The following is a 57,671-nucleotide window of genomic DNA, read 5'->3' as shown; positions in this document are numbered from 1 at the left end:
CCAGCAGTACGAAACCCATGTGGGAGACGGAGGAATAGGCAATCATCTTTTTCAGATCACTTTGTCCCAAAGCGTTGAATCCTCCGTAGACAATGGATATCATTCCTAATATAGCGAGCGGTACCGTACTGTATTGTGCTTCAAAAGGGAAAAATCCATCCACAATTCGGATAAATCCATAACCACCTATTTTAAGCAAAATACCTGCAAGCACTACCGAAAGTGGTGTGGGTGCCTCTACGTGTGCGTCGGGCAGCCATGTATGAACCGGAACGACCGGTAATTTTACTGCAAATCCAATAAACAAGAACCAGAAAGCAAGCAGACGAACCGGTATATCCAGAATATAGAATCCTGAAAGCGCATTCAGCAATGAACCTGGAATATAGTTGCCTGTATCAGCCAGGTATTCGAAGCGGAAAGTATGAACCAATTGCTCCGGTGCAATTCGTCCGTCAGCCATCCACTGCTGTACCTGAAGGATAATGTCCTGAGCGGGCAAATCTTCCAGCTGTAGCAATCCGATGGCACGTGCTGTTTCTACCGGATCTATGGCTGAAAGATACAAGGCGATCATGGCGATCAGGATCAGCAGAGAACCGAAGAATGTATATATGAAAAATTTCAATGCCGCATATTCCCGTCTCGGACCACCCCACAAGCCGATGAGAAAATACATCGGAAGCAGCATGAATTCAAAAAACAGATAGAACAGGAAGAAATCCTGCGCGAGGAAACAGCCTATGATGCTACCTGTAAGCAGAAGGTAAAGAGAGAAATAGGCTTTAGTTCGCTTTTGGATATTCCATGAACTGATCAGTCCTACGAACAATACCACTACAGCGAGTAAAATAAGCGGAAAGCTGATACCATCTACAGCTATGGCATAATCAATTGATACGATACCCAGTGAACCTATCGGCAGGGTAATCCAGTCTACTTTTTCAGATAGCTGAAAGCCAGGCTGATCCTGAACGAAAAGTGCAAACATCGCAACTGTAGCCAGAATTTCCAGGCTCAGGGTAACCAGTGCGATGAGCCTTGGAGTGCCTGTCTGGTTGTCGGGAAAAGCCGCAACAGCAATGGCACCAAGAAATGGAATAGCAATCAGTAGCGTTAATATATGATCGATCATTATCAGCGTTGGGCAATGGTTCGCTTTACAAGGCGGATAGGTTGCCGGTTTTAAATGTTAAACCTAAAATTATTCTTTTCAAAAATTCACCAGCCACAGAATCAGCAAAAGTACTCCGGTGATGGTTACTACAAAATAGGACTGAATTTTGCCATTCTGTAAACTACGTACTGACTGTCCGGCTGAGCGGATCGAAAATACGGTAAGTTTGATGCCGCCATCCACAATATTCTTATCTCCCCAACCAAGCAAATGTGCCAGCACTACGTTCCATTTGGCAAAAGCGTCGACAAAAGCGTTGACAAAATATTTTTCAATTTTTCCTGACATGTCTGCGATATATGAGAACGGAGCCAGGAAATAGAAGTCGTTGGAATATTGCCGAAGCAACGAGAAGCCAGGTTTTTCAGCTTCTTTTGACAAAACCCGAAATGGATTTTCAGCCTTGGTCTCCTTCAAAGCAAGTGCTATCGATACAATTGTCACTGCCGTAGCGGCTACAGGTACCCAGCCGATGTGAGCAGGATGCTCCACACCCAGAAATGACATGAACCAGCCTGTTGTCGCATCAAAGGGATTCAGGGAGAACCAGACAAATACTGAAAACAGTGACAGCAGCAGCATAGGTACATACATGATTGCAGGCGATTCGTGCGGATGCACATGAGCTGAAGCGTGGTATCTCTTTTCTCCGAAGAAAACCAGCCAAAGCTGACGAGTCATATAGAAAGCGGTAAGTCCGGCCGAGAACATGATTACGATCGGGAATATGTAGCCTAAAGTGCCAAACCCGGAGGCCCATACGAATCCTTCGGTGATGATAGCATCTTTGGAAAGGAAACCTGAAAAGAATGGTAAACCAGCCAATGCTGAGGAACAAATCAAAAAACAAATGAATGTAATTGGCAATGCTTTACGCAGGCCTCCCATATTACGCATATCCTGAGGATCGAAGTCTGCATCTTCCTGCGATGGCGTTACCGCATGTATCACAGAGCCTGCAGAAAGGAAAAGCCCTGCTTTGAAAAAGGCATGTGTGGTGAGATGGAAAAAGGCAGTTTGCCAGCTTCCCAGTCCTACGGCCATCACCATCAGTCCCAATTGTGACATGGTAGAATAGGCCAGCACCCTTTTGATATCCCATACACTGGTAGCTTTCACTGCTCCGATCAGCATGGTGATCATGCCAATACAAACAATGACAAACTTTGCATCAGGTGTAAGTAAAAACGAAATTCTTGCTAAAAGGAAAATACCTGCCGCCACCATAGTTGCAGCGTGAATTAGTGCCGAAACCGGAGTGGGTCCTTCCATAGCATCGGGTAACCAGCCCGACAAAGGGAATTGCGCTGATTTCCCTACACATCCACCGAACAAACATAAACCGATAGCTGTGACAATTCCAGGCTGAAGGGTGTCAATAGAAATAGAAAGCACCTCAAAGTCGGTAGAACCAATATAGTAAAACAGCATTAAAATACCTGTCAGGAAGGCTGCATCACCAATACGGTTCAGTACAAAGGCTTTTTGTGCAGCCCAAACCGGACGAGGTTTCTGATACCAGAAGCCGATCAGAAGATAAGAGCAAAGCCCAACCAATTCCCAGAATATATACATCACCAGCAGGTTGCCGGATAGTATAATTCCGATCATTGAAAAAAGGAATAACTGAATGAAAGCGAAGTAACGGTGCAGGTTTTTCTCATGATGCAGATAGGATACAGAATAGAGCTGTACCAGGAATGCTACAAAATGAACGACTGCCAGCATAATGCAGGTGAGTCTGTCGAAACGAAGAGAGAGTTCAACCGGGAAAGATCCTATCACCATCCATTCAAACCGGACTGTATGCAACACGTCAGGTTGGGCATATAGCATCGCTACTGTAAAACCTGTCGCCGTAAGCGCCGCACCTGCAAAACCTGCCACTTTATTCAGGCCTCTTCCTCCCAGCCAAAGAGCAAAAAATGCCAGAAACGGTAATCCCAGGAGTAAGAGAGCAGGTAAAGTATACGCAGATTCGGGCATGGGTCAAAATTCGTTAATAGGCAAATATCCTGAATTCGTAACCGAATTCAAACTCGGCTAAATTTCACTTTCCACTTCCACGGCTTTGTCGTTACCGTGAATGACTTTTAATATTTCTTTCAGATCGTACGTCGACCGGTTATAGGTGTTTCCAAGTACGATAATTACTGCGTCGTCTTCGGGAGAAACCCATAGCATGGTATTATATCCTTTCCACCAGCCACCATGATAAATGAACTGAGCAGTATTATCTTCTTTCGTATGCATACGGAAGCCGTAACCATAATTGCGTATGCCCGCTCTTTCAAAACTTCTGGGCTTAAAGGCTTCGTCCAATAGTTTTTTATCCAATAGTAATCCTTTGGTCAGGCCATTGTAAAAACGATATATATCTGCCGTAGTAGAATACAATCCTTTATCACCGACTACATCATCGTAATAATCCTTTTCGAGCTGCCGTCCATACTGATGTCCTACTGTACGGTTTTTCACAGCTGCAGCAGTTGTGTCCGTAACAAGGAAAGTTTCCAGCATTCCCAAAGGAGCAAACACCTGGTTAAAAAGATACTCACCAAAAGGTGCTCCTGTTACTTTTTCTACAATTCCGGCCAGTACACAATAGTTGGTATTGCAATAGTTAAATGACCTGCCTGGTCTGTTATACGGTGTCGGAGTGGGCACCACTTTTCCGTACCAATCGATTACTTCCAGATTGGAAGGATATTTTTTTCCGTGCCTTACACTGTCCGGGAAAGAATAAATATAGTTGGGCAGTCCGCTTCTGTGACTGAGTAGCATATCTACCTTCACACCGTGATATGGAAACTCGGGAAAAAACCGCTGCACAGAATCATCCAGACTGACTCTTCCTTCCTGAATCAGTTTAAGAATTGCAACCGCTGTAAAAGGCTTCGACAGGGAAGCCAGCTGAAACCTGGAGTGACTGTTGAGGGTATCCTTTTGCTTGATATGCCCATAACCAAAGGAATTCTGATACAGGATTTTGCCTTTCTGAACAATAAGGACATTTCCGTTAAAACCGGCGTTTCTTTTCTTTCTGAAGATATCAGTAATCTCAGCTATTTTCTTAGCTGTTTCAGCATCCGGATTTTTAATTACTTCGGGATCCAGTTTGGCCGCAACAGCTTTGCTGATTTCCTCAACTTCTTCTTTGCTATGTCCCCTTCTGATCAGTCCCCAGGATATTATAAAAATCACTAAAACGGCAATGATCGCCACCCACACTTTCGGCTGCACTTTTTTCAACATAGGCTTCAAGCCATTTAATTTTCCCAACGTTCTACCCTTACTTGTAATTGCTAAGATTAGCTACTTAAAACTATTACAAATTAAGCTATCAAAACCTTACGGAACTAATACTTTTGCGTGTTGTTTTTTGCCGTTTCGGGTTAAGGCAAGAACGTATATGCCGGCTGGAAGTGGTTTCAAAGGGATGAGGTAGAGACTCTTTATTTCGGAATAAACCAGTTCAGTTTCAACCGGTCGGCCCTGCATATCGGTCAGTTGTAAATCGGGAATTTCGGGAAAATGCCCTTTTACTATGATGGTTCCGTAGGCAACAGGATTGGGAGAAACTGTCCATTCGCTAATTTCAGTATTGATAAAAATATCTCTTACAACGGAATAGGTATAACTTTCATCAAGATCAATCATTTTCAGACGGTAGTAGTTTGCACCCGGCAAGGGGTGTTCGTCCGTGAAGGCGTATTGTGTTCTGCCTTCAGTAACACCCGCTGCATTTACACTTCCTATGGGTGTGAATAAATGAAGGTCTGTACTTCTTTCAACCTGAAAATTTTTGCTGTCTTTTTCCCAACTCGTTTCCCATGTGAGGGCGACATGCTTTTCCTGTAGCCTGGCTATGAATGATGTGAGTGAAACCGGAAGTACGATACTGTGCACCGTCGTATTAATAACAAGCTGGTCAAAATACATTACACCCAGATAGGTGTTGGCATTGGTTCCGTACAGCCGGAACGTTACGCCATTTGAAAGATTGGCTAATCCCATTGGAACAGATACATTGTAAAATGTACCGTCGGCAGACATGCTGAATGTTGTTAAATCAGAAGTAAATCCATCCAGGGAGCTTCTGAGTGAAACACTTTTCGGCCCATCCGGAGACCGCCTTACTCTGAATGATACAGAGTTCAAATCGTATTCGAAAGTGTTAACTGAAAAACCAAATTCGAGATACTTGGGAACGCCTGTTGTATGCCAATAAGTAGTACCATAGGCGTAGTCACCGCCACCAAGGGAATAATAGCGTACTGTCGGTAATCCGTGTTGATTCGCTCCGGTCAGAGCGGCGTTGGAAGGTGAAAAGTTACTGCTGGAAGAATTGCCTGCCAATGTCATATTCATTCCCCAGACAATCTGGAATGACTGGCTTTGAACATGAAATGAAAAAAGCAGAATCGATGATACAATTATCATGATCCTGCTTTGATGTTGATGATAGTGTGTCTTCATTGTGTATGCTTTTAACTTCGTAAAAACCTTACAACTACACTATCCTATACGCCGTTAACTATAAAAAGTAACCGGCTTTATGTTTTTAGAATTCTGCGCTTTTTGGGTAGCGTGGGAATGGGATCACGTCACGGATGTTGGTCATACCTGTTACGAACAGAACGAGTCTTTCAAAACCTAGACCAAATCCTGAGTGAGGCGCTGTTCCGAACTTCCGTGTTTCCAGATACCACCAGATTGTTTCAGGATCAATACCCACTTCATTTACACGTTCGAGGAGTTTTTCGTAATTGTCCTCACGCTGACTTCCTCCGATGATTTCGCCGATGCCCGGGAAAAGTACATCCATCGCCCGTACCGTTTTGCCGTCGTCATCCAGTTTCATGTAAAACGACTTGATCTCACGTGGATAGTTTGTCAGAATAACCGGTTTTTTGAAATGTTTCTCCACCAGATAACGCTCGTGTTCGCTGGAAAGATCAATGCCCCATCCCACAGGGAACTGGAATTTTTTCTCTTTATGGGGCTTAGACTGAAGCAGGATTTCAATAGCTTCGGTATAAGTAAGTCTTTCAAAAGGATTATCCACTACAAAGCGTAGTTTTTCCAGAAGAGGAAGTGACCGTTCGTTTTGAGGTTTGTTTTTATCTTCTTCCGCCAGGCGATTCTGCAGGAAGTTGAGGTCGTCCTTACAATTTTCAAGTGCATAAGTAATGACGGTCTTTACAAAATCTTCCGCCAGGTCCATGTTATCCTGTAATTCGAAGAAAGCCATTTCCGGTTCGATCATCCAGAACTCAGCCAGGTGGCGTGTTGTATTGGAGTTTTCCGCACGGAAAGTCGGTCCGAAAGTATAAATCTTCGAAAGTGCCATAGCACCCAGCTCGCCTTCAAGTTGGCCCGATACGGTCAGGTTGGCCTCGCGACCGAAGAAATCTTCTTTGTAATTGATCTTTCCTTCGTCAGTTCTTGGTGGTTTATCCAGATCCAGCGTCGTTACCCTAAACATCTCACCCGCACCTTCTGCATCCGAAGCAGTGATAATAGGCGTGTGGAGGTAAAAGAAACCTTTGTCGTGGAAATATTTATTGATCGCAAATGCCAATGTATGACGTACGCGAAGGATAGCACTGAAGGTATTGGTACGTGGACGTAAGTGTGCGATTTCACGTAAAAATTCCAGTGAATGCTTTTTAGGTTGAAGCGGATAGGTGTCCACGTCTGCAGTACCGTATACATGCAAATCTTCAATCTGCACCTCAACGTTTTGTCCGGCACCCATGGATTCAACCAGTCTACCAGTGATTTTAAGGCATGAGCCTGTAGTGACTGTCAACAGCAACTCAGGCGAAAACTGACCCGGTTGTGCAACAGCCTGTATATTATTAATGGTTGATCCGTCATTAAGCGCTATGAAAATAGCATTTTTACTTTCACGTTTTGTTCTTACCCAGCCTTTGAGGGTGACGGATTGTGATTCCGGAGCCTGAAGCAATAAATCTTTGATCTGTAACGGTCCCATTGTTTATTAAGTTGTATTGACATATTAACGTTACAGGCTACATAAATAACACTGTATCAATAAATTGTTAACATGTGATTAGATTTCGCGCAAAAATACAAATTAGCCCCTGAAAAGTATCGTGAAACCTGAACTAACTTTTCTACGTTTGTATCGCATTGAAATGTTTTGTCATTAAGACTAATTTTGTTGTCAACATCAGATAAAGCCATTTTCGTTTTGATTAACCGCATAGCAACCTTCCTTTCCGTAGTTTTTCATCCACTGATTATCACTACTTATCTTTTTGCGTTACTATTTCTGATCACACCCGATCTGGTGGGGGTGAGCGCGCTGGAATTGCCTGCAATCGGAAGTTTGTTGTTGCTTATTTTTCTGAATACGTTTGTGGCACCAGCCGTTATCATCTATTACTTTCATCGGTTTGGATTGGTAAGTTCACTGCATGTTGATAACCTGCGCGAAAGGCGTTTGCCGTATCTGGTCACGATTATAATCTACGGTTTTGCCACTTATCTGTTTGGCTGGCAGTTGCAGCCCATCGGCGAACTGGCGCCTCAAATCTCCATTATTCTCGCAGGAGTGACCTTTTCCCTGCTTTTTGTAGGAGCTGTAAGTTTGTTCTGGAAAATCAGCGCGCATGCAACAGGGATTGGCGGAGCGGTGGGAATGATAGTCGCCTTTTTGATGCGGTTCGACGAAACCCTGCTTTTTATACCACTGCTCATGACAATTGTTACCGGTGGTTTTCTTGTTAGTGCCCGTTTGTATCTCAATGCGCATACGCCGGCACAGGTACTTGCCGGTGTCACTGGCGGATTGGCTATCGGTCTTGGTACTGTATTCTTCTTTCTTTAAAATCTAAGATTTCGGGAATTCATCGGTAAAGATTACATTTAGCTATCTAAATTTGAGGACTATGTATCAGTATCTTATTTCTGAAACTACCGACGGAGTTGCCCGACTAACACTGAACCGCCCTGAAGTGTACCACGCACTCAATCCGGGGTTATTGCAGGAATTGTTACAAGCTGTGGAAACTGCTGCTGCAGATGAGTCGGTACGTGTATTACTACTGACTGCCACAGGAAATAAAGCATTTTGTTCTGGTGCTGATCTGACAGCCACTATGCGGTCGGGTAAAAGTGCCGGAGAGTTGCTAAGAGCCTATTATAATCCGTTGATTATTGCACTTCGTACGATACCTAAGCCGGTTGTGTGCCGGCTGAATGGGCTGGCTGCAGGCGCAGGTGCTTCCCTGGCGTTAGCTTGTGACGTTGTGATTGCACAGGAGCAAGCATATCTCAGTCAGATATTTGTGAAAATAGGTTTGATGCCCGATGCAGGCGCCACCTTCTTTTTACCCCGATTGATTGGATTCGCCAGGGCATTTGAAATCGCTACGACAGGCAGGAATGTGTATGCACCCGAAGCGGCGCAAATCGGACTGATTACCCGTTCTGTACCGGAAGCAGAATTAGACAGAGCGGTAGCCCAAACCATCGGTTACTACCGCAACGCACCAACACAAGCCATTGCTGCAATCAAAGAGGCTTTCAATCAAAGTTACCAATCAAATCTTGCAGCCATGCTTGAACTGGAAGCTGCCGGACAAGATAAACTGAGTAAAACGAGCGATGCTGCTGAAGGAATTCAATCTTTTATTCATAAGAGAAAGCCTGATTTTCAGGGGAGCTAAAAATTTGTTAGAAAATATTTTGCCACACTAGTTGCTATTTTAGATTTTATACATACCTTTGCAGTCCAATTAAGAATGTCGGTTTCGTAGCTCAATTGGATAGAGCACCTGACTACGGATCAGGAGGTTTGGGGTTCGAATCCCTACGAGACCACAAAAAGCACCTTTCGCAAGATTGGTGCTTTTTTTAGTATTCAACTCTTTTGTGACCTGACTACGTATCAGGAGGTTTGGGCCGGGCGGCCGGTGCCGTTCGAATCCCTACGAGCCCACTTTTCAGAAGAATTGGTACTTTTTTAGTCTAGACATTTCCTCACTCTCCCCTCAAAACCTCCACAGGATTGCTCCCTGCAGCTTTCATGGTCTGGGAGCCGATCATCAGGAAGGCGATCATCAGGACAACCAATAGGCCAGCGATGGTTTCTATGATTTGCACCGGCGTGTGATAGGGAAAACTGGTCAATATATATTTTTCAAAAAACAGATAAGTAACGGGCAGGGCGATCAGGGCTGATATGGAAAGCAATAGCAGAAAGCCACGGCTCAGTAGGTAAATCAGATTGCCGGATGTTGCGCCCATTACTTTCCGGATACCTATTTCTTTTAGTCTGGTTTCGGTTGTGAATACCACCATGCCAAATAATCCCATGGAAGCGATCGATATGGCAATTACGGACAGAAAACCAATAATTTTGATCATGGCTGAATATTCACTGTATGCATCTTCAATGGCTTTGTCATAGAATTCAGCCTGAAAAGGGTGTGTACGATCCAGTTTTTTCCAGACAGATTGAATTTTTGCCAATGTAGCAGGCACATCTTTACTCTGTATTTTAGCATTGATGATTGCCCGGTCTGCTTGTGTCCAGGGTACGAATGCTACGGGTCCTACAACGTTATCCACCTTTCCGTAATGGAAATCCTGCATGACACCAACGATTTTCATTTTTTGTCGGCTTACTGTAAAATTGCTGAATGAAATCTCTTCGCCTATTGCTTTTTCAGGATCGCCGGCGCCGATATTGAAGCGTTTCAGGAATTGCTGATTGACAATCATTTCATGAACACCGTCGGGCGTTGCAGGATGTGTTACAAAATTCCCTCCGGCAAGAAGTTTGTAGCCATGCAAAGAGAGATAATTTTCATCCACCTGATTGGTGAGTACCAGAGCTGAATCCTGCGAATCCTTGTATTTTACATTTCCTCCCCATGCATTGCCTACGCTCGTTACAATCATCGAACGGGATGTTGCTGTCACCTCAGGTATTTCGCTGAGTTCTCTGAGGAAGGCGTCGGGTTTGTTGCCCTGCATGTCAATATTGAGTACATTTTCGGTATTGAAGCCCAGGTCGAAAGCCAGTATATTTTTGTACTGTGCATAACCAATAGCTGTGGTGGTGATGAAAATCAGCGTAAAGGTATATTGAACTACCGCCAAAGCGCGCCTGAGGGTAATGTGCTTAAACACTTTCACAGATGATACATTCCTGAGCGCAGTAATGGCACTGGTTTTTGAGAAAAATACAGCTGGCATAAATCCGGCTATTACGCCTACTGCAACCGAAAAAACGAGAAATGCTATAACCATAGCAGGGGTGAGGTCAAGTTTTACGAGACGCTGTAATTCGGGAGCCAGGTTGATCAGCTGCGGACGGAGAAAGAGGAACAGGAAAAATGAGAGAAAAAGTGCTGCAAACGATATGATAAATGCCTCTGTGAGAAACTGCCATTTGATCTGGCTGTTTCCTGCACCAATTGCTTTGCGCAAACCTACTTCTTTGAAACGTCGTGTACCACGAGCGATCGACAGATTGGTATAATTAAAGCAGGCTGACAATATCACAACCAAGGCAAGTCCTCCCAATATCCACAGTACGACCGGTGGCAGGTGCGGACCTGCTGATCCCATAGATCTGTTCAGATTTTCTCCTACTACAATGTTGTAAAGAGGAAGTAATTCCAGTTGTATTTTAGTATTGGCATCCGTTTTGTTTTCCTCGTTGGCGATGCTGCGGAGCTGGGATTCTATAGAGGAGATCTCTACATTTTGCGGGAGCAAAACATATACATAGTTTGACCACATATTGGTCCATTTCTGAAAATCCTGATCGGCTTTATTAAGTTGTTCGGCTGTTGAGAGTGATACAAGTGCTTCGAAATGGATATGTGAAAAGAAGGGGATGTCTTTCATGATACCCGTCACCTGGTAGTCAATTGAATCAAATTTGACTGCCTTACCTACTGCCGCTCCATCCCCAAATAGCTTTTTGGCGGCGGTTTCTGTCAATACAACTGAATAAGGCTCTCTCAAAGCTGTTTCCGGATTGCCCTCCAGCATCGGAAATGTGAAGATTTTGAACACCGGGGATTCCGCCCAAAAACCTTTGAGGGGAAGAAAATGATCACCTACCTGCGCATCCTGCGAAAAGCCTTCACGCATAATGGCTACTTCTTCCACTCCGGTCACTTTCTCGTCAATAAGCCTGCCGGTTTTGATAGATGTTGTTCCAAATTTGCCATTTTGCTCACCTTTGATAGTAGCATCGTTAGTGATACGGTAAATTCGCTCACCATTTTTATTGAACCTGTCGTAGGAGCGTAGGTCAAGCAGGAACGAGATCAGTAATAGTCCAACCGACATGCTAATTGCAAGTCCTGCAATGTTGATGGAAGAGAATAACTTGTTGCGCATTAAACCCCTTCCTGATGTTTTAAAGTAGCTCCCGATCATAATCCAGTTGATAAAAAGGTTCGCAAATTCAGGTTTTCGTACTGTATAAGGTCTGAAGAACTTGATAGCATCAATGACGTAAATCAGCTTTGCGCGTCGCGGACCAATGGTTTTTAGATTCCGTTCGAAGAATTCGTTTAAATCTCCGGTGAGATCTTCAACCAGCTCCGGTTTACAATACCATTCTACAAATTGCTCAGCCCATGCAGGCGGATGGTGTTGCTCTTCCATGTCAGGCTTTGTTCCAGGTTAGTGATGGTATTTTGTCCCACAGCTGATCCCGCATAGCCTTGGCCTGAACTAGTGCAGATCTGCCTGCGGAAGTCAATTGATAGAATCGTTTGCGTTTACCGCCACGTGTCTTCGTAGCTTCGCCTAATTCACTTTTTACAAAGCCTTTTTCTTCCAAACGATTGAGTACAGCATGCACTACCCCAAGCTTCACCGAACGACCGGTATGCTCTGAAAGCTCATCACACACCGCTACACTGTAGGCCTCTTCCAGTAATGCTGCTACGGTAAGTAATACCAGCTCTTCAAATTCACCGAGGTTCGTTCCTTTCATAGATTTTACTATTAATTATGTAAATGTATGTAAAATGAAATTTATTATACATACAAAGTGTGATTATATATTTTGAGACGCAGAGATTCACAGAGAGGAAAGAGGTACATTGAGAATAGTTTCAAATGTTCCGTTTTTTTCAATTGTGACGTTGCCAGGCGCGGTTCTTTATAATTTAAGAGCCATTAATTGGTATAATCTCCGTCTGTAAAGGACTCTGATTTTCTCCTTTTTTAACTCTGTGAAGCTCTGTGTAATTCTTTGCAGGCATTGTATTTTCTTCCTCAATTCCCTACCTTAGTCCTCCCCGTTCAAGCAGCACCCGGAACGAATTCGTTACAACATCATTAACTTTTTATTCAAAATCCACCCGGTATGAAACGATCATTCGTTCTTCTGTTTGTTGTGCTATTCATTTCATGTAAAAAAGATTCGCCTGATCCAACCTTTCCTGATGCTGCGCTTTACCAGACTACAGTCGATGGGAAAGTATATACGAGTTATGAGTACCAGAATGGCTTGCTGGTAAAACAAAATCAGTTTGGTCCATGCGATACGCCCCACGGAATGATCAGTTATGGGTATAAGGCTGGTAAAATACAATCAGAAGAAAGTGCTATGAAGGCTCTCTATTCAAGTTTGCCTAACGCAATGTGTGATCCGGCAGGGAGTTATGAAAAGTCATGGAAAAATCTGGAGTATGATACCCAGGGACGGATTAGTAAGATTCTTCTTGCCAAAACATCTATCGAATTTGAGTATAAAGAAGGTGAAGTGATCAAACGTTATTTTCAGGATGGTGCTGCTACCTCTCGCGTACATTATCAGAAGTATGATAATAAAGGCAATCTGATTGAAGAAAGAACGCCGGATACTGTCAATGGAGGTGTAACACACTACGAATATGATGATCACCCCAACCCGCTATATCTGAACAAGGGTATGTATGCTGGTTCCGCTTTCGAAGGGCCAAACAACCCTGTAAAGGCTTTTGATGCGAAGAAGCAGTTGCTGTGGGAAAGAAAGTTTACCTATACCGATAAGGGGCTGCCGGCAAAATGTCTGGAGAGTAATGGCATTACATATGTCTATCATTATCATTACAAGTAATTTTTGAAAGTGTATTACAATATCCATACACATTCAGCACATGAAACGAGTGCGTTGTGCATCCAAAATATTCATGATGACTTTCATAGGGAAACAATGGGGAACCCGGTAAGTATGGGGTTACATCCCTGGTTTCTCAATGATATTGAACAGCAATTTTCAGATTTGAAAAGGAATGCTTCCCGTTCTGAGGTACTGGCGATAGGAGAGTGCGGATTGGATAAGCTGACAGCGGCTGACTGGAATTTGCAGCTTCGTGCTTTTCAAGCTCAAATTCAGCTCGCTGATGAGTTACAAAAACCGCTTATTATTCATTGTGTAAGAGCATTTAATGAGGTGCTGGCGCAATTGAAGCACGTGTCTGTTCCTGTGATTTTTCATGGTGTGAATAATAAATGGACTCATATAGAGCCTGTTGTGAAATCTGGCTATTATCTTTCCTTTGGTAAATCGCTGTTAAGCAGTCAGCCGGCCATTCGCGATGCGTTTCGTAAGACTCCCCTGGAGCAGGTGTTTCTGGAGACAGATGATATGGAAATTGACGTAACGGAGATTTATAAAATAGCTGGGGAAGTGAAGAGTATTCCTGAAAAAGAGATTGTTTTGCAGTTGGAAAAAAACTTTTCACACGTATTCGGTCTATAATGGAAGATTTCTCCTGGTTATCCAGAACAGAATTATTGATAGGAAGAGAAAGCCTGGTCAAACTGAGTAAGGCGCATGTGCTGGTGATCGGGCTTGGAGGCGTTGGTTCGTTTGTAGCAGAGTTTGTGTGCAGAAATGGTGTCGGAACCATGACGATCGTGGATGGCGATACAGTGGATCCGACAAACCGAAACAGGCAGTTACCGGCTCTGTCCACCAACCACGGTGTGAGCAAGGCGGATATCATGGCAGAAAGACTAAGGGCGATCAATCCGGAACTGCAGCTGCATGTGATCAAAACTTTTATCAATCCGGAAGCGGTAGCTGAGATATTGTCTGCTCATCACTATGATTATATCGTAGATGCCATTGATAGCGTTACTCCTAAAATTACATTTCTGAAAGAAGCTTACCAGCGTAACATGCGTATTGTGAGTTCTATGGGAGCAGGAGGACGAATGGATCCAACTCAACTGAAAGTGGTGGATATCTCAAAAACCTATAATTGTAATTTTGCGCAGCAGGTACGGAAGAATCTGAAAAAGGAAGGCATATACAAAGGGATTAAAGCGGTATTCTCAACGGAAGAACAGTTGAAAGAATCGCTCATTCTGACTGACGGAAGTAATTATAAAAAGTCGGCGTACGGAACAATGTCCTATTTGCCGGCCACTTTTGGAGCAGTGTGTGCATCGGTTGTGATCCGCGACCTGATAGCAGATTAATCATCGGATATTTATTTAAATCGAATTCGCAGCCAATATGTTTTTGAAAAAATCAGCAGTTTGTCTCATTTTCCTACTGATCATTTCCTTTTGTCATTCTGCGCAGGTGATCGCACAGCGGTATACTTCCAAAGATTTAATAGTCAGGAAAGTGAAAGAGCGGGTGTACCAGCACACCAGTTTTCTGCAAACAGATAGTTTTGGCAATGTTCCCTGCAATGGAATGGTCGTTGTGGACCATGGCGAAGCGGTGATTTTTGATACGCCTACAAACGATAAGGCTTCAGAAGAATTGATTGGCTGGGTTGAAAAAACGTTAAAATGCAAGGTTGTCGGAGTTGTTGCCACGCATTTTCATGAAGATTGTGTAGGTGGATTGGCCGCTTTTCATCAGCATCAAATTCCTTCTTATGGTTCCGGGCTGACCATTGAACTGACTCAAAAAAACAATTATCCCACGCCTAAGAAAAGCTTTAACGGATTGTTGGAAATATCCGTAGGGGAAGAAAAGGTTACTGTAGAATTCAATGGAGAAGGGCATACACGGGATAATGTGATTGGTTATTTTCCGGCTGAGAAGGTGATGTTTGGCGGATGTCTGATCAAGGAACTGAAAGCCGGAAAAGGATATCTGGGTGATTCGAATGTGAATGAGTGGTCGGCTACCGTTGCTAAAGTGAAAGAGAAATATCCTGATACAAAAGTGGTGATTCCGGGTCACGGTAAAACGGGGAATATCAAGTTGCTGGATTATACAATTGAGCTTTTTGAGAAGAAGTAGGCGTTTATATAAACCTGATGTTTATGGAAACGAGAAACATTAATTTTACCTTGGTGATTGGCCAGGAAGAATTTATGATTCAAACTTCTCGTAATCAATACCATTCGCTGATGACTTTGATAGCAGATAGGTTCAATCTGGCTGATTTCGGGCTATGCAGCGGTATGGGGAGTTGTGGAACTTGTGATGTGGAAATGGATGGAGAATCAGCGTTGGGCTGTGAAATAACTGTGAACGATTCACTTGCCAACACCCGGATTGTCGTTGATAAACAATTGATCTCAATTTATTAACGGAGACAGGCTACTCTTTCGGAGGCTGATAATCCAGCGGCAACATATCCCCTGTTTTCTCCCATCCCCAGTATCCCTCAAAGGTAAGTGCCAATGGTTCTGCAAGACTACCAGATTCATCCAGCACTACTTTTTCCTGCTTCATGGAAATAACCGAAGTTTGAAAAGTCGGTTGCCTTTTTCTGAACATACTTTCCGAAGCAACATAAGCCAGCTCTTCTTTTTCACCCGTATACACTACCTGAAAAAAGCCATCAAATGCGAGGCGTCTCGTGTTATCGTCACTTTTAAGAAGATACTCAGAATAGGGTACGCGGGCGGTATCCAGTTTTTCTATCACCTTTGGTAAACTTGCCTTCGCTAAAATTTTACCAATAGGGTGATCGTCATTAATTGGCTTATTTGTTCCCATAATGGCCAGTTGTTTTCGGGCTTCCTGTAGTTGTTCTTCCGTGGGGCGTTGCGGATTGGGTGTTCTGATCAGTCTTCTCAGGTTAAAGCCTTCCTCTTCCAGTTGTTCTTTTCGCAAAGCTCTCACAAAATGCATGGCCGAGCCATTATAGGCTTTCAGCCTGTTTTTTTGCCATTTCTTTTCCCGGCTTTTACTGCCTTTCATGGGTTCGAACAAAGGGTAACCCAGGTAGGTAAGGTATTTGGAACTGTAATCGTAATTATATTCGATCAGCAGATAAGATATCCGAAAACCGAGTTCAGGGTTCTCAATGATCAACAAATCCTTTGCATTCACCTTCAGTGTATTATCATTTTCATCATAAACGATAATAAGGGTTTCGGGGTTAACCAGTTTACACTTTGCCGCAATTTCACTTCTCCCTATAAATCCTTCCTTAAACAATTCAAGATTGGTATACCACGATGGATCTCTTTTTGTCTTTACCGAAACGGTGTTGAGCTCGGTTTGTGAGGGTGTAAGTTTGAAAACCAAAACCGGAGGCTGTTTGGTATCACCGGGTGACAACGTAACCGGATGCACAATAGGCTCATAACCTACCATAGATACCACCACTTCATAGTGACCATTAGGAAGTGAGAGGCTGAAATTACCAGCCTTATCAGTCACGGTGCCGTATGTGGTATTGGTGATAAATATGTTCGCCATTTCGATTGGCTGATTCGTCGGTCCGTCAATGGCTCTTCCTGTAATCTGCCGGTTTTGTGCGAAAGATAACGTGGCTGAGCATAACAAAAACGTTGAAAAAAGCAGTACCGGAATTCTCATAGTATGGTTGAGTGATGGGTTGCAAAGCTATTAAATTTTAAATTATAACTAAAAAATTAGTTATAAAAATATACTTTGCTAAACCCTTCTGCATATGACAATACGCCGCCAAATAGGTTGATTATGTGTATTTCTGATTGCTATGCATCAAAACAATAGTATAAATGGTTTTTTAGTGTTATTCCAATATTTCATATCAGAGACATTAGGAAGAAGAAGAGGGGAAGGGGTGATTTTTTTCAAATAACGTAATTATAAATATTTTCATAAATTGGATTATTCCAATCAATGAAGATAACTATTTATGATTTTTTTTGAACTGTGTATTCAATCTATTTATTTTGTAATCAATTGATAGACAATAATTAAAATATTTCTATTGAAGATTGTTTCTATCGGTTAAGATTTGTGTAAAATCAAATTGGTAGTAATTATTTAAAGAAAAGTTAACAATGGTTTGTTTGATGGAGAGCCTCGTAGGTACTATATAAAGAAAGATGTGCATGTTGTACTTTAATAATACAACAGAAGATTTTTGAGGTAGTACATCACATGGCGTATTGAGTCGACACAAAACCATTTTAAGGGAAAAGAAAAATGAGACAGATAAAAAAACAAATGAGCACAACACCACTTACAGGTTTAAGGAATTCGATCGGAAATCTTTTTTTGACATACAGCGCGAAATATTCCGAGCTTTTCGGAGTGCTATCGAAGCCTTGGGCTCCGATGGGAACAGGATTGTTAGAAGCGGGGCATGTTGATCAGGTTAGAGATAATTCGAAACCTGCTGATTATGGTAAAAACAGATATTCGGTGCTATACACGCTCAATGCACAATATCAGCATGTAGGATGCTCTTCTCAGGCAGAGGCACAAGCAGTGTTGGCGGGATTAATGACAGATGGGAATCGTATTCCGGTTGGGATCTATGATGGGACTCAGGATACTTTTGAATGGGAAATCATTGGTCAGTACTTCCATAGCCAGGATCCTGCTGATGTGCGTGAAGCACGTAATAAAGAAGTGCTGAGTGTAGCAAAAGCGTTACGTCGCAGAGATGGAAGCTGGCAACCAGGTCATCTGCAAAGACCAGGTATTTATGCCTGATATAATGAAAAAGAGGATCTGAGAGGATCCTCTTTTTCATTTAGCGGGCCATAGCACCACTCTTGTACCGTTCTTAGCGCTGAGGTTCTGATGGAATGCATTACGTTCCGCCTCTGGTAAATTAAATACATTAAACGACGTGCCATCACAATTATAGGCATAGCAGCCAAGGCAGGCCATGTATTCCAATTGATAGTTGATGATCTGTTTACCGTCCACATTGATCAATGTAACCTTCAGAAATTGCTCTGTCTTGTTCGCTCTGGCTGTGTCAATTTTATTTTTCAGCCAGTCAAGGTTATGAATGGGGTCTTCCACACCGCAAGCTTCAACGACAGATAGTTTCGGGGCTTTATCTTTACAGGAGCCTGCTAGAAATAATACTAACAGGATATAGTAGATATATTTCATGAAAATGATTAAATGGTTGGTTTAAATACCAGACACACAATATATTTGTTTGGTTGGTTGAGATAGAATTTTTTTCTGTACAATCAATTTGATCACTCCTTTACTTGACATCTTCCAGGCTCAACACCATGAAAAACGAAAATTTCCCCTGGATTCAGTGGATTTTTACTCTCAGTTTTATCCTGATTACTTTTCTGCCGCGCTCTCTGGACGATACCATGTTCATGGACGGGCTGGTATATGCCTCTATCGCTCGAAATATGGCGATTGGAAAGGGTAGTTTTTTTCAACCTTATTTTGCCGATAGTTTCTGGTTGCCTTACGACAACGATGGTTATTTCTATGGACATCCGCCATTGCAATTTGGCTTGGAATCAGTTCTTTTTCGTGTATTCGGAGATACGCCATTTGTTGAAAATATATATAATCTACTCGTACTGATTGCTACTATAGTCCTGCTGGTGGCTATATGGAAGCGATTTTTCAAAGAATCTTCTTTGCAGGGTATGTCGTGGCTGCCGGTGCTGTGCTGGTATTCTATGTTGATTGTCTGGTATGGTATGCCCAATAATTTTCTTGATAGTACGATGGCCGTATTCTGTCTGTTATCGTGCTACTTTCAACTTTGTGCTTTTGAAAGCAGCACTACAAACAAGCAACGCATTGTATTTTTGCTCCTGGCGGGATTCAGTATATTTTTATCAGTCATGACAAAGGGCCCTGTGGGACTCTATCCGTTGGCATTTTCAGGTATATATCTGTTATTTTACAGAAAATCTAAATTCATAGAAACAGTTCTTCCTACGATTTTGCTCGTTTCTGCCTTCGCATTTCCGCTTCTCCTTTTGTTTTTTTACGAGCCGGCGCGTTTTTTCTTCTCCAAGTATTTTGAAGGACAGGTTGTAAATGCATTGCTTCAGAAAAGAGAAAAAGTGAGCGAAGAATCTGGTGCTCATTTATATCTCCTTAAAGAGCTTTTCAGGAGTGTGTGGCCACACATAACGGCCACTATTGCTCTGTATTTGATAGCCTGGTTTGCAGGAATCAAAACACAATTAGCTCAAAAGACTACACGGATCGCTCTGGTCTGTTTTATGGTAGCGGCTTCCGGAATATTGCCGATGCTGGTAAGCGTGAAGCAATACCATCATTATCTGCTGCCCGCTATGCCGTTTGTAGCGTTACTGTTTGCTGTGCTTATTTCCGAAAGACTTAAAGCGTTATACGAATTGAATCCGCGATTGAGCCGGGTGGCTGCTTTGCTTGCAGCCTGTTGCTGCTGGGTCATTACATTTCAGAAGCTTAATTATCGGAAAGAAAATGTGATTGGCAATAACACACGGCACATCATGAAGTATGTACCACATCATGCTACTTTGGGTGTTTGTAATAACCTGTTGAATAATCCGGATATCTACGCTTATTCTCAACGCTACAATCATATGTCGTTATGTGCTCATACAGATACGACAACTTATACCCTTGTTGACGCCGGTTGTGTCGATACCTACAAGAAAATCGGCCATGAGTTGGTGAGTTTAGAGGGTAATTATTTCCTGCTGATTAAAAAATCCGCCGGGATTTTGTCAAGCCGATAGATGTGTCTTGGTTTAATATTTTGATTTATAGATGTATACGTAAGATTCAGCTCGATATGTATGAGAGAAGTGTATTCGCTAGTGCTTTCCGCGCAGATTCCATCCCATCTTATAAAATCACTCGTTCATCCTTTTTAATAATCCCTTCATCATAAATTATTGTCGGGGTGGTACTTTATCCTGCACTTTTGTAGTGTAATCGGAAACTACCAACACCATGCATAAATTTACATTCTTCGTTTTATTCTCTATTGCTGCGTCAGTTATACCAGCATCGGCTCAGTTTCCTATGGGAGGAGCCGCAACCCCGAAAGCACTTCCCGGTACTGCAGGAGACCAATCTCCTAAAGGAAATTCTAAAATCTCAGGAACAGTCGTAGACTCAGCTTCTGCAAAAGCAGTTGAATTTGCCAGTATAGCACTTTACAATAAGAAAACCGGACAGGCAGTGGATGGAACGGTGGCAGATGAGAAGGGGAAATTCTCGTTGACAAAAGTGCTGGATGGTGAGTACAGATTGTTGTTTTCGTTTATTGGCTATGGTAACAAAACAGTAGATAATATTACCCTTACCAAAGGACAGGATCTGGATCTGGGTGTTATTAAACTTGCAGCCAACGTAAAGCAGCTGGAAGAAGTGACAGTTACCGGACAAGCTGCTTTGATTGAAGAGAAAGTAGACCGCCTGGTTTACAATGCCGAAAAAGATATTGCTGCCAAAGGTGGAGATGCGACTGATATTTTGAGAAAAGTACCTCTGCTGACTGTCGATCTGGATGGAAATGTATCTTTGAGAGGAAGCCAGAATATACGTGTCCTGATCAACAACAAACCGAGTACAATCATCGCAAGCAGTGTAGCCGATGCATTAAAACAAATTCCTGCTGATCAGATTAAAACGGTTGAAGTAATCACGAGCCCGTCTGCTAAGTATGATGCTGAAGGTTCCGGAGGTATCATCAATATTATCACAAAAAAGAACAGCTTGCAGGGATTGAACCTGAACGTGGATGCCGGCGTAGGTAACAGAGGATCGATGTTGTCGCTGAACGGTGGATACCGCAAGGGCAAGGCAGGATTTACAATTGGTGGATTTGGACGCGGATCGTACAACACGATCACGAAAACAAATCTGGAGCAGACAAGTATTGCAAATGGAATCGCTACACGTACAAGTCAGGCGGGTGATGGAGACAGCCGGGGATTGTTCGGACAGTATAACATCGGTTTCGATTATGATCTTGCAAAAAACCAGAGCATCACGGCTGGCGTGCGTTATGGTGTAAGAAACATGATCAGTGAGCAGGACCTGGTAACGAAGCTTTATACAAATGACGTGAATACCTCTACATCCAGCCGTTTTGTAGATGCAAGAAACCTGTCAGGAACTGTGGATGTGAACCTTGATTACCTGCGTACTTTCAAGCCACAGCAGGAATGGAGTATTTCTACGCTATACAGCCGTAATGATCTTAATAATAATTTCGATGCGAACCTGATGAATGGTGGAGGAGAATTGACAAGCCGTCAGCGCAACCTGAACAAGAATATCAATCAGGAATTTACTTTCCAGACAGACTATCAGACTCCAATCAAGAAAAACCAACTGTTGGAGTTCGGGGCGAAAGGTATTTTCAGAGAAGTGAATAGTGATTTCAAATTCCTGACTGCCGGAAGAACAGGTGATTTTATAACAGAGACAGATCAGCCTTCGGGAGCGCTTACCTATAACCAGAATATTGCAGCAGGTTATTCTTCATATACCTACACTACCAAGAGCCGTTACACTTTTAAAGGAGGCTTGCGTTACGAACATACCTTCATTGATGCAAGCACTGAAACGGGAACTGTAGGAGTTGGGAATTACGGAGTACTGGTGCCAAGTGTGAATGCATCCAAAACGATAAAAGGAACAACGTTGAAACTGGGCTACAACAGACGGATCCAACGCCCCGGCCTTGCTCAGCTTAACCCGAACTTCAACTCTGCCAACCCGCAGAATATTACGATTGGTAACCCGGAGCTACGTCCTGAGCTAACCAATAACTTTGAATTGGGTGTAAGTAAAAATATCAAGAAGACTTACATCAATGCTACCTTCTTCGGACGAGCAACGAACAATGCGATTTCTCAGGTTCGCCAACCTTCGGATACCCTGGCAGGAGCTATCGTAACTACATTTGAAAACGTGGGTAAGCAACACGCTTATGGGGCCAACATTTTTGCCAACGTAGCTGCGACTTCCAAAATTAGTGTCGGGTTGTTCAGTAATGTCTTTTATTCAATCATGAAAGGACAGGCAATCGGAGAAGGTGGTTTGTCGGAAGAGATCAGTAATTCAGGTTGGAACGTAAGCGGAGGTGTATTTTCTCAGGCCACATTCAAAAATGGCTGGGGAGCGCAGGCATTCGGATTTTTGCAGGGAAGCCAGGTGCAGCTACAAGGTATGCAGGGAGGATTCGGTTTCTACACAGTGGGAGTGAAGAAGGATTTCAAGAACAAAAAAGGAAGTATCGGTATTGCTGCTGAAAACTTCCTGAGCAAGCGTTTCAATATTCATACCGAACTTAATTCTTCTCAGTTCAATCAGGTAAACGATATTTACTTGTATAACAGAGGTGTACGTGCAACCTTTACATACAAAATCGGTAAAATGACCATGGATGCGCCGAAGAGAAAAGCGAAAGGTGTAAACAACGACGATGTGAAAAGCGAAGGTGGCGGACAGCAGCAATCAGGAGGAACTCCGGGCGGAAGTCAGCCACGCTAATTCACGCTGAAAAATTGATAAACGATTAATAATTACTTTTTTAGCAGAAATAAACTTTAAGCGACTAACTAATTTAACCTCAAATCAATGATCGAAATGAAGACAAACAAACTTTTTTTAGCGGTGGCAGCCACCATGATTTCTTTGGGAAGCTTTGCGCAAACGGTAGATGAAATTGCAGAAAAACACACTGCGGCACTTGGAGGTGCAGATAAACTTAAAAGTGTAAAAACCATCATTTCGGAGCGTTCATTGGCTGTTAACGGAATGGATATACCTACCAAAACAATATTGGTGGTTGGTAAAGCGGTGCGTAGCGAATCTACGGTAATGGGTAATACGATGGTGCAGGTGCTTGACGGTACTACCGGATGGATGATTCGCCCGACGATGATGGGCGGAACCGGCGAACCTGAAGACATGCCGGCAGAAGTAGTGAAGCAAACTGTAAGCCAGCTAGATCCTTTCGGTGGATTGGTAGACTACAAAGAAAAAGGAAACAAAGTAGAGTTGGTAGGAACAGAAAAAGTGGATAAAAAAGACGCTTTCCATCTGAAACTTACTACCAAGGATGGTCAGACGATAGATGAGTGGGTAGATGCACAAACGTATCTGATCACGAAAGTAAAGGTGGAAATGGCAGGGCAGAGCAGTGAAATTTCTTTCTCTGATTACAAGGATACAGACGGTGTTAAGTTTGCCAAAACGATGGACATTACGAGCCCGCAAGGCGCTATTTCGTTTATTACCAATAAGGTTGTTGTAAATGGTCCGGTAGACGAGGCAGTTTTCAAAAAGCCAGCGAAGTAAGAATTGTTAAATACAAATCACCAGCCCACACGTCAAACGCGAGGGTAACATTAAAGGCGTTTCTGATACCGAAGCCAGGTATTGGAAACGCTTTTTTCTTGTTTTGCTATGGCAGCATTTTAGAGCATAAAATTAATAACATATAATCTATATGTTAAATAGATTACTAATTTTGTCTTTCTAATTATTTCTGCAATTGACAACATCAGCACAACACGATCAAAATCTGTTATCCGCTTTGGCTCAAAGTGATGAGGTCGCCTTTGCTGAAATTTACCATTCCTACTGGAAGCTCCTGCACGACACGGCCTGGAAGCGCCTGGGCGATAAGGAGCAGGCCGGTGATGTGGTTCAGGATATATTTGTGAAGTTATGGGACCAGCGCGCTACGCTTGCAATTGATAATCTCCGGGCTTATTTGCACACAGCCGTTCGTTATAAAGTCTATAATATTATTGCTTCGCAAAAAGTCAATGATACCTATTTCCAGTATCTGGCTTTTCTGGATGTCACATCCGACCAGGCAGATCAGCAAATATTGTACGGAGAATTGCAGGAGCAGCTTAATGCTTTGCTGGAAAAAATGCCTTCGAAAAGGAGAGAGGTTTTTGACCTACGCTATGTCGATGGATTTTCAACAAAGGAAATCGCAGAGAAGTTGAATATAAGTCAGAAAACGGTGCAAAATCAGCTTATCAAAGCAACGGATTCTATCAAAGCAATTCTGTTTGCAATTGCTCTCGTACTGCCCGGTCATCTTAAGTAGGATTGCCCTTCCCCCACATCTTATCTTGCCAATAAATTTTTTTCATCCCTGCGTGGGAGATTTGTATTTGACATTGACTAGTTAGTATATAGACTAAAAAGTTAATGAATCGAAAATCATTTACAATCCTGATTAAAAGATTTCTTTCCGGTAAAACCACGCCCGAAGAAAATGACTTTCTGCAACGATATGATAATCTCTTTGACAGTAAAGCTTTGCCTGAGGAGCCGGCGGATGAAAGTGAAGAATACGGAAGACAGCTTTTTGAACAGATCAGGCTCCGGATAGCAAATGAAAGTGAGAAGAAAGTAATCCGGCTCACACAGTTCCGTGTAGTACTCAGAGCCGCTTCCATTGTGTTGCTCCTGGGTGCTTCGGTTTTGGCTTATACCTACCGGAATTATATTCTTCAACTTGCGGATCCGGTTCAGTATAGTACAATACATGTAGCGCCGGGCAAAACTGCCAAAGTGCTGCTGGCTGATGGTACCAGTGTTCTCTTGAATGCAGGCAGTACTTTAACCTATCCTGACAAATTCAGAGGTGTCAACAGAGAAGTAGCGTTACAGGGAGAAGGCTATTTTCAGGTAACCAGAAAATCAACACAGCCGTTTATTGTGAGTACTCCAGCTCTTCATGTGAAAGTACTTGGAACGAGTTTCAATGTAAGATCCTACCAGAGCGATCAGAAACTGCAGGTATCGGTGGTGTCGGGTAAAGTGCAGGTGAATGATGCACGTAACAATATGGCAACTCCCGTCATGCTTACTGCACGGGAAGAAGTCAGCTATCTTACCACAACAGGTACTTTTGAAAAAGGAGAATGGGATGGAACGGATGAGCTCTCCTGGCTTGATGGCGGGCTCAACTTCCGTAACCGGTCGTTCAGGGAAGTGGCCAATGCATTGGAGCGCAGGTTTGGCATTACAGTACAGCTGGATCCCAATCTGGAAAATTGTAATGTATATGCTCAGATTGGCAATGAGCCTGTAACCATTACCCTCAAAGCACTTACCCGACTTATGGGTGCAAAGCTGACCAGTACGGAAAATGGCTATCGTATTTCGGGAGTCGGCTGCCAGTCTAACTGATTTTCTGATGAAGCAAAGACACCCACCTTAAAAACAAAAAACTCCCTGCTGTAACAGGGAGCAGAATCGAATGTACATGTCAATTGTGAATGGCTCGGCCTCGGAAACCTTCTGCCTTTCACGCATTTTTCACATTAATTCTCTTTAATAAAAGTATGAAATCAATGTCGTTTACCAAACGATCCTATCTGATTGCAATGAAATTAACAGCCATTTTATCACTGGTTATCGGCATAGCTGGTTCGGTTGCTTTTTCAGGTCCTGCTTTGGGGCAGCGATTACTGGAACAAAAAATAACGTATTCCGTCAGAAACAAGTCAATCACAGAAGCACTGGAACAGCTTTCCTCGCAAAGCCAGGTGAAGTTTATGTATACCGCACAAGTAGCGAAGAATACCGCTAAGGTTACTTTCAACGCAAATCAGCAGACTGTGAGGTCGGTTTTGACAGGGATTCTTGCACCGCATCAGCTGGATTTTGAGATGGAGGGGAATTATGTGATCATCAAATCCAAAGCACGCAATGCTACAATTTCTCCAGCCACAACAACGCCTGTACCTGCTCGTGAAATACTGATCAAAGGGAAGGTGACAGATGAGAAAGGGGAGGCGCTGCCGGGTGTCAATATTCTTGTAGAAAATACCAGGTCCGGCGCTTCTACAGACGTAGACGGATATTTTCAAATCAATGCACCGGAACAGGGAATACTCGTTTTTTCTTTCGTAGGTTACAAAACACAGGAACAGCAGATTGGAAACAGGCAAACTATTGATGTTATTCTGAAGCCCGATCAGAGCCTGTTGGAAGAAGTTGTTGTAGTCGGGTATGGTATTCAGAAACGGAATAGTTTAACAAACTCCGTTTCTCAGATTTCAGGCGATGAGGTCACCAAAAGACCTGTTTCCAATTTGCAACAATCGTTTCAGGGGCTGATGCCCGGTGTTACAGTAACTGATTTGGGAGGTTCCCCGGGTAGGTCGAATGCCTCTATCCGCGTCAGAGGTATCACTACTTTCAATATTAACAGCAGCAGCACGAGCGGTTATGATCTTGCTAAAAATGATGCATTGATCATCGTGGATGGTATAGAGCAACAATTGAGCGATATTAATCCGGATGATGTACAATCTGTGTCAATTCTCAAGGATGCTGCTTCAACGGCCATTTACGGTTCACGCGCGACCAATGGAGTAGTACTTATTACAACCAAAAGAGCTTCCGGAAGTAAGGTACAGGTGGATTATCACGGCTACTACGCCATTCAGAAATCCAACAATGTACCTAAGATGATGGGTCTTGAAGCCTATATGCGTCATCAGGTGGCTGCATATACCAATGCGGGATCAGCCTTACCAGCCCGCTTCACAGAAGAGTCTATTCAGGCTTATGTAAATGCCACGGATCGCGAAAAATATCCACTTCCTAATACCTGGTTTGATATTATGCTGAAAGCGGCTCCTCAGCAAAACCACAGTCTGTCGGTGTCAGGAGGAAATGACGCGCTTCGTACGCGCCTGAGTGTCCGTTATCAGGATCAGCAGGGGGTGATTCAAAACTTTGGTAATCAGATTGGAGAGATCAGGCTCAATTCCGACTATACCATATCTCCCAGACTCCGTGTAAGTGCGGATGTCAACTATCGCTACAGCATCAATGAGAGTCCGACGACAAATGCTGCTGCTCCGCTTAATAACTTTTTCCACGGAACATTATGGGCCGTACCTAAGTATGACGACGGAACGTATGGTTTGAGCACGCAGGGCAATAACCCATTGATGTTCATTGAAAAAGGAGGGCAAACGAAACAAAAAACGGATTACCTGGCGGGCTATGTGAAGGCGGATTGGGATATAACAGAAGGACTAACCTTCTCTACCCAGATAGCCGGAAGAGGGCTTTTAACTTCTCAGAAAAGTTATGTCAATGCTTATTCCAATACGGATAAGAATACAAATATCACCAGAACGATCGTCAACAATACCCTCACCGAAGTACGCAATGATCTGAAAGAATACACTTTGAACAGTTTGCTGACGTACGACAGGAATTTTGGCAGTCATCATTTCAAAGGGCTTCTTGGATATTCTCAGATCGGGAATACACAGACATTCCTGAGTGCGTATCGGGAACGTTTCTACAGTAACGACATTGGCTCAATAGGCCAGGGAGCTAATGACGGAACGAAGAGTAATGACGGAAGAGATGCTGTTTATGGTTTACGCTCATTCTTCGGGCGCGTAAACTACGATTACCAGGACAAGTACTTGTTTGAAGCCAATGGGCGTTACGACGGGTCATCCAAATTTACCGGTGAGAAACAATATAGCTTTTTCCCCTCTTTGTCTGCCGGCTGGCGGATTTCGAAGGAAGCATTCTGGGACAGAATCTCAAATACAGTCAATGATTTGAAAGTGAGAGGTTCGTGGGGAATAACAGGAAATCAGTCGGTAGACTTATACAGCTACTATGCGGCACTCACTGCGAGCGGTTACAATTTTGGCGGGCTTCCTGTGCAGGGTTACCGGCAGAATACACTGGCTAACACAGGCCTGGGTTGGGAATCAACCACGCAACTGGATCTCGGGCTTGATGCCTCTTTCTTCAAAAGAAAATTGAATGTAACGGTAGATTATTACAACAAACAAACTGATGATATTCTGTTGAATCTTGATATTCCTGCAACGATAGGGTTAACAGCTCCTCCTCAAAATGCAGGTTCTGTACAAAATAAAGGTTGGGAGTTTAGTGCCAATTACCGCGGGGCATCTGCGACGTCCGGTCTGCGTTACAACATAGGTGCAAACCTGAGTATTAATGAAAACAAGGTTACAGATCTGAAAGGAACGGGGCCATACATCACAGGTTCAGACATTGACCCCCGGTATATTATTAAACAGGGGTTGCCTATCAATACGCTTTGGGGGTACAAAACAGACGGATTGTTTCAGTCGCAGCAGGAGATTGCAGAATACAAAGCGACCTATGTAGCCAATACCAAACCCGGTGATGTCAAATATGTGGATTTGAATGGCGATGGTGTGATCAACGCCAATGATATGACCAACATCGGAAACTCCTTCCCACGCTACACATTCGGGGTTAACTCGGATTTCTCTTACCGCAATTTCGAACTATCGCTTCTTTTCCAGGGAGCAGCAAAAGTAGATACGCGTTTGGCTGGAGCATTGGCTGAAATGGGTAATCAGGAAGGTTTTACACACGAAATTTACACCGACAATTACTGGACTCCGGAAAATACCGACGCACGTTTTACCCGTCCTGTCAAATTTGATCTCCGCAATGTCGCCACTTCCGACCGGCTGGTACTGGATGCTTCCTATATCAGGCTGAAAAATGTGCAGCTGGCCTATAGTCTTCCCGTTGAACTGGTTCAAAAAGTGAGTCTGAAGAAAGTGAGGGTATATCTTTCTGCCACCAATTTGTTTACGATCTCCAAATTGAATGAATGGAATCTGGATCCGGAGGCACCATCTGGTCGTGCGGTATACTACCCTCAAACTGCATTGTACACAGTAGGTCTCAATCTTCAGTTCTGATTTTACTCCTATTATTTAGATTTTACGATGATGAAAAAATATAATCTGAGACATTTAGTTTTTGCACTTATTGCTGCTGCAGGCATGGTTGCCTGCGATAGCGATTTGCTGGAAACGATACCCAACGACCGTCTGTCGGAAAATGCTTTTTGGAAAACAGAAAATGACGCGAAGTTGGCAGTAAATGCTTTGTATAATGATCTGGATGGAACGAATATCCTAAGTTGGGATGCCCTTACGGACATAGCCCACACCAATCAGAACTTTGAAGTGCAGGCCTATATAGAATTAGGTGCCTATGACGCAACCAGCTCGAAAGTGTATACCGAATGGACCAATGCTTATAAAGGCATTCGCGCTGCTTCCTATTTTCTTGAAAACGTCGATAAAGTAACCAGTACAAATGCGGGTTTGATCAATCAGCTAAAAGGTGAAGCCAAAGTGCTGCGTGCTTACCAGTACATCAAGCTGGCCGGATTTTTCGGGGATGTACCATTGGTCACAACTCCCATAAGTATCGAAGAAGGCAGAGCGCTGAAGAGAACTCCGGTTGCGGAGATATGGGATTTTATAGACAAGGAATTAAATGAAGCCGCAGCATTATTGCCGGTTTCATACACGGCTGCGGATAAGGGAAGAGCGACGCAGGGGGCTGCTTTGGGATTGGCAGCAAGAGCTAATTTACTCGCCGGACGATACCAGAAAGCGGCTGAAGCTGCCGATAAAGTGATAAAGCTGAATGTGTATGGTCTGAACGAATCGTATGAAAAACTCTTCAGTTATGCTGCTGAAAATAATAAGGAAGTTTTATTTGATAAACAGTTTATCAAAGACACCTATCAGCATTCAGTATTTCAAATTCTTGCACCTTATAGTCAGCGTAATGGAGGGAGCACATTTGTTCCTACTAAAAACCTGATTGACGCATATGAAACGCTGGATGGCAAACTCATCACAGACGCAGCAAGCGGATATGATCCTAAGAAGCCTTACGTCAACAGGGACAACAGATTGAAATACTCGGTTTTTCTGGATGGTGATATTTTACCAAGCGGAATTGCCTTCAAACCTCAGCCTAACAGTGGCACAGCAGATGCAATTGGCAGTACCTATATCGCTTCCACGACGGGGTATAATACCAAAAAATATATCAACACGGAAGATTATGCGAACCCTGCGAACAGCGGGATAAACATCATACTGCTTCGCTATGCGGAAGTATTACTCACTTATGCTGAAGCGAAGATTGAACTGAACCAGATAGATGCGAGTGTGCTTGCTGCCATCAATACGGTGCGAAATGGTAGAAATGATGTGAAGCAACCTTCTGTAACCAGCACAGCTCAGGCAGAACTCAGAGAAATTGTTCGCCGGGAAAGGACTGTAGAGCTTGCTCTGGAAGGACAGCGCCTCTTCGATATCCGCCGTTGGAAAATAGCGGATAAAGTGATGCCGGGTCCGATTTATGGGATCACTTACGTCAATGCTGCCGGAGCACTTGTGACTGTGCAGGTAGTTGCAGCGAATAAGGTCTTTGATGTGAACCGGCATTATTTGTGGCCGATACCACAAAAGGAAAGAGATTTAAATGGATTATTAACACAAAACACGGGCTGGTAAAATGGCTAAAATGAATAAATTAAATTGGATCATAGTGCCTTGTATTTTGCTGGGTGCGGCGGTCATGATGCTGGCGATGGCTCCGAAGCCCTCTGCAAGTAAACCGAATATTGTCTTGTTTTTTATTGATGACCTCGGTTATGGTGATCTTTCGGTAACCGGCGCTTTGGGATATAAAACTCCGAATCTGGATAAGCTGGCTGCTGAAGGAACAAGATTTACCAACTTTATGGCTGCGCAGGCGGTGTGCAGCGCGTCGCGAGCCGCATTGCTGACGGGTTGTTACCCAAACCGTGTTGGCGTCTCAGGTGCTTTTGGCCCGCAGGCGGCTCAGGGGCTACACCCTCAGGAAGAAACGATTGCTGAGTTGGTAAAAGAACAGGGCTATACCACCGGAATTTTCGGGAAATGGCATTTGGGTAGTGATCAGGAGTTTTTGCCGTTGCAACAGGGTTTTGATGAATATTATGGTGTACCGTATTCGCACGATATGTGGCCACTTCACCCATGGCAGGAGCGAGCGAAATATCCACCATTGCACTGGATTGATGGGAATAAAGCAGGAAAAGAAATTAAGAATCTGGAAGATGTGAGCGAACTGACCCCCAACATTACAGAGAAGGCAGTCGGATTTATCAAAAGAAATAAAAACAAACCCTTCTTTCTGTATGTACCGCATCCGCTACCTCACGTGCCATTGGCAGCTTCAAGTAAGTTTAAAGGGAAAAGTGAGAGAGGAATTTTCGGAGATGTACTGATGGAACTCGACTGGTCTGTAGGTGAAATATTGAAAGAATTGAAAGCACAGGGTCTTGATAAAAATACGCTGGTGATATTCACGAGCGACAATGGCCCATGGCTCAATTACGGAGATCATGCAGGTTCTTCCGGAGGTTTTCGGGAAGGAAAAGGGACGTCTTTTGAAGGTGGACAACGTGAGCCGACGATCATGCGCTGGACTGGTGTGATTCCCGCAGGAAGGGTTTCTAATAAGCTTTTGTCAACGATTGATATTTTGCCAACTATAGCCAAACTTACCGGCGCGAAATTACCAAAGCAGAAAATTGATGGTATTGAATTTGTGGATCTATTGAAAGGAGATGACTCAAAAACACCAAGAGAAGAATTCTTATACTACTATAGAAAAAACAGTCTGGAAGCAGTTCGTAAACACGACTGGAAATTGATTTTTGCTCATCCGGGTAGAACTTATGAAGGCCAGGCACCTGGTAAAGATGGCCAGCCCGGACCAACTTCTGAGGATTTTCAACATCCGAGAGCATTATATAATCTTGCCCGCGATCCGGGAGAACGTTATAACGTGTTGGAACAAAACCCTGAAATCGTAGCCGAATTAGAGAAAATTGCAGAGGCTGCCAGGGAAGATCTGGGAGATGATCTTCAGAAAAAGGAAGGTAAAAACAGAAGGCCTGTCGGTGTTACGAGCAGTAAATAATTGTTTGTTTTAAGCAAAATTGAAGGAAAGGTGAATTCGATTTTGCTGTCAGCCTGAGCGGAGTCGAAGGCAATTTACACTACGTAGATAATGTTTCGACCGCCCGGTCCGCTCAGCATGACAACTTTGCCGAACTGTATATTTTATATTATGGCCTGAATTCCTACAGTGGGTCCAGGCCATATTTTATTTCAAGCCTTTACCTGTCGCTGCCCAGTAAATACCTCCGTAAAGGTGATCAAGGAAAGATTGGTCAGAATATACAAGACCAATGTGTCCCATTCCGGTATAAAATGCTCTGCCACCATCGTATTTATGATACCATGCAATAGGATGAGAGTTACCCATTCCTGCGCCTTTGCTGGTTTTAGGGTCATAGGTTTTTTCATCCAGGGTGATCAGAATATTCAAATCGCTGGCCGCTGCAGGTTTTTTGTATTCGTACCATTCGTCGGTCCAAAGCATACGTTTCGGGAATCTTTCCAAGCCCGGGAAGTTGCTATTGACCACATCCAAATACGCCGTTTGCTGCGCCGGGTGGGTAAGAAACATCATTCCAACCAGCTTGTTATACCAGGCCCAGTCATATTCTGTATCTGCAGCAGCATGCACACCCACCCAGCCTTTTCCACTCTGGATATATTTTTCGAAGGCTGCTTGCTGTTCGTTATCCAGGATATCTCCGGTTGTATTCAGAAAGATCACTACATCATAGTTTTTAAGCGATTTTTCGTTGAATACCGAAGCATTTTCCTGCCAGTCTACACTGAAATTGTGTCTTGCTGCCAGGTTTCTTACACCGGCAACGCCTTCATGAATAGCCGTATGGTGAAAACCAGCCGTTTTTGTAAATAATAATGCTTTGAATTGCTGAGCGTAAGTAACGGAAGTGCCAAGTACAATCAGTGACAGGGTGAGCAGTTTTTTTAACATTTTGATATAGATTCAGATATATGATTTACAGAAATTTATTCTACGTAATCAGCGGCCCATTACCAGTCTTGTCTGAGCAGAACCGGCGACGTCCTTCAGTTCAACTTTCAGACTCTTGTCTTTGATTGCCTTGCGGTCGATTACAAGTGAAATAGGATGGACGCCTTGCGTGAATGCCGCCGTGATACTATTGCCAGCAATTTTCAGCGGTTTATTTCCTTCAAAGGCCGTAATTCCTTCATCGGAGCTCAATGCCAGTGTTACATTCCCTTTTGTCAAAGCCTCAATATCAAATTTGACAATACTGAAACGTTTTCCGGTTGCATTCTCCATTTCAGGAAGTTCATCGAGCGGAAGTTCACCTGAAACTTTGCTATATACCGGCTGGCGGGTAATAGTTGCACCCTTTCCAACGATTACAGGATTTTCAAAAGATAATTTTTTTGCAGTTGCTTTGTCGGCATCTACGCTTTCCCAACGTCTTACGTAACGGGTGCTTGGCACACGGAAGTCACCTGATTCACCCAGTTTGGTCAGGAAGCCTACCAGATTGACAAACTCTTCCCGGCTTAGTCCAGCTGTAAGTCCCGGAGGCATCAGCGAGCCCGGTACTTTTTCCATCAATTCTACCTGACTTTTTGCAATAGAAACTTCTTTGCCCGTTACATCACGAATCACGATGTCCGAAGCGCCGTCACTGGCCAGATATCCCATCAATTCGGAGCCATCTTTTTTCACAACACGTTTCAGATCGTAACCTTCCTTGATGGAAGCACTTGGTTCCAGCAGAGAACGAATGATGGTTTCAGCAGGTGAACTGGTTCCGAGACTACTCAGGTCGGGGCCGATCAATCCCCCCGCACCGCCGATGGCATGGCAGGTAGTACAGCTCAGATCAGCCTTGCGGAAAAGCAATTCCCCTTTGCCGGCATCACCTGTTTCACGAGCCAGTTTGGCTAATCCGGCAATATCCCTGTCGCTCAATTCCTGAGGCATTTTCTGAGCAGGTAAAGAGCCGCCCGAAGCTTCGAGCGCTTTTTTTAAAGCAATGATTTCATCCAGGTTCTGGCGGGTCCAGCCCGCTCTTGCCTGCACAAGCTGCCGGCCTGCTTTTGCCATAGGTTCCGGTATTTTTTTTGCGGCAATAGCTTCCGCCAATGCGCCACTTGCAGCATTGTTTGGAATAAATACCAGGAAGAATTCAGCCATATCGGTATCCGCTGGCAATGAGCGCATCAGGTCAGTACCAATGCGTGCTCCTTCTTTCGGGTCAATGATGGAAAGTTGTGAAGCGGCAATAACGCGTACCTCCGGCGTATTTTTCGGGCCTGTCAGTTCAGTCATCAATTTAACAGCCTTCTCTTTATCAATAGATGACAAAGCGGCTAATGCTGCTTTCTTCGTACCCGGATCACCGGTTTGAACAAGTGTTGTCAATCGGTTATTCAGCTGAGATAATTTCCATAACCCGGCCAGACGAATAGCACTCTGACTCACTGCTTCATCTTCATGTCCGATAAAATCTGCAACACGTTCCGGATTTTTATTCGGGATAATTTTTCTCTGTATTGCTGCATTTTCAAGAGCTGCGAGTTGCGCCGCTACATTTTTATCTTTTTTCTGAACAGCCAGATCAAGCAGTATATTCATTTCTGTCGCTTGTCCTGTTTTGGCTATTGCTCCGAGTACATCTTTCTGATATTCTTCCGGAACTTCTCCTTTTTGGTAGAGCTGAACCAGGTGCGTTACAGCTTCGGGACTAACGGCCGATTTAAGTGCATATGATGCCTTCTTGCTATCGCCGAGGAACGAAGGGTCAGTCTTAAGTTTAGCCAGCCATTGAGGCTCTAAATCCCTTACAGTTTGCCAAAGGGCGAAGTCAAGGAACTCATCCATTTGTTTATCCAGGGCTGTCAGGGCAATGCGTGTCGCATCAGCAGACTTCAGTCCTCTCAACGCAATAACGGCCTCCAGGCGTACCTGTGGATGCTCGTCGGCAGCAGCTTTGGTTAGTATCCCTTGCACATTGCTGATTTTAGGAATCCAGAACGAAAGTGCACGTACAGCAGCGGCACGGGCTTTATGATTTTTGGCAGCTAATAGTGTTTGTAAAAGAGGTTCATTCACGGTTTCCAGTGTCTGGTAAGTCCAAAGTGCTTCCAGCAACTGATGTTCGTAATTTGCATCGTTTTTGTCCAGAGCCTGTACCCATTTCTGTAATTCAGGAATGACCGTTTTCGCACCACGTGCTTTCAAAACCTGCTTCGTTTGCGCGCGTGTCCAGTCTTCAGGTTGTTTGAGCGTTTCAAGCAATTCAGGAACAGATGCTTTTACAAGATTTGGTTTTTTAAGTAATGGCTTATTTTTCGCTGTAATTTTCCAGATACGTCCATGCTCCTGATCACGACGGGGATCGTGGAAATCCACCTCTCCATGCTGGATAATGGGGTTATACCAGTCAGCTACGTAAATGGCTCCATCCGGGCCAACCGTAATATCCACAGGCCGGAATGCTACGTTATCCGTCCACATCAGATCCTCCATTTGTTTGGAAGCATATCCGCTGCCTTGTTCCTCCAGTTTGAAACTATTAATGCGGTTGGCGCGGAAGTCATTGGTGATCAGTCGTCCCTGCCATTGTTCCGGTAAATGTCTCCCCGAAATCACATCCAGACCACTATGTTTGGGTTGCCCCGGATTCAATCCGCGGATTGTTCTGGCCGCACCGGGAGCTGTCACAAAAGTGGCACCCGGAAATGCGTAATTGATACCTTCGCCACCTGCACCGTCAGTCAGGAATGTTTGTCCCCATTTATCAAACTGTAATCCCCACGGATTCACCAGTCCACGGGCATATACATTCATGTCCAGATTACGGGTATTGAGTTGCCATACGCCACCACCTTCAAGCCTTTTAATGCCGAATGGCGTTTCCACGTGGCTGTAAATGTAGATCGACTGGTTGAAATAGAGATGTCCTTCCGGTCCCCATCTGAATGTGTGGATCAAATGGTGCGTATCCGCTGTTCCGAAGCCATTCAGGATTCTTCTTTTTTTATCTGCTTTTCCATCACCGTCGGTATCAGCAAAATGCAGGATTTCAGTTGAGTTGGCAACATACACGCCCCCGTCGCCGGGAAGAATACCCGTTGGGGTAAGCAGACCTTCGGCAAAAATGGTCGATTTGTCTGCTTTTCCATCCCCATCCGTGTCTTCTATCACAAAGATTTTATCGTTGGCTTCTTCGCCCGTTTTCAAATGCGGATATGCCGTACTGCTCACGACCCATAAGCGGCCCTGTTCGTCCCAGTTCATTTGAATAGGCTTGGCTACCAGCGGTTCACTTGCCCAGAGTGATACTTCAAAACCATCGGCTACTTTGAAGGACTTCAGCTCTTTTTCTACATCCGGGTCGGGATCTTCTTTATTGATTTCAGGCTCAACAGAGGAGCTCATGATCATGATGAGGGGGAGTAGAAGTATCAGGTAAATAAACTTGATCGCTTTCATATTTTCGATATCGGCTTTCAGCAATCGGCTGTCTGCTTTGTTAAATTTGATGGTGAATTCGTTTGAAATAGAATACTTCAGCTAGCTTATTTGAGCATTTTTAGCTCATACACACGTTGCTTTGGGACACCATGTGTTGCAATTTGTCCTTCCAGCCATTTCATGATCAGGCTCTGGTCTTCCAGCCCCTTTGCATGTCTGCCTTGCTCATAAGCACGGAAACCGAGAATGTAGGTTCGGTTCAATGGTCTGTACTGGAAGAAAAACTGATCATTCTTTTTCTGAATCATTTCCTGTACCTGCTTCACCTGGTAATAGTCAGGTCCCTGACTGATCGTTACCCCTTCCGCCCACTCTTTTGCGGAAGCGGCGGCAATTTGCTGCTGATCCGCTGTGAGTGTATAAAAACCTTTTTTCAGACCAGTTATTTTTACTTTTCTGAGCGGAGCAGATGTAGTTAGAAGTGCCTTTGGCAAAGGAAGAGGTAGGGTATTTTCCTGAATAGTGAACTGTACAGTAGCTCCCTCCACATTTTGAGTTACCTGCGCAGGAGCCGTTGCTTCTGATCCGCTCTTGCCGATTGCAATGTTGATATCCTTCACTTCATAAGGAATTCCCAGACTTTTCTGTAGTATCTGAGCCAGATGGAAATACCCCGTTTCATTCAGATGTGAGCCGTTTTCAATGATCAGCGTATTCTTTGCGAGGGCTTCAATCGGGCTGTATATATCGATAAACTGCTTCTTGCGACTCGTTGCTATTTTTGAGATTTCTGTATTATACAGTTTCAAATCTGCATTTCGCTGACTGATATGCGCGGAAGTATCTTCAAAAATAACGGGCGTTGTGGAAAGTAAAATTGACTTTGCTCCCAACGCATCTATTTTATCAAGAAGTTGATTATACCCTTCATTGAACTTAGCGAGTCCGGCTTGTCCGTCCTGTGCTTCCACACCACCATAAGCGATGAAAACCAGAGTCGGTTTGGCACCGGTCAGCTGATTGATCAGATGTTGATAAGGCGTAGGCGGATTAGTATAGGTGCTTCGGGCTTGTCCCCAGACATTGTCGCCTGTCCAGCCAAGATTCCGGAAAGTGACATGCCGTCCGGGAAAGCGCGTGGTAAGCGCAAGTTCCAGATAGCCCGATTGAAACTCATTTTCAAACAGGGAATTGCCGAGAAAAACTACTTTATCGCCATCTTTTAATTCAAATGGTACCTGTGAAGGACTCTGGGCAACAGCGGATCTGCATAGCAGAAACATACAAAGCAATACAGAGCCTACCGAGACCGGTACTTTCATCTTTCTCATGCACTTTTGGATTAGGTAAAGGAATACAGGAATTGCTGAAGTCACGATATGGTTACAGCCAATCACTTCAACAATGGATAAAGAAGCTTTTCGAAAGAAATTAATGGTAATAGAAAGTAAAAAAAATGAGGTAAATGACAGTTGTGAAATACATGCCCTGATAATGAGTGTTTTACATCATTTTTGTGGTAAAAAAAGATAAGATGATGTCAATATAATATTAGGGATTTGAGGAGAAGGGCAAAGGGGTTTGGAGTGGGGGCATGGGGATATGGGTTTGGGGGCAGAGGGTTATGGGAGAGGAGATGGTGCCCGAAGATGAGAAGGTGCAGCGCACCGGAATAGAAACTGACGATAGAACCAGCCATTGCTCGCGTTACAAACGCTCAACCAATAATGCCCCGATTACAAATCGGGGCGAACGCTTTATTTCTTCAAACTCTTAATATACAGCGTAATTGATTCAATATCATTATCCGAAAGTATCCCGACAAATGATGGCATTTCTTCATTATAGCCTTTGATAATTTTGACACCCGGGCTCAGGATGGATTCGCGGATGTACTTTTCATCCGCAATGGCTGAAGTGCCGTCTTCAAAATGACGCATAGATTTATAAAGATTCTGGAAAGGAGGGCCGTACATACCTTTGACCTGCGTACCCTCTGAGTGGCAGCCGAAACATGCCATTTTCTGGAATAATTCCTTACCTTTTTCAGCACTCGCCACTTCTTCTTTTTCTGTTGCCGCTACAGGTTCGGGTTGTTTTACTTTCAATAAAGCCAGATCTACAGACGAGAATCCAAAACTTGCAGGATCCAGAGCAGAAAGGTTATTCAGTGTGAAATAGAAATGATCATTCAATTGTTTGCCGTCTTTGAATTTGAGCTGGTAGGCTACGTCCACCTGCATCACTTCTTTCATGTCTGGTATTAGCAGCAATACTTTTTTCTTGTCCGCCGACAAATAAGACGCTACTACATTCAGCGTTTCTTCTCCTGTACTGCCGTCGAGTTTAAAATGCCCGGAGCCATATTCCTGTGTACGTTTGTAATTCCATCTTTTTACCTGAAAATTGGCTATATCCTGTGCGCTTTTTACATCCAGTTCTGAGTCGAATGAGAGCATAATGCCCTGCTCACCGGCGCGGAACTGGTTGGGCATATAGCTTGGCTTACCTGTATACCGCATACGCATCAACGCGCTGATTCCCTTAGAACTCGATCCCCAAAGGTTGAATCCTGTGATATACATTTGTCCGTCCACAGGATTAATTGTGCCCTTGGAAGTAGGTGCAGGATAATTGGCATGAATGTAAGAAACACCACCTTGCGTAACGGCGGCAGAACTGTCAATCAGTACTCTGAAAAGACCTGGTCTTGCAAAAGAAAAGTGAATAAGGTTATCATTTAGAGGACCCATTTTATCACTCGTAGCCCACGCCTGACTGATACTCGACCGGTCAACACGGTGAGGAAGCCAGGTGAGAGCCGGTGTAATGGGGGGATTGTCTTTGCGGTGCTCTGTAGCCGGCACTCCGAAGTAATCTCCTTTTTTGATCAGATAAATCGGTGTAGATGGTACAAAATTTCCTTGCTGATCGGAGGCGGTTAACATACCTGTTTTCGGGTTCATACCCAGATAAGGCCCGCGTAAACCGGTTGCTATGATATCATAACTGAGACCGTCTTTGGAAATCTTCATCACTGTACCGTTGTGGCGGGAGCCTTCGCGGAAACCTTTAGCCACTTGCTTGGATACGCCGGGCCCGTTGCTCTGGCTTCCACCTTTGGCAATATAAAAACAGCCATCCGGTCCCAATACCATATCGCCGGCCCATTCCCGGGACTCGGCTGACTGTGACATCACATTGGAGAAATTTTCATAGTAGTCAGCTGAACCATCTTTGTTCAGATCATGCAGGCGTACAATGCCTTCCCGCCCGAATATGTACAGAGTATCCTGTACGATCTCAATACTCATAGGCTCATGCAGTCCCGAGGCAAACCGGCGCCATTTGATATTCTTTAGATCCTTGTCAATGCCTTCAATCGTCCACACATCGCCTTCAAAAGTCACGGCAGCGGCGCGGCCATCTGCATGAAACGCGATATCAGCAATACGTACATTTCTTTTCCAGGGATTAGGGAGAGGTAATGCCAGCTGGTCCGTTACAAATGCAGCTGTGTCGGGAGCGAGCTTTCCTTTGGTCACAATGGTTTCGTTCCAATAAGCCGGTCCTCCATTTTTAAAGTCAGGGAAGGAAACGCGGTACTTACGTGCGAATTTTTCGAACGCCGCTTTCTTAGATGCCGGTCCTTTCCAAACTGCGATGGCGGTTTCTGAAGTCTTGTCAGAAGCAGGTACTTTCACCGTCAGGAATCGGTTTTGCTCAGTCCCGGGTTGAAGTGCAAATTTACCCTTGCCCAGAATGACCAGCGCCGTGATACTGTCTTTCGCCGCTCCATGGTACAGTAAGGCAATCCGGCCTTTGGTTTCCGCTCCGGTAGCATTGGTTACCTCGGCAGCTGTCAGATACAAATCCTTGTCATGAGACGTAAAGCGGAAACTGCGTGTAAAGGCCTTCTCATTGTCAAATGAAGCGCCTCCGGGCATTTCAAATATTTCCGTTTTACCAACTGTATAGTTCAGAATGGCATTTTTACCATAAGCAAACACACCCTTCCATCGGCCTTCTTCTGCAGGCATGGGATCCCAGTTGGGTTCTTCGGATGATCTGGTTCGGATGTGCGTGTAATCCGGTTTTTGTGTTGACCAGCCCGCATACGAGCCCGTTGCGATTTTTGGGTTGCCTGTTATGGTTGGAACCTGATTGTTTTTATTGAAAAAATCCTTGTAGGAAATCTGCGCCATGAGCACCATAGGAAGGAATTTGCCTGTCCAGGCTGCCGACCAGCGCAGTAGATCGGTGTCAAAAGCCACATAGGCACTATCACCAACAGGGATGGATAATATTCGTGCGGCCATGTTGTCATCAGGAAAACCCATACCCAGTTTTCTTGCATCCAGTGAACCAGGTATAAACGGAAATCCGGTTTCCACGAAAGGGTTCAGCTCCAGACTGTCGACAGGATAAGACGAAATTTCTCTTTGGTCGGTGTAACCTGTAAGAAAAATTGTTGTTGTAATCGCGATTCCTGCTGAAATGATGCCAATGTATTTGCGGCAAGTCTTGAAAGGAGTGAGCATGTCGGCGTTCAAAAATAAAAATGCAACTGGATACTTTATATTATTTCCCTGATTGATAGAAAACAATATTGGTCTAAAGTCCCTCACTGTGCAGGAATTACTTTAAAACTGTATTTTATTTTTCAATCGTTTGCATTCCTGATGTGAAGTGTCCAACTCTTACTGTATCAGCCCGCAAGGACTCTGCTCTTTTTATTCTGGCTGTATACCTTCATCATTTGTAAAACCACGGAAAGTACGATTAAGGCTAAACCAATATAAAACGGCATACTAAGTTCCCGGTTTTCCTTATAAAAGAATATAGCGAGCGCAATGGTATAAACGGGTTCGAGGTTGAAGCTGAGATTGACAGTGAATGCCGATATTTTTTTCAATGCCTGTGTCAGGAGCAGATATAGTAAAACTGTACAGAAAAGAGCCAATAGGACGAGATAGGCAAAGTCACTCATGGAAGGAATGAGCGTAGCGACCGGGAAAAAATGAAGGTAAACGGGTATCAAAAGTCCGATCGCCATGGCTCCGCCAGTCATTTGGTATACTGTGATAGTTTCGCTTTTGTATTTGTGTGCAAGTCGTTCGTTGGCAATGGTGTATAAAGCCGCCAGTAATGAGGAAACAATGCCGAGCGAAATTCCCAGGCGGTATTTGGAATCAAAACTGAATATGAGCACAATCCCAAGCAGGGTGAGACAGCTCAGCAGGATTTCCGAGAAGTCGATTTTTTTCTTGTTAATGAACGGAGCCAAAACGGCAGTAAAGAATCCGTTCAGCGAAAAACAGACAACGCCTACCGAAATGTTGGAATATTTGATGCTGCCATAAAAGAAAATCCAGTGAATACCCAGCAGAAATCCGACAAACGCGATTTGACGAAAATCTTTTACTGATACCGCTTTGAGCCTGTTGGAGGCTCCTAATATCAGCAGTAGCAGGATGCCCGATATGATCATGCGGTACCAAACCAGCAGCCCTTCATTAAGGGTGATCAATTTTCCGAAAACACCTGTGAATCCGGCCAGAAGAATGGCTATATGCAGTTGAATAAAAGCTTTTTTCATATCGTAGTAATAGTGTCGTAAAAGTAGGTGTACTGTGCCACATTTGGTGCGTCAGGCTCTGATTTAGACATAAAATTGTCCTGAGCAGGATCAAAGTCTTACATGACTGATGGCTTTCTACAGGTAGATACGGTATCTGTTATTATTGAAACGAAGCCAGATTGTGTGGTATAAATAGCTAAAAAGCCATTTTGAGGGATTGATTTCAGACATCTATACGTTTTAAAATCTTTGGGTATCAAAATCACATCACATGGATTTACAATTAACAGGAAAAACAGCATTCGTAAGCGGCTCTACACAAGGAATCGGATTTGCGATTGCTCATAAGTTACTGGAAGAAGGAGCGGCGGTAATCATCAACGGAAGGTCGGAGATCAGGGTTGTTGAAGCGATTGAAAAGCTCAGGTCGCTGGTGCCGGATGCACAAATATCAGGTGTGGCAGCAGACTTTTCCAAAGTGGAAGAAGTGAATGTAATGCTGGAAAATCTTCCGGATATCGATATTCTGATCAATAATGCGGGTATTTTTGAACCCAAACCTTTTATCGAAATTCCTGACGAGGATTGGTTCCGTTTCTTTGAAGTGAATGTATTGAGCGGCGTGAGGCTTGCCAGATATTTTTTTCCAAAAATGATAGCCCAGAACTGGGGAAGGATTATGTTTATTTCCAGTGAATCGGCTGTGAATATTCCTGAGGAAATGATTCATTACGGGGCGACCAAAACCATGCAGCTTGCTGTAAGTCGCGGATTGGCAGAGCTTACGAAAGGTACGCAGGTAACAGTGAATGCCATTTTACCCGGTCCGACAAAATCCGAAGGAGTAGGGGAGTTTGTTAAACAACTTGCGAGTGGTGCGAATATTACTCCTGAGCAAGCTGAAAAAGACTTTTTCAAAACCGCAAGACCGACATCGTTGCTGCAGCGTTTTGCAACGGTAGAAGAAATTGCAAATCTGGTCGCTTATGTGTCGAGCCCACTTTCCTCAGGAACAAATGGTGCCGCGCTGAAAGTAGACGGAGGAGTTGCTAAATCAATTATTTAAAATAAAAATATGTCTTCTGAACAAAGAATAATCAAAACTGCCCTGTTGTCCTACGGGATGTCAGGCAAAATTTTTCATGCGCCATTTCTGGCTTTGCATCCCGGATTTGAGATCACCGGATCATGGGAGCGAAGCAAAAAATTAATTCAACAGGATTATCCTGAGGTAAAAAGTTACCCTTCACTGGAGTCAGTTCTGGAGGATGAGGAAGTGGAGCTGGTCATTGTGAATACGCCGATTGACTCCCATTTTGAATACACAAAAAAGGTATTGCTGGCGGGCAAACATGCGGTTGTGGAAAAGGCCTTTACTGTATCGCTGGCAGAAGCGCAGGAACTGCATGCGCTGGCACAGGAAAAAGGTTTAAAGCTGTCTGTATTTCAGAACAGAAGATGGGACAGCGATTTTAAAACCGTGAAACGCATTGTGGATCAGGGTGTTTTGGGAGAGTTGGTGGAAGTGACGTTTTCTTATGAGCAGCACACACCTGAACTGAGTCCTAAGGCGCATCTTGAAACACCAACTCCGGGTTCGGGCTTGTTGCGCGACAGAGGTTCGCATATCACGGACCAGGCACTTTCGTTGTTTGGAATGCCCAATGCGGTTTTTGCAGATTTACGTATCGTTCGTCCGGGATCAATAGTAAACGATTACTTCGAACTGTTACTGTTTTATGATCAACTGAGAGTAAGGCTGAAAGGTGGATTTGTGGCAAGAGAAGCCGTTCCTGCTTATGTGTTACAAGGTCTGAGAGGTTCTTTCCTGAAAAGTCGTGGTGATTTGCAGGAAGATAAACTGGTGGCTGGTGAAAAGCCAAATACAACTGACTGGTGTACTGAACCGGAAGAAAAACGTGGTGTTTTACATACGGAGGTCGACGGCGTAGTGAAGCGCGAGTTGGTGGAAACAGAAAAGGGAAGCTACCTGGATTATTTTGAAGGTGTATATGATTCCATCGTTAATAACATAGCAGAACCAGTGACATCGGCTGATGGTGTGAATACCATGACGATCATTGATGCCGCTTTGAGAAGTGATGCTGAACAAAGAGTGATTAGACTGTAATTAAAAGTAGTAACAAAACTGGCTGGCTGATAACATTTGAATCAGTTAGCCAGTTTTTTCTTACAGCTATATAGCTTTCGTGATCTTTTGTTTTTGGCCAAAAGAAATGCCTGCTGCCATCCCAATAAAACTTGCCAATAAGCCATAGAGTAAAGGAGGATAGTCTGTTTCAATCCTGACACAAACCAGCCACACTACCAATCCTGCCAACATAGAAATGATGCAGCCAGTTTGATTCGTGCTTTTCCAGTATAAACCAGCTGCCAGCGGAACGAAAAGACACACAAGACTGAATGCTGAAGACTCAGCCACAAGTTCGAAAATGCTTTCTCTTGTTGCGGCCATATAAATACAGATTGCCGTGATCAACACTATTCCTATACGGATAATAGCAAGTAGTTGTTTGTCAGTAAGATCTGGTTTGAAAAACTTCACTATGTTCTCTCCCAGTACAGCAGCAGGAGCCATAATGGCACTACTCGTTGTACTCAGAATAGCCGATACCAATGCACCGAAGAACAAGATCTGTAAAGGCAGGCTCATGTGCTGCAACACCATATTTGGAATAATCATCTGTCGGTCGGAACCAGCACTGGTTGGGTAGAGATGATGTCCGCAAAGACCGATAAACAATGGCAGTAATGCAACCGTAAGGTACATCAGCGATGAAAGTAATGTGGCTTTTACGGAAACATCTGCAGACTTTGCCGACATGACACGTTGGAAAACATCCTGCTGGGGAATCGATCCGAGTCCAATAGTGATCCAGGCTGCAAAGTATTCAGCATAGTTTTTAAAAGTAAATTCCGGATAAAACCTGAAGAAGCTCTTGGGGGCAGCCTTAATTAAAGGAGTGAAGCCCCCAACTTTTTCATATAAAACCACTGCTACAATCAGTAAGCCCACAATGATCATAATGGTCTGGATGAAATCTGTGATAGATATAGACCACATACCTCCCCAAATGGTATATAAAACCACCACCACTGAGCTGAGAAGAATGCATTCAGTTAACGGCAGGCCTAAAACTATTTTCAGTACAATGCCCATAGCAAGCAGTTGAGCGGCAATCCAGCTGAAATAGGAAGGGATAATAAGTATTGCAGAAAGCAGCTCTGCGTTTCGCCCGTAACGTATTCTGAAAAAATCACAGAAGGTAATGATGTTCATCTTGTAGAAACGCCTGGCGAAAAAAATTCCTACAAGAAAAAGGCATAAGGCTGCTCCAAACGGATCTTCAATGATTCCCAGTACACCATGTTCAATAAATTCTGATGGAGCGCCCATAATCGTTTCTGAGCCAAACCAAGTAGCAAATGTGGCAGATGCCGCCAGAATAAGAGGTAATTTTCGCCCGGCAAGTACAAAGTCAGTAGTTGTATGAATGCGCCGTGAAGCCCAAAGGCCAATGATCAGGTTAAAAATCAGGTATCCGACAATGGCGATTGCTAGCATGTAGGGAGTAGGTGTCCGGTTTGAGAATGCAAACAAAAACTTCCTGTACGGATAAAGCAAGCCGTGAAGTAAAAAGTGTGTTGTTTTTGAGGGGTTTATAAAGAAAGGAGCAGCTTTTGGCTGCTCCAGGGGGTAATTATACACTGATCAGAGATCTATCTCGGTCCCCGTGTACGGCCATTATGGCCATATTCACGGGAATTATTTCTGCTATTGCCGCGGTAATAATGTTTAGCTCTCCTGTTCTCGCGATACACTACCCGTGGCGGCGGTGCAGGTCGCACAACCACGACCCTGCGGGGCGGTGGAGGTGGCGGATAAGCCCTGTAGCCATAACCACGATCATAGCCCGGATGGTAAGATCTATATGTACACGAAGAGATGGTTACTGCCATTATCAAAGTCGTGACAATCGCTATCCCTATTCTGTTCTTAGTCATGATTGAAACTAATTTGTTGATGTCTAAAGAACGTTCCTTCTTGGTGGATAGTGCCCCTTTATATTCAAACAAATGTTAATAACTATAGTTATCCACAGTGTGGATAACAGGTATTTAACATATAATTGACTGATAATCAATATATAAATATTTTGTCAACAAGTTATCCACAAATTGACTGTGGATAACGATGTGGAGAAAATGTGGGTAAATAAAGAGAAAGGGTTGTCCGTAAGTGTTAAACTTACAGGCAACCCTTTTACGAAAAGTTCTGATGTATTTGCGACTAAGCTTCTACGTCATAAATGACCACTTTTTCCCAAAGATGCGCGTTCTCTTCAACGAATTTTTTGTGAAGCGGGTGAACCTGGTACACGTCGTGACCGGCTTCGTCGTCAAAGACAAGAATTTCTGCAAAGTCATAAGTTGCATCAATGACAGGACGACGTGTCGCTGCAGGAGGTCCGATATATACGGATTTGATGGATTCGATTGCTTCCAATGATTTTATACCTGCCAGTAGCTGCGCACGAGCTTCTTCATTATCTTTTTCTTTCAGCCAAAAAAATACGTTGTGTACAAACATGTTATATAGAATTATAAAATTGAACAGAATTGTCGGGCACTAATTTCGTTCAAAAGATGCAATAGTTAAGAATTTACTGCGGATTTAGCGGGATCAGGGGTTTCTTTTTCCGGCTGTTGATCAATCAGAGCTTTTTCCAGTTTAAATGAAAAAGTGGTTCCTTTATCCGGTTTAGACAAAACAGCAATTTTAGTATCGTGTGCATTAATAATGTGTTTCACAATTGCAAGTCCCAGTCCGGTTCCACCCCGCTCTTTTGATCTGCTCTTGTCGACCCGATAAAACCGTTCGAAAATTCTGTTAAGATGTTCCTGAGGAATACCAGGACCGTTGTCGCGCACAGATATTTCCACGTGCTTTTTTGTTTCACTGAAATGCACAATCACCTTGCCATTTTCATTACCATATTTAATTGCGTTCTCAATCAGATTGAGCATTACCTGTTCCATCCTATCCTGATCAGCCATTACCCAGACCGCGTCAAGGTCTTCGGGTTTTACGCGTAGGGATACATTCCTCTGAGATGCAACGTTTTCCAACCGGCTGAAAATGTTGATCGTCATTCTTCGAATATCAATCCGCGTCATGTTCATCTTGATATCTCCTGTTTCCATTTGGGACAACACCAGCAAATCTTTTACAAGTACATCCAGACTGTCGAGGTTGTTAGCTGCCTTTCTCAGGAAACGTTCACGCACATTGTCATCTTCCATCGCTCCGTCCAGCAAAGTGTGGATAAATCCCTGAGCTGCGAAAATGGGTGTCTTAAACTCATGTGAAACATCGGCAAGAAACTCGCGACGGAACAGTTCAAGCTTTTTCAATTCATCAATCTCCTTTTGTTTTTTGGTTACGTATACAAAGATTTCATCATTGATCGTCTTCATAGGATTCGACTCCTGAATCAGCTTTTTACGTGGGGTCATATTAAAATCCCGCATTTTCAGTTTGTGAATGGTACGGTACATCTTATTCACTTCCCTGAAAACCAGAATATCCACGGCGTAAAGAACCAGAAAGAAAGAGGATAAAAAAGCTGCTATAGCTGCCACAAATAGCATGCTCACATTGGCTCCATCCACAAAAGCAAGAAACGCCGTAGTGATAGCTGAAATAAGAAATGCCAATATAAATGCAATAAATCGGGGACTGAGAGACATTTTTTAATTGTCAATGGTTAGTGGTTAATTGTTATGGCGGAGGGTGTTGGGCAGAGGGGTAAGGGCAAAAGATAGTAGCCCCCCATGCCCATAGTCTCATTCCCTTTGCGCCTCACAAAGTTAACACTCTGTCACAAGGAAAATGCGGTTTGTTGATGTTAGGATAATATTGTTAATACTGAGGTAATATTCGGTTTATCTAAAACAAAAAGGAGGAAGCCTGACCGACTCCCTCTTTTTCTGAATTCTGTTATTTTTGATTAGAAACCGCCTCTGTATTTGTATGTGCTCGATACCTTATCGATGGCAACGATGTAGGCGGCGATGCGAAGCGATACTTTATATTTTACCGAAGTTTCATACACCTTATCGAACGAATCTTTCATAATCCGGTCAGTTCTGCGGTTAACCCTTTCCAGTGTCCATTTGTAGCCGATTCTGTTTTGCACCCATTCAAAATACGAAACGGTAACACCGCCGGCGTTGGCAAGAATATCAGGTACAACCATGATGCCCTTTTCATTGATGATATCATCAGCTTTAGATGAAGTAGGTCCGTTAGCACCTTCCACAATCATTTTGGCCTGAATACTCTCCACATTTCTTCTGGTGATAACGTCTTCTTTTGCAGCAGGAACGAGTACGTCGACGGGAATAGTAAACAGATCATCGCCGGAAATAAGCTCCGCTCCGGTGAAGCCTTCCAGTGAACCCTTGTTATTATCGCGATAGGCTACCGCAGCAGCAATATCAATTCCTTTGTCGTTATAGTAAGCGCCGGAAATATCGCTGATCGCATGAATAGCTACACCACGGTCTCTTAGCAGTAGTGCAGCATGAGAACCTACATTTCCGAAGCCCTGTACCACCGCTGTTGCACGGTAGGGATTAATTCTCAGTTTTTCCATACCAGCCAGAGCAGAAACCATCACGCCACGACCGGTAGCTTCTGTGCGACCAAGTGATCCACCCAGTACGAGAGGTTTTCCGGTAACAACGGCAGGAACCGTCATTCCCTTTGCTTTGGAATATTCGTCCATCAGCCAGGCCATCTCACGTGGTCCTGTTCCCATGTCAGGCGCGGGAATATCCTGATCTGGGCCGAATACATCCAGCATGGAGGTGGTATAGGCACGCATCAGACGTTCCATTTCTCCAGCCGACATTTCTCTAGGGTTACAGGCAATCCCTCCTTTGGCGCCTCCGTAAGGAATATCCACAACGGCACATTTCCAGGTCATCCAGGCAGCGAGTGCTCTCACCTCATCAAGATTTACCTCAGGATCGAAACGTATACCACCCTTACTTGGTCCGAGGATGGTGGAGTGGATTACGCGATAGCCTTCAAAAGTTCTGATTTCACCGGAATCCATCGTTACCGGCAGACCAACGATAACCTGTTTGCGGGGTACTTTCAGGATATGATACATTTCCTCTGATATGCCTAAAAGCTCTACAGCTTTATCAAATCTTTGCATCATCGACTCCAATGGATTTTCCTTATCCTTAATTGGTGCAGGTTCTATATATGACATTACTATTTGGAATTAAAATGTTGATTTATAGCGTTTTAATTAAATTAATAATTTTGCTTATACAAACATACTGTATTTAGAAAGATAAAAACAAAAAACTAAATTTTCTTAGAATGATGCAATAAAAGACAATAAGTAGATTGTTTTATACTCTTGATAATGCTTGAAAGGATTGAATAGAATTATGCCAATTGTCCAAATTAATTGTAGGATTTCAGGAGTTTTTTGGAATGAAAAAAAGAGAAGAAATTGGAAAGATTTTTTATTGAACGGAATGTAAAGAAGTATATACATTCTTTGTTACATCCCCAACGGGATTCTGAGAGCGTGAGATCCGGATAAGTTTTCATGCTAAGGTTTAAAGAAGCGCGAAGCCCGCCAAGTTATTTTCTTTGTGCTCTTTGCTTCTAACTTCTCTTCTTTGCGTGAGATTCGGATATAGTTTTCACGCAAAGTTTTAAAGAAGCGCAGAGCTCGCAGAGTTATTTTCTTGGCGTTAAACTTTTTTGCTTTGCGTGATATCAGGAGGGATTTTCACGCAAAGTTTTAAAGAAGCGCAAAGTTCGCAGAGTTATTTTCTTTGTGCGCGTCTAACTTCTCTTCTTTGCGTGAGATCCGAATATAGTTTTCTCGCGAAGTCCGCTAAGTTATTACTTGTCCACTAATTGAAGATGTTGAGCTTATAATGCCGCAAGGCATGAAATATTGGTAGCGTGGAAGATGAAATTTACCAAACCTATAAAACAAAAAAGGAAGCGCAGAACACGCTTCCTCTTAAATATAACCTGAATAAGGAGATTAAACCATCTCGATTTTTGAAGCATAACGCTTACGATCATTTTCTTCCAGATAGATCTTACGCATACGGATGTTCTGCGGCGTAACTTCAAGGTATTCATCTTTCTGGATATACTCCATAGATTCTTCCAGTGAGAAGTTAATTTTCGGAGCGATTCTCAAACCATCATCTGTACCTGAAGCACGCATGTTAGTCAATTTTTTCGCTTCCTGAAGGTTTACAACGATATCGTTAGGGCGGTTGTGCTCTCCGATTACCTGTCCACCGTATATTTCATCACCTGGTTCCACGAAGAAACGTCCGCGATCCTGTAATTTGTCAATGGTATAACCTGTTGCAGGACCTGTGTTTTTAGAAATGATAGATCCGCTGATACGTCCCGGGATTGGTCCACGGAAAGTACCGAATTCTTTGAAACGGTGTGTCATTACAGCTTCTCCCTGAGTCGAAGTCAACACGTTTGAACGAAGACCGATCAAACCTCTTGAAGGAATAAGGAATTCAAGGTGTTGCAAATCTCCTTTTGGTTCCATAATCAAAAGCTCACCCTTACGCTGTGTAGCCAATTCGATTACTTTACCAGCAGTTGCTTCTGGTACATCTACAACCAATGTTTCGATTGGCTCCAAGCGCTCACCGTTTTCATCTGTTTTGAACAAAACCTGTGGCTGACCCAATTGCAATTCATAACCTTCACGACGCATCGTTTCGATCAAAACTGACAAGTGAAGAATACCGCGTCCGAAAACAAGGAATTTATCTTCAGTATCAGTTGGCTCTACACGAAGTGCAAGGTTTTTCTCTGTTTCTTTCAACAGACGGTCACGAAGGTGACGTGAAGTAACGAATTTACCTTCTTTACCAAAGAACGGAGAGTTGTTGATTGTGAACAACATGTTCATAGTTGGCTCATCAACAGCAATACGAGCAATTGGCTCAGGGTTTTCAAGATCAGCAAGTGTATCACCAATTTCGAAATCTTCGATACCAGTTACAGCACAGATATCACCTGCACCTACTTCAGTAACTTTTACTTTACCAAGTCCTTCAAAAACCTGAAGTTCTTTCACTTTTACTTTTTTGATCACACCGTCAGCCTTGCAAAGTGACAATGTCTGTCCTTCTTTAATAGATCCGCGTTTTACACGACCGATTGCGATACGACCAACGAATGCATTGTAATCCAAAGAAGTGATCTGCATTTGTAGCGTACCCTCGTCAATAACCGGTTCCGGAATTGATTCCAGGATCGTGTCAAGCAAGAATGTAATATCTTCAGTTTTCTTCTGCCAGTCTGGTCCCATCCATCCTTGTTTCGAAGAACCGTAAACAGTTACGAAATCAAGTTGGTCTTCAGTTGCACCCAGGTTGAACATCAGGTCAAATACATTTTCCTGAACTTCTTCCGGACGGCAGTTTTCTTTATCTACCTTGTTAACTACAACGATTGGCTTAAGACCAAGGTCGATAGCTTTACCCAATACAAAACGTGTTTGTGGCATTGGTCCTTCAAATGCATCCACCAAAAGGATAACACCATCAGCCATTTTAAGTACACGTTCCACTTCACCACCAAAGTCGGCGTGACCTGGAGTATCAATTACGTTGATTTTCGTGTCCTTATATCTTACCGATACGTTTTTGGAAACGATGGTAATTCCCCTCTCCCTTTCCAGGTCGTTGTTGTCCAGAATAAGGTCATCAAACTCCTGGTTATCGCGAAATAACTTTGAAGCGTGAATGATTTTGTCAACCAATGTTGTTTTACCGTGGTCAACGTGCGCAATGATTGCGATGTTACGAATGGCTTGCATTGTTTTATGGATCAATTGTTTACGGTGGTCGTCCCGTAGTTTTTGTTTTTTGCGGACTTGCCGGTCTGCTTAGTTTATGGTGAAGTTTCAGCAAACAGGGTGCAAAGGTAATTAGTTTTTCACTGAATAACAGTATTTTACAATTAATTTATTGTTAGTTGACCAAAACCGCGGTTTAAACCACGAGAAGTGCAAAAACGTTAACAATTGTTTAACAAATTAGTCGAACTATGTTAATGCACTTTTTCGCATTCCGGCGTCATTTTATGATTTTCCGTCATCCGATTCAAGCTACTCAGCTTGTGTTTAACTGTAACCTTTCAAATAAACTTCTTGAAAATGAGCATTTTTAAGAATCTGAACCTGCCCGAAGTTCAATTTTGTATACATAGCGGCGTTTAGTTTCTTTGTAAAATTATTGAACACTTAATTATTCCTATGAATAAGAGAATATTGACAGGTTTATTCCTGTCTGTAAGCACTTTAACCTATGCTCAGGACAATGCTGCAAAGTATGCAGAGACCATTACACCTGCAGATTTAAAGAAACATCTGGTGATTATCGCTTCCGATAGTCTGGAAGGCAGAGACACGGGTTCTCCCGGACAGAAAAAAGCGGCAGAATATGTGGTGAAGCATTTCAAAGAGTATGGTCTGCAACCAATTGCAACTGCGGCAGATGGCTCAAAATCTTTTCTTCAGAAATATACACTTTATAAACGTGGTTTTGGCGAGGTGTATGTGAAGGCTGGTAACAAGACTTACGGTTTTAATAAAGACTTTTATCTGAATGGAATCCTGGATATCCCACAGGAACTGAGTACACCAGTTGTGCTGGCGGGCTTCGGGATTCAGGAAGCGGCTTACAATGATTATGCCAATCTGGATGTGAAAGATAAGGCTGTGCTTGTGTTTGAAGGAGAGCCTAAACTGAAAAATGGGAAGTTTCTGTTGAGCGGCTCAGACGAGAAATCCAAATGGACCGGTCCTGTGGCATGGCAGAATAAGGCCAAACTGGCGCTTGAAAAGGGTGCAAAATATGTGCTTGTTATTACTGACAAAACAGGAGAAGATCTGGATAAAGAAATTCGCCAGCGTACAGTAATGGCCAGAAGATACAGCGCGCTCACTTTGAATCCTGTGGTGGAATCGCCGAATAAGGTGGCAACTTTTGTTGTAACGCCGGATATGGCTGCCCAAATTATGAATACCACAGCTTCCAAACTTTTGAAGGAAAAAGCGGACATTGAGAAAAATGGTGCGCCTCTTTCAAAAACGGTGAAAGGCAATGTGACTTTGAAAGTAGAAAGAAAGACGGAGACGGTGGAAACTGAAAACGTGGCCGCGTTTCTGGAAGGAACAGACAAAAAGGATGAAGTATTGGTAATCAGTGCTCACCTTGATCATATCGGTATTTCTCCGAATGGTGAAATCAATAACGGAGCGGATGATGATGGTTCAGGAACTGTTTCGTTGCTAGAGCTTGCTGAAGCGTTTGGTAAAGCCAAAGCGGAAGGCAAAGGACCAAGAAGAAGTATTCTTTTCCTGAATGTGACAGGTGAAGAGAAAGGACTTTTCGGTTCTGAGTTCTATTCTGAAAATCCACTGTTGCCACTTAAAAATACGATTGCTAACCTGAATATTGATATGATCGGGCGTGTGGATGAGGCACATAAAGATGATCACAAATATGTGTATCTGATCGGTTCTGACAAGCTTTCATCTCAATTACATGCAGTGAGTGAAGAAGCGAATAAAAAGTATGTCAATTACAATCTGGACTACAGATTCAACGATCCGAAAGATCCTAACCGTTTCTATTACCGTTCAGACCACTACAACTTTGCGAAAAAAGGAGTACCTGTTATTTTCTATTTCACAGGTGTACATGAGGACTATCACCGCCCGGGAGATGATGTTGAAAAAATCCTTTTCGACAAACAGTCTGGTATTGTGAAACTTGTTTTCCATACTGCCTGGGAATTGGTGAATCGTGACGAACGAATTATTGTGGATAGTAACAAGGAGTAATTTTGGTCTGGAATTTTCCGGTCTGCATCACACAGTGAGGCTGCACGGAAAATTTGAATAGCGCTTTGCTTAACAACCGTTCAGACCGGCTGTGGCCGTTCAGACCGGAGGCGTTCCGGTCTGCATCACGCAGTGAGGCTGCACGGATAAGTTACTAATGCGATGTCACAAACCGTTCAGACCGGAAAATGAAAAACTTATGAAAAAAGGAATACTATTTTTCTTACTCGGCCTTCTTACATTAAAAGTAAGCGCGCAGGTACCAACCGAAAAAACACTGCTCTGGGAAATCAAAGCTCCCGGAGCTTCTAAGTCTTCGTACTTGTTCGGAACGATACATCTGATATGTCCTGATGATTTTTATCTGAGTGATGCGTTGAAATCGGCGATCACGAAAACAGAACAGGTAGCGCTCGAAATGGATATGGATGATCCTGCGATGATGGGAAAGATGATGCAAACTATGAATATGAAGCCGGGAAATCAGTTAAGCAAACTGGTGTCAGATGCTGAGTACAAGCGTCTCGCGAAATTCTACAAGGATTCAGTTGGTGTTGGTTTGGCTATGTTTGAGAATGCCAAGCCTTTCGTATTGATGGGGCCGCTGTTTACTTCTGTATTGGGTTGTGAGCCCAAGTCTTACGAAATGGCATTGGTAGAACTTGCTGGCAAACAAAAATCTGAAGTGATCGGTCTGGAAACAGTGGAAGAGCAAATGGGTATTTTTGATACTATACCTTACAAGGACCAGGTGAAAATGTTGCTTTCGATGATCGATAGTCTGCCTCAGGCTCGTAAGGAGTTCAGGGATCTCGTAAATCTCTATAAGTCGGAGAACATTCAGGAGCTGTATACAGCTACGACCAAAAGTAGTTTTGGTATGGAAGAGAATCAGGATATCATGCTGTATGATAGAAATAAAAAATGGATCGGACGTATTAAGAACATCATAGCCGAAAAGTCAACATTATTTGCTGTAGGTGCGGCTCATTTGGGCGGAGAAAAAGGTGTTATCGCCCTTTTGAGAAAGGAAGGATATACTGTCACTTCGGTAAAGCAGTAATGGGTATTTAAAAAGTAAAGGCCGTTGGAATGTTCCGGCGGCCTTTACTTTTTTATATCAGAATGGGATTAAAAAGAAGCGATCCAGTTCATCAGCCACTCAGGTTTGAAGAACAAATAAAGCACGATTGCAGTCAGCAGTCCGGATAACAGATTGCCGGTTGCAGTAGGAATATTTCCTGTTGATTTGATTTCTTTGAAAAACAGCAGATAGGGTAAACGCAGATAGTAGGCCAAAGCAATTGCTGCATTCAGCACTCCACCTATCAGCAGCCATAGCATCCATGATTCATTTTGTTGTTGATAACTTTCCCATAGCGAAGAGAAGATCAATAATTTCGAAGTGAACCCCATCGTAGGGGGAAGCCCTGCTAGTGCAATCATGATCACAGTGAGTGCACCGGAAACCCAAACAGCTTTTCGACCCAATCCTTCGAAATCCTTTAGAGAAGTTTGTGAATGAGGAGCAAGCAAATCAATCATAAAAAACGCTGCCATATTGATAATGAGGTAAGCCGCAGTGTAGAAAACGGCAGACTCAAAACCGAACCGGCTATATGCTGCAATACCTACCAGGAGATAGCCAGCCTGCGCAATGGACGAATAGGCGAGAAGACGTCTGGCGTTGGACTGCCAGAGTGCCGCAACATTTCCTACAGTGATACTGATTAACGCAATGCCTCCCAGAATAGGAAAATACTCCGAAGGGAATATACCTGCAAGACGCATGAGTACAAGCACAACTGCAGCTTTTGGGGCAACTGAAAGAAATGAAACGAGCGGAGTAGGACTTGATTCATACACATCGGGCGTCCACACGTGAAATGGGACGAGCGATAGTTTGAAAAGTAAACCTCCCAGGGTCATAACGATTGCTGCGGTGATTACAAGAGACGAGTTATTCATCAATCCCGCGGTGAGCGCCTGACTTGTAATGTCCATGGTTCCGGTTAGGCCATATATCAGGGAAATGCCGTAAAGCATCACTGCAGAACTAGCCGCACCGAAAAGCAAATACTTAAGTCCGCCTTCTGCAGCTTTCTTTAATGGTGAAAGTGATACCAGAATATATGAACTGATCGAAATGAGTTCGAGGGTAAGGTATATTGTGAGCAAATGTGTCGACATCGTAAGCAGATTGAGGCCTGCTACAGTAGCAATGAGTAATGCATTGAATTCGGGAGGAAAATCGTATTTCAATACTTTCACATGGATGAGCGTAAGCATCCAGGCAACGATAATGAGCACTTTAAAAAATACTGCCTGAGTATCCAGAAATAGTAACGGGTAAAAGCGGAAAGAGGCTTCATCGCGCCATTGTCCGAGAACAAGCAATAATGCTATTGCACTTCCCCCAATAGCGATGCTATGCAATATTCCTGAAATTTTATCTTTGCTTGCCCACTTCATTAAAAGCAGTTCGGACAAAAGAAAAAAGCAGAAGAAAAGAGCCAGGAAAATCTCAGGGCCAATTCCCGACAAACTTTGTCGTATATGTATGAGCTGTTCGTTTATTTCCAATTGAGCGGGTACAATTTTTTAAGCAAAAGTACATAAAGATGGTAGGGATTCTAGGAGGTGGAGGGGATTTAAAAGTAAGAATCGCTCTTTTTTTACATACACCTGAATAGGTTACAGCTTTTGTTAAACTAAACAATCTTATTATGAATTATTTACGAAGTGTTTTGATGTGCGTAACTGTCCTTATCTCAGGCTTGGCGCAGGCGCAGGATCTTGGGTCATTAAATGGAACACCTGTCAACGAACCCGCGGGAAACAGTGTGTATCTGTTATCTAAATGGTACCCCGGCTCGATCCGCACCACAAACGATCAGTTTTATGATGGTGTATCTATGCGTTATGACGTAAAAAACGATCAGGTCGAATACAAGAAGGATTCTGCTTCGTTTCGCATTTCAGATGGAGTGAAAGAATTTACGATTGCGTCCGGAACCGACCTATACATCTTTCGAAGTGGCTTTCCTGCTGCAAAAGGATTGACAGAACAAAGTTTTTACAGAGTGATGTACGATGGTAATGTTAAACTTTTGAAACGTTATCAAAGCGAAATTACAGCAGAAAAAGCCAGTGCTACCAGAACGATGGAGCACGATGCCTTGCTGTACATTGAGAAAGATAACAAGATAACGCCTGTAACGCTGAAAAATAAAAACAGCTTTCTGAAGTTGCTTTCAGATGAAAAGAATAAAATGAATTATGTGATCAAAGAAGAGAATCTGGAATTTGACGGGGACGACGATCTGGTCAAGTTGCTGGAAGAGTACGATTCTTATAAAGCGGGTAGAGGAGGGGATAATTAAATCTCTTATCCGTTTGTCAGGCAGAGCTGGTCGAAGCTTTGTAAATTCTCGTTATATAACCTTGCTTAATACCCTTCGACAGGCCTTTAGATTAGCTAAAAAAAGAGAAAGAGTAATTGGGGTAAATTTTCGTAAGTTAATTTGTCCTAAGTGGGAAACAGGAGCAACCTATTCG

General features: G+C 43.5%; 42 protein-coding genes and 1 tRNA gene (1 of these 43 running past the window's edge). 22 read left to right on the top strand and 21 right to left on the bottom strand.

Annotated elements, in window-relative coordinates; genetic code table 11:
- The 5 genes from DSL64_RS16305 to asnS all read right to left on the bottom strand — a co-directional run.
- Positions 1-1,135 carry the 5' portion of a complex I subunit 4 family protein gene (locus tag DSL64_RS16305; RefSeq protein WP_115831979.1) on the bottom strand. Its footprint begins 536 nt before the window's first position, so the window shows 1,135 of its 1,671 coding nt (coding positions 1-1,135); its start codon is at positions 1,133-1,135; the stop codon falls past the left edge of the window.
- Between the two features lie 78 nt (positions 1,136-1,213).
- A complete protein-coding gene (nuoL, locus tag DSL64_RS16300) occupies positions 1,214-3,163 on the bottom strand; it encodes an NADH-quinone oxidoreductase subunit L (RefSeq protein ID WP_115831978.1) in 1,950 nt (649 codons plus the stop codon).
- 57 nt (positions 3,164-3,220) lie between these two features.
- The gene (locus tag DSL64_RS16295; RefSeq protein ID WP_115831977.1) at positions 3,221-4,432 is read right to left on the bottom strand and encodes a serine hydrolase domain-containing protein; all 1,212 of its coding nucleotides are present in this window, start codon (positions 4,430-4,432) and stop codon (positions 3,221-3,223) included.
- A 96-nt stretch (positions 4,433-4,528) separates the two neighbouring features.
- Entirely contained in the window at positions 4,529-5,620 is a 1,092-nt protein-coding gene (locus tag DSL64_RS16290) for a T9SS type A sorting domain-containing protein (protein ID WP_158547936.1), read from the bottom strand.
- A gap of 121 nt (positions 5,621-5,741) precedes the next feature.
- Positions 5,742-7,178 carry an asparagine--tRNA ligase gene (asnS, locus tag DSL64_RS16285; RefSeq protein ID WP_115831975.1) on the bottom strand — a complete coding sequence of 479 codons (1,437 nt, stop codon included), beginning with the start codon at positions 7,176-7,178 and terminating at the stop codon, positions 5,742-5,744.
- Positions 7,179-7,367: 189 nt separating this feature from the next.
- Between asnS and DSL64_RS16280 the strand changes: the two genes are divergently transcribed.
- The 3 genes from DSL64_RS16280 to DSL64_RS16270 all read left to right on the top strand — a co-directional run bounded on the left by DSL64_RS16280 (position 7,368) and on the right by DSL64_RS16270 (position 9,031).
- Positions 7,368-8,036: a hypothetical protein gene (locus DSL64_RS16280; RefSeq protein WP_229217114.1), complete on the top strand. Its 669-nt coding sequence runs from the start codon at positions 7,368-7,370 to the stop codon at positions 8,034-8,036.
- A 61-nt stretch (positions 8,037-8,097) separates the two neighbouring features.
- Positions 8,098-8,877, top strand: coding sequence for an enoyl-CoA hydratase/isomerase family protein (locus DSL64_RS16275; protein WP_115831974.1), 780 nt, complete (start codon positions 8,098-8,100; stop codon positions 8,875-8,877).
- An 80-nt stretch (positions 8,878-8,957) separates the two neighbouring features.
- Positions 8,958-9,031: transfer RNA gene (locus DSL64_RS16270), tRNA-Arg, on the top strand.
- Positions 9,032-9,190: 159 nt separating this feature from the next.
- Here the strand turns inward: DSL64_RS16270 and DSL64_RS16265 are convergent.
- Both DSL64_RS16265 and DSL64_RS16260 read right to left on the bottom strand, forming a co-directional pair.
- Complete coding sequence (locus tag DSL64_RS16265) at positions 9,191-11,839, bottom strand: ABC transporter permease (RefSeq protein WP_229217113.1); 2,649 nt, start codon at positions 11,837-11,839, stop codon at positions 9,191-9,193.
- A 1-nt stretch (position 11,840) separates the two neighbouring features.
- Complete coding sequence (locus tag DSL64_RS16260) at positions 11,841-12,173, bottom strand: PadR family transcriptional regulator (RefSeq protein ID WP_115831973.1); 333 nt, start codon at positions 12,171-12,173, stop codon at positions 11,841-11,843.
- 375 nt (positions 12,174-12,548) lie between these two features.
- Between DSL64_RS16260 and DSL64_RS16255 the strand changes: the two genes are divergently transcribed.
- The 5 genes from DSL64_RS16255 (at position 12,549) to DSL64_RS16235 (ending at position 15,727) form a co-directional block, all read left to right on the top strand.
- Complete coding sequence (locus tag DSL64_RS16255; protein WP_115831972.1) at positions 12,549-13,283, top strand: hypothetical protein; 735 nt, start codon at positions 12,549-12,551, stop codon at positions 13,281-13,283.
- A gap of 96 nt (positions 13,284-13,379) precedes the next feature.
- Positions 13,380-13,928, top strand: coding sequence for a TatD family hydrolase (locus DSL64_RS16250; protein WP_115831971.1), 549 nt, complete (start codon positions 13,380-13,382; stop codon positions 13,926-13,928).
- Entirely contained in the window at positions 13,928-14,653 is a 726-nt protein-coding gene (locus DSL64_RS16245; RefSeq protein WP_115831970.1) for a tRNA threonylcarbamoyladenosine dehydratase, read from the top strand. The genes DSL64_RS16250 and DSL64_RS16245 overlap by 1 nt, the downstream gene beginning before the upstream one ends.
- 37 nt (positions 14,654-14,690) lie before the next feature.
- The gene (bla, locus tag DSL64_RS16240) at positions 14,691-15,434 is read left to right on the top strand and encodes a subclass B1 metallo-beta-lactamase (protein WP_115831969.1); all 744 of its coding nucleotides are present in this window, start codon (positions 14,691-14,693) and stop codon (positions 15,432-15,434) included.
- Between the two features lie 23 nt (positions 15,435-15,457).
- On the top strand, positions 15,458-15,727 hold the full coding sequence (locus tag DSL64_RS16235) for a hypothetical protein (protein WP_147300380.1): 270 nt from the start codon (positions 15,458-15,460) through the stop codon (positions 15,725-15,727).
- 10 nt (positions 15,728-15,737) lie between these two features.
- Here DSL64_RS16235 and DSL64_RS16230 read toward each other — a convergent pair whose 3' ends face one another.
- A complete protein-coding gene (locus tag DSL64_RS16230) occupies positions 15,738-16,967 on the bottom strand; it encodes a carboxypeptidase-like regulatory domain-containing protein (RefSeq protein WP_115831967.1) in 1,230 nt (409 codons plus the stop codon).
- A 597-nt stretch (positions 16,968-17,564) separates the two neighbouring features.
- Here DSL64_RS16230 and DSL64_RS16225 point away from each other — a divergent pair.
- Positions 17,565-18,077: a hypothetical protein gene (locus tag DSL64_RS16225; protein WP_115831966.1), complete on the top strand. Its 513-nt coding sequence runs from the start codon at positions 17,565-17,567 to the stop codon at positions 18,075-18,077.
- A gap of 36 nt (positions 18,078-18,113) precedes the next feature.
- Here the strand turns inward: DSL64_RS16225 and DSL64_RS16220 are convergent, their stop codons facing one another.
- On the bottom strand, positions 18,114-18,488 hold the full coding sequence (locus tag DSL64_RS16220) for a hypothetical protein (protein ID WP_115831965.1): 375 nt from the start codon (positions 18,486-18,488) through the stop codon (positions 18,114-18,116).
- Positions 18,489-18,616: 128 nt separating this feature from the next.
- On the opposite strand from DSL64_RS16220, the gene DSL64_RS16215 reads away from it, so the two are divergent.
- The 8 genes from DSL64_RS16215 to DSL64_RS16180 all read left to right on the top strand — a co-directional run bounded on the left by DSL64_RS16215 (position 18,617) and on the right by DSL64_RS16180 (position 32,156).
- Complete coding sequence (locus tag DSL64_RS16215; RefSeq protein WP_115831964.1) at positions 18,617-20,086, top strand: glycosyltransferase family 39 protein; 1,470 nt, start codon at positions 18,617-18,619, stop codon at positions 20,084-20,086.
- A 217-nt stretch (positions 20,087-20,303) separates the two neighbouring features.
- Positions 20,304-22,856: a TonB-dependent receptor gene (locus DSL64_RS16210; protein WP_115831963.1), complete on the top strand. Its 2,553-nt coding sequence runs from the start codon at positions 20,304-20,306 to the stop codon at positions 22,854-22,856.
- A 96-nt stretch (positions 22,857-22,952) separates the two neighbouring features.
- Complete coding sequence (locus tag DSL64_RS16205) at positions 22,953-23,666, top strand: LolA-like protein (protein ID WP_115832062.1); 714 nt, start codon at positions 22,953-22,955, stop codon at positions 23,664-23,666.
- A 196-nt stretch (positions 23,667-23,862) separates the two neighbouring features.
- Complete coding sequence (locus DSL64_RS16200) at positions 23,863-24,432, top strand: RNA polymerase sigma factor (protein ID WP_158547935.1); 570 nt, start codon at positions 23,863-23,865, stop codon at positions 24,430-24,432.
- Between the two features lie 104 nt (positions 24,433-24,536).
- On the top strand, positions 24,537-25,523 hold the full coding sequence (locus tag DSL64_RS16195) for a FecR family protein (RefSeq protein WP_115831961.1): 987 nt from the start codon (positions 24,537-24,539) through the stop codon (positions 25,521-25,523).
- A 164-nt stretch (positions 25,524-25,687) separates the two neighbouring features.
- Positions 25,688-29,080: a SusC/RagA family TonB-linked outer membrane protein gene (locus DSL64_RS16190; RefSeq protein WP_229217112.1), complete on the top strand. Its 3,393-nt coding sequence runs from the start codon at positions 25,688-25,690 to the stop codon at positions 29,078-29,080.
- A 27-nt stretch (positions 29,081-29,107) separates the two neighbouring features.
- A complete protein-coding gene (locus DSL64_RS16185) occupies positions 29,108-30,700 on the top strand; it encodes a RagB/SusD family nutrient uptake outer membrane protein (protein WP_229217111.1) in 1,593 nt (530 codons plus the stop codon).
- Positions 30,701-30,764: 64 nt separating this feature from the next.
- Positions 30,765-32,156 carry a sulfatase family protein gene (locus DSL64_RS16180; protein ID WP_115832059.1) on the top strand — a complete coding sequence of 464 codons (1,392 nt, stop codon included), beginning with the start codon at positions 30,765-30,767 and terminating at the stop codon, positions 32,154-32,156.
- Between the two features lie 186 nt (positions 32,157-32,342).
- On the opposite strand, the gene DSL64_RS16175 is transcribed toward DSL64_RS16180, so the two are convergent.
- From DSL64_RS16175 to DSL64_RS16155, 5 genes are all read right to left on the bottom strand, one after another.
- The gene (locus DSL64_RS16175) at positions 32,343-33,089 is read right to left on the bottom strand and encodes a ThuA domain-containing protein (protein ID WP_115831960.1); all 747 of its coding nucleotides are present in this window, start codon (positions 33,087-33,089) and stop codon (positions 32,343-32,345) included.
- Between the two features lie 48 nt (positions 33,090-33,137).
- Entirely contained in the window at positions 33,138-36,599 is a 3,462-nt protein-coding gene (locus DSL64_RS16170; protein WP_115832058.1) for a PVC-type heme-binding CxxCH protein, read from the bottom strand.
- A gap of 86 nt (positions 36,600-36,685) precedes the next feature.
- Positions 36,686-37,912, bottom strand: coding sequence for a GDSL-type esterase/lipase family protein (locus DSL64_RS16165; RefSeq protein ID WP_115831959.1), 1,227 nt, complete (start codon positions 37,910-37,912; stop codon positions 36,686-36,688).
- Positions 37,913-38,338: 426 nt separating this feature from the next.
- A complete protein-coding gene (locus DSL64_RS16160) occupies positions 38,339-41,122 on the bottom strand; it encodes a DUF6797 domain-containing protein (RefSeq protein WP_115832057.1) in 2,784 nt (927 codons plus the stop codon).
- Between the two features lie 167 nt (positions 41,123-41,289).
- On the bottom strand, positions 41,290-42,180 hold the full coding sequence (locus DSL64_RS16155; protein ID WP_115831958.1) for a DMT family transporter: 891 nt from the start codon (positions 42,178-42,180) through the stop codon (positions 41,290-41,292).
- 253 nt (positions 42,181-42,433) lie between these two features.
- Between DSL64_RS16155 and DSL64_RS16150 the strand changes: the two genes are divergently transcribed.
- Together DSL64_RS16150 and DSL64_RS16145 are read left to right on the top strand one after the other, a co-directional pair.
- Positions 42,434-43,228, top strand: a complete 795-nt coding sequence (locus tag DSL64_RS16150; RefSeq protein WP_115831957.1) for an SDR family NAD(P)-dependent oxidoreductase — start codon at positions 42,434-42,436, stop codon at positions 43,226-43,228.
- Between the two features lie 9 nt (positions 43,229-43,237).
- A complete protein-coding gene (locus tag DSL64_RS16145; protein WP_199539410.1) occupies positions 43,238-44,293 on the top strand; it encodes a Gfo/Idh/MocA family oxidoreductase in 1,056 nt (351 codons plus the stop codon).
- 66 nt (positions 44,294-44,359) lie between these two features.
- On the opposite strand, the gene DSL64_RS16140 is transcribed toward DSL64_RS16145, so the two are convergent.
- The 6 genes from DSL64_RS16140 to typA form a co-directional block, all read right to left on the bottom strand.
- Entirely contained in the window at positions 44,360-45,748 is a 1,389-nt protein-coding gene (locus tag DSL64_RS16140) for a high affinity choline transporter 1 (protein WP_115831956.1), read from the bottom strand.
- Positions 45,749-45,903: 155 nt separating this feature from the next.
- Complete coding sequence (locus DSL64_RS16135) at positions 45,904-46,188, bottom strand: hypothetical protein (protein ID WP_147300379.1); 285 nt, start codon at positions 46,186-46,188, stop codon at positions 45,904-45,906.
- 286 nt (positions 46,189-46,474) lie between these two features.
- Positions 46,475-46,774, bottom strand: coding sequence for a Dabb family protein (locus DSL64_RS16130; RefSeq protein WP_115831954.1), 300 nt, complete (start codon positions 46,772-46,774; stop codon positions 46,475-46,477).
- 65 nt (positions 46,775-46,839) lie between these two features.
- Positions 46,840-47,934, bottom strand: coding sequence for a sensor histidine kinase (locus tag DSL64_RS16125; RefSeq protein ID WP_115831953.1), 1,095 nt, complete (start codon positions 47,932-47,934; stop codon positions 46,840-46,842).
- A gap of 260 nt (positions 47,935-48,194) precedes the next feature.
- A complete protein-coding gene (locus tag DSL64_RS16120; RefSeq protein WP_115831952.1) occupies positions 48,195-49,469 on the bottom strand; it encodes a Glu/Leu/Phe/Val family dehydrogenase in 1,275 nt (424 codons plus the stop codon).
- A 798-nt stretch (positions 49,470-50,267) separates the two neighbouring features.
- Entirely contained in the window at positions 50,268-52,082 is a 1,815-nt protein-coding gene (typA, locus tag DSL64_RS16115) for a translational GTPase TypA (protein ID WP_115831951.1), read from the bottom strand.
- Between the two features lie 438 nt (positions 52,083-52,520).
- Between typA and DSL64_RS16110 the strand changes: the two genes are divergently transcribed.
- Positions 52,521-54,113: a M28 family peptidase gene (locus DSL64_RS16110; RefSeq protein ID WP_115831950.1), complete on the top strand. Its 1,593-nt coding sequence runs from the start codon at positions 52,521-52,523 to the stop codon at positions 54,111-54,113.
- Positions 54,114-54,312: 199 nt separating this feature from the next.
- The gene (locus DSL64_RS16105) at positions 54,313-55,176 is read left to right on the top strand and encodes a TraB/GumN family protein (RefSeq protein WP_115832055.1); all 864 of its coding nucleotides are present in this window, start codon (positions 54,313-54,315) and stop codon (positions 55,174-55,176) included.
- Between the two features lie 68 nt (positions 55,177-55,244).
- Here DSL64_RS16105 and DSL64_RS16100 read toward each other — a convergent pair whose 3' ends face one another.
- Positions 55,245-56,696: an NADH-quinone oxidoreductase subunit N gene (locus tag DSL64_RS16100; protein ID WP_115831949.1), complete on the bottom strand. Its 1,452-nt coding sequence runs from the start codon at positions 56,694-56,696 to the stop codon at positions 55,245-55,247.
- A gap of 143 nt (positions 56,697-56,839) precedes the next feature.
- Between DSL64_RS16100 and DSL64_RS16095 the strand changes: the two genes are divergently transcribed.
- Positions 56,840-57,496, top strand: a complete 657-nt coding sequence (locus DSL64_RS16095) for a hypothetical protein (protein ID WP_115831948.1) — start codon at positions 56,840-56,842, stop codon at positions 57,494-57,496.
- The last annotated feature ends 175 nt before the right edge of the window (positions 57,497-57,671 follow it).

It is taken from the genome of Dyadobacter luteus (assembly GCF_003383615.1).
GTDB classification, from domain to species: domain Bacteria; phylum Bacteroidota; class Bacteroidia; order Cytophagales; family Spirosomataceae; genus Dyadobacter; species Dyadobacter luteus.
Note: the sequence above shows the minus strand (reverse complement) of the source record. Positions and strands in the feature narration are given on the sequence as shown.

Excerpts from the sequence above, each read along its gene's own strand:
- nuoL (WP_115831978.1), bottom strand. The coding sequence starts at position 3,163 with ATGCCCGAATCTGCGTATACTTTACCTGCTCTCTTACTCCTGGGATTA.
- DSL64_RS16295 (WP_115831977.1), bottom strand. The coding sequence starts at position 4,432 with ATGTTGAAAAAAGTGCAGCCGAAAGTGTGGGTGGCGATCATTGCCGTT.
- DSL64_RS16290 (WP_158547936.1), bottom strand. The coding sequence starts at position 5,620 with ATGATAATTGTATCATCGATTCTGCTTTTTTCATTTCATGTTCAAAGC.
- asnS (WP_115831975.1), bottom strand. The coding sequence starts at position 7,178 with ATGGGACCGTTACAGATCAAAGATTTATTGCTTCAGGCTCCGGAATCA.
- DSL64_RS16275 (WP_115831974.1), top strand. The coding sequence starts at position 8,098 with ATGTATCAGTATCTTATTTCTGAAACTACCGACGGAGTTGCCCGACTA.
- DSL64_RS16265 (WP_229217113.1), bottom strand. The coding sequence starts at position 11,839 with ATGGAAGAGCAACACCATCCGCCTGCATGGGCTGAGCAATTTGTAGAA.
- DSL64_RS16260 (WP_115831973.1), bottom strand. The coding sequence starts at position 12,173 with ATGAAAGGAACGAACCTCGGTGAATTTGAAGAGCTGGTATTACTTACC.
- DSL64_RS16255 (WP_115831972.1), top strand. The coding sequence starts at position 12,549 with ATGAAACGATCATTCGTTCTTCTGTTTGTTGTGCTATTCATTTCATGT.
- DSL64_RS16250 (WP_115831971.1), top strand. The coding sequence starts at position 13,380 with ATGGGGAACCCGGTAAGTATGGGGTTACATCCCTGGTTTCTCAATGAT.
- DSL64_RS16245 (WP_115831970.1), top strand. The coding sequence starts at position 13,928 with ATGGAAGATTTCTCCTGGTTATCCAGAACAGAATTATTGATAGGAAGA.
- bla (WP_115831969.1), top strand. The coding sequence starts at position 14,691 with ATGTTTTTGAAAAAATCAGCAGTTTGTCTCATTTTCCTACTGATCATT.
- DSL64_RS16235 (WP_147300380.1), top strand. The coding sequence starts at position 15,458 with ATGGAAACGAGAAACATTAATTTTACCTTGGTGATTGGCCAGGAAGAA.
- DSL64_RS16230 (WP_115831967.1), bottom strand. The coding sequence starts at position 16,967 with ATGAGAATTCCGGTACTGCTTTTTTCAACGTTTTTGTTATGCTCAGCC.
- DSL64_RS16225 (WP_115831966.1), top strand. The coding sequence starts at position 17,565 with ATGAGACAGATAAAAAAACAAATGAGCACAACACCACTTACAGGTTTA.
- DSL64_RS16220 (WP_115831965.1), bottom strand. The coding sequence starts at position 18,488 with ATGAAATATATCTACTATATCCTGTTAGTATTATTTCTAGCAGGCTCC.
- DSL64_RS16215 (WP_115831964.1), top strand. The coding sequence starts at position 18,617 with ATGAAAAACGAAAATTTCCCCTGGATTCAGTGGATTTTTACTCTCAGT.
- DSL64_RS16210 (WP_115831963.1), top strand. The coding sequence starts at position 20,304 with ATGCATAAATTTACATTCTTCGTTTTATTCTCTATTGCTGCGTCAGTT.
- DSL64_RS16205 (WP_115832062.1), top strand. The coding sequence starts at position 22,953 with ATGAAGACAAACAAACTTTTTTTAGCGGTGGCAGCCACCATGATTTCT.
- DSL64_RS16195 (WP_115831961.1), top strand. The coding sequence starts at position 24,537 with ATGAATCGAAAATCATTTACAATCCTGATTAAAAGATTTCTTTCCGGT.
- DSL64_RS16190 (WP_229217112.1), top strand. The coding sequence starts at position 25,688 with ATGTCGTTTACCAAACGATCCTATCTGATTGCAATGAAATTAACAGCC.
- DSL64_RS16185 (WP_229217111.1), top strand. The coding sequence starts at position 29,108 with ATGATGAAAAAATATAATCTGAGACATTTAGTTTTTGCACTTATTGCT.
- DSL64_RS16180 (WP_115832059.1), top strand. The coding sequence starts at position 30,765 with ATGATGCTGGCGATGGCTCCGAAGCCCTCTGCAAGTAAACCGAATATT.
- DSL64_RS16175 (WP_115831960.1), bottom strand. The coding sequence starts at position 33,089 with ATGTTAAAAAAACTGCTCACCCTGTCACTGATTGTACTTGGCACTTCC.
- DSL64_RS16170 (WP_115832058.1), bottom strand. The coding sequence starts at position 36,599 with ATGAAAGCGATCAAGTTTATTTACCTGATACTTCTACTCCCCCTCATC.
- DSL64_RS16165 (WP_115831959.1), bottom strand. The coding sequence starts at position 37,912 with ATGAGAAAGATGAAAGTACCGGTCTCGGTAGGCTCTGTATTGCTTTGT.
- DSL64_RS16160 (WP_115832057.1), bottom strand. The coding sequence starts at position 41,122 with ATGCTCACTCCTTTCAAGACTTGCCGCAAATACATTGGCATCATTTCA.
- DSL64_RS16155 (WP_115831958.1), bottom strand. The coding sequence starts at position 42,180 with ATGAAAAAAGCTTTTATTCAACTGCATATAGCCATTCTTCTGGCCGGA.
- DSL64_RS16150 (WP_115831957.1), top strand. The coding sequence starts at position 42,434 with ATGGATTTACAATTAACAGGAAAAACAGCATTCGTAAGCGGCTCTACA.
- DSL64_RS16145 (WP_199539410.1), top strand. The coding sequence starts at position 43,238 with ATGTCTTCTGAACAAAGAATAATCAAAACTGCCCTGTTGTCCTACGGG.
- DSL64_RS16140 (WP_115831956.1), bottom strand. The coding sequence starts at position 45,748 with ATGCTAGCAATCGCCATTGTCGGATACCTGATTTTTAACCTGATCATT.
- DSL64_RS16135 (WP_147300379.1), bottom strand. The coding sequence starts at position 46,188 with ATGACTAAGAACAGAATAGGGATAGCGATTGTCACGACTTTGATAATG.
- DSL64_RS16130 (WP_115831954.1), bottom strand. The coding sequence starts at position 46,774 with ATGTTTGTACACAACGTATTTTTTTGGCTGAAAGAAAAAGATAATGAA.
- DSL64_RS16125 (WP_115831953.1), bottom strand. The coding sequence starts at position 47,934 with ATGTCTCTCAGTCCCCGATTTATTGCATTTATATTGGCATTTCTTATT.
- DSL64_RS16120 (WP_115831952.1), bottom strand. The coding sequence starts at position 49,469 with ATGTCATATATAGAACCTGCACCAATTAAGGATAAGGAAAATCCATTG.
- typA (WP_115831951.1), bottom strand. The coding sequence starts at position 52,082 with ATGCAAGCCATTCGTAACATCGCAATCATTGCGCACGTTGACCACGGT.
- DSL64_RS16110 (WP_115831950.1), top strand. The coding sequence starts at position 52,521 with ATGAATAAGAGAATATTGACAGGTTTATTCCTGTCTGTAAGCACTTTA.
- DSL64_RS16105 (WP_115832055.1), top strand. The coding sequence starts at position 54,313 with ATGAAAAAAGGAATACTATTTTTCTTACTCGGCCTTCTTACATTAAAA.
- DSL64_RS16095 (WP_115831948.1), top strand. The coding sequence starts at position 56,840 with ATGAATTATTTACGAAGTGTTTTGATGTGCGTAACTGTCCTTATCTCA.